Genomic DNA, 56567 nt, shown 5'->3' on the forward strand with positions numbered 1-56567 from the left:
TTGGTGACTAAAAGTGCATTACCACAGACAGGTTTATTACCACAGGTGGACAATGGTGCCGCTCTGCCAGTGCACAACGTCGTTGCCGCCGTGAGCTGGCGGTACAAACCCTTGTTGGCAAGGGAGGGAAGCGCGCGAGGGCGCGGCGTCCGGGATGGATACGGCATGGAAGAACGGAGCCTCGGGCTCCGTTTTTATTGGTGACTAAAAGTGCATTACCACAGACAGGTTTATTACCACAGGTGGACAATGGTGCCGCTCTGCCAGTGCACAACGTCGTTGCCGCCGTGAGCTGGCGGTACAAACCCTTGTTGGCAAGGGAGGAGCGCGAGGGCGCTGCGTCCGGAATGGATACGACATGGAAGAACGGAGCCTCGGGCTGCGTTTTTCATTCATCAAAGACCGTCATGCGAGAACGGGGGCCATCAGGCCCCCGTTTTGCTTTTGCAGAGGTTGGCTGCCTGCGACTCAGCGTTGCAGGGCGGCCAGGGCCAGCTCGACCCGTTTGGCGTACTCGGGGTCGGCCTGCTCGAAGTGCCTGAGCTGGGCCGCGACGATGGCGTCATCCTCCACATTGATGAGGGAGCGGGCCAGGTTGGCGGCGAGGCGGGCGCGCTGTCCCTCGTCCATCAGGCGGAAGAGATCCCCCGGCTGGCTGTAGTAGTCGCTGTCATGGTCACGAAAATCGTAGTGCAGGGCAGCCCCTTCCAGACTCAGGGCCGGTTCGTGCTGCTCGCTCGGCTGCTGGGTGCCGAAGCGGTTTGGCTGGTAGTTGGGGCTGGCGCCACCGTTGCTGTCCGCCCGCATGGCGCCGTCGCGGTGGGCACCGTGGTGGAACGGGCAGCGCGGGGCGTTGACCGGCAGCAGGCCGTGGTTGACGCCGAGGCGATAGCGCTGGGTGTCACCGTAGGAGAACAGGCGACCCTGCAACATGCGATCCGGTGAGAAGCCGATGCCGGGCACCACGTTGGCCGGGGTGAAGGCGGCCTGCTCCACGTGGGCGAAGTAGTTGTCCGGGTTCTGGTTGAGCTCCAGCACGCCCACCGGGATGAGCGGGTAGTCCTTGTGGGGCCACACCTTGGTGAGGTCGAACGGGTGGATCGAGTAGGTCTGGGCTTCGGCCTCTGGCATCACCTGCACATAGACCTTCCAGCGCGGGAAGTCCCCCCGCTCGATGGCGTTGAACAGATCTGCCTGGCTGGTCTCTCTGTCCTGACCGACGGCGGTGGCCGCCTCTTCATCGGTGTAGAAGCGGTGGCCCTGCTCGGTCTTGAAGTGGAACTTGACCCAGAAGCGCTCGTTGGCCGAGTTGATGAAGCTGAAGGTGTGGCTGCCGTAGCCGTTCATCTCCCGCAGGCTCCTGGGAATGCCGCGATCACTGAACAGTATGGTGACCTGGTGCAGGGATTCCGGGTGGCGTGACCAGAAGTCCCAGGCGGCGGTGGCGCTGCGCAGGTTGGTGCGGGGATCCCGCTTCTGGGTGTGGATGAAGTCGGGGAATTTCAGGGGATCGCGAATGAAGAACACCGGGGTGTTGTTGCCCACCAGATCCCAGTTGCCCTGCTCGGTGTAGAACTTGAGGGCGAAGCCGCGCACGTCCCGCTCGGCGTCGGCGGCCCCCTTCTCGCCGGCCACGGTGGAGAAGCGCAGGAACACCGGGGTCTGCTTGCCGACGGCGTTGAACAGGTCGGCCTTGCTGAAGGCGCTGATGTCGTGGGTCACGGTGAAGGTGCCGTAGGCGCCCGAGCCCTTGGCGTGCACCACCCGCTCGGGAATGCGCTCGCGGTCGAAGTGGGCGAGTTTCTCCATCAACCAGATGTCCTGCATCAGGACGGGGCCGCGGGGGCCGGCGGTGAGGCTGTTGTTGTTGTCGACGACGGGGGCGCCGTTGGCGCTGCGCAGGGTCTTGTCGGTCATGGCGGGTCTCCTTGTGATGAGTCGCCAGACTAGGGGAAGTAGGGGAGCGGCTCCAATGGAGTGTGCCTAACCCTTTGATTGGTTTCGCTGATGGGGGTGGAAACAGACGCCAGCCTTGCGGCAAGATGGGATTCAGCCAATCAGGAGGTCTCATGTCCATCACCATTCGCCGCGCCGGGCCGGAAGATGCCGCCGCCCTGCGGGATCTTCACGCCATGCCCCATGCCCAGGCGGGCACCCTGCAACTTCCCTTCCCCTCCTTGCAGCAGTGGGAGCAGAAGCTGACTCCGCGGGATGGCATCTACAGCCTGCTGGCGGAGTGGGAGGGGGAGGTGGCGGGCGCGCTGGTCCTGATGGTGGAGCCTGCCCCCCGCCGCCGCCACGTGGCGAGCATCGGCATGGCGGTGCACGATGACTGGGCCGGGCGCGGGGTGGGCACCGCCCTGATGCAGGCTGCGCTGGATCTGGCGGACAACTGGCTCGGCTTGACGCGGGTGGAGCTGACGGTCTGGGCCGACAATCAGGCGGCCTTGGCCCTCTATCGCAAGGCGGGCTTTGTGGAGGAGGGCGTAGCCCGGGATTACGGCCTGCGTCATGGGGTGCTGGTGGATGCCCTCTACATGGCCAGGGTGCGCCGATGATCGACTATCGCGAGCGCCTGACGCCGGTGCTGCGGGCACTGGAGCAGGATCCGGATCTCTCCATCGAGGCGCTGGCGAGTCGCGCCTGCCTCTCCCTCTACCACTTCCACCGAGTGTTCACCGCCGTGGTGGGGGAGGCCCCCGGCGAGATGTGCCGCCGCCTGCGGATGCAGCGGGCGGCCTGGCAGCTCTGCTACACCGATGCCAGCGTCACCGCCATCGCCCTGGGGGCGGGGCTTGGCAGCTCCCAGGCCTTCGCCAAGGCGTTTCGTCGCCACTATGGTTGCACCCCGGGGGCGTTTCGCCGCGACAAGGGCAAGAACGGACACCTGGATCGCAAGGAAGGACACGCATGGCAAGGGGCACTCCCTTATGCTGAAGGCCACTCATCAGCAAGGAGCAACACCATGAACACCGTCGAGATGGACGCCCGCACCCTGGCCTATATCCGCGTGACCGGCCCCTATGGCGAAGGGTATGACGCCGTCTGCCATCGCCTTCACCAGTGGGCCGCGCCCCGTGGCCTGGAAGGGGGAGAGTGGATCTTCATCTACCACGACAACCCCGAGGTGACGCCGCCGGCCCAGTGCCGCACCGACATCGGCATCAGCGTACCGGTGGGGACCCAGGGCTCGGGAGAGGTGGAGATCCAGCACATCCCCGCCGGACGCTACGCCCAGTCCCGCTACCTCATCACGGATCGCAGCCAGTACGGGGAGCGCTGGCAGGAGCACATCGGCGATATCGTCGCGGCCGGGCTCGCCTTTGGGGACGGCCCCTGCTTCGAGCTCTATCACAGCGTGAGCAATGACCCCCTGCGGGATGACGTGAGCTTCTGCTCCAGCGTGCGCTAGGCAGGCGGCAATAAAACGAGGCACCCAAGGGCGCCTCGTTTTATTTGGGGTCCATGACCACCGCAGATATCAGGACTGGCTGGGCACCTTGTTGCGGCGGGACTTCCACCACCAGCGCAGGCGGATCTGGGAGATGAGCATCCCCGCCAGCATCAGGGCGCAGCCGACCACGGCCCGTTCGTCCAGATGTTCCCCCAGCAGCAGGACACCGCCGATGGCGGCGAACACCGTCTCCAGGCTGAGGATGATGGCGGCGTGGGCCGGATGGGCACCGCGCTGCCCCACCACCTGCAGGGTATAGCCGATGCCGACCGAGACCAGACCGGCGTAGAGCAGCGCCTGCCAGCCCGCCACGGCACCACTCGCCGTCGGGGTCTCGATGACGAAGGCCGTGGCCAGGCTGAGCAGGCCGCACACCACGAACTGCACCCCGGCAAGGCGAATGGGGGCGACCCGGTTCGAGTAGTGATCCAGCACCAGCAGATGCACGGCCCAGAACAGGGCCCCGATCACTTGCAGCAGATCGCCGTAGCCGATGGTGAACTCCTCGGTGACGCTGAGGTAGTAGAGCCCGGCCATGGCGATGAGGGCGCCTACCCAGGTGTTGGCCCCGGTCTTGTGGCGCAGGGCCAGGCCGATGACGGGGACCAGAATGATGTAGAGGCCGGTGATGAAGCCCGCCTTGGCGGCCGTGGTGTAGAGCAGCCCCACCTGTTGCAGGGAGGCGGCGGAGAAGAGCACGGTGCCGGCGATGAGGCCCCCGGTCAGCAGCAGGCGGTGATCACCGGCAGGCTGTGGCGGCTGGCGTGACTTGAGCCACCACAAGAGCGGCAGCAGGGAGAGGGCGCCCAGCAGGAAGCGCAGGCCGTTGAAGGTGAAGGGCCCCATGTGATCCATCCCCAGGCGCTGGGCGACGAAGCCCAGCCCCCAGATGGCGGCGGCCATCAATAACATCATGTTTGAACGCATACGGAATCATCCCTGAGAAAGAGTCTCGGCGGCACTCGGGCCCCGCCATTACGATACCTGCGAGAAGGGGCGTTTGTCGTCAGCCATTTGTTGCCGGGCGAGGGCAGGATCAGCGGCTGGCCAGCTTGGCGAGCAGGGGCAGCAGGGCGAGCAGCAGCAGGTTGCCCCGCAGGATCCAGATCACCCAGAACTGCTGCTGGGTGGAGACAAGGGGAGCCCGTCCCTGGCGCAAGGATCGGCGCCAGTGGTGGAACAGCCGGCTGGGGTAGCCAAAGCTGATGGCCATGGCGAAGAACATCAGCAGCTTGGTGCGGTAACCCGGATTGGCAAGCAGGATGGCCGGTGGCTGGGGATGGGCGACCACCAGCAGCACGCCCGTGATGAAGATGAGCAGCAGGGCCAGGGCGGCCAGGCTGTCAGCCAGCAGCAGCTTGCGCACCTGCTCGATGGACATGCCGCGTCGGAACAGGAAATACTCCGAGGTGATGGCACCGGTCAGGGTGATCACGGCGCAGTAATGGAGGGCAGTCAGCAGTTCCGGTTTCAACATCCAGGCCAGTTCCTTCTCGTTGGCCACCTGATGCGCTTCCCTTTGGACGCCATCAGGTGGGGCTGATATTCTGACACTACACGATGTCAGGGGATAGCATGGAGTCAGGGTTGGATAAGCGAGCAGTCTCCAAAAAGACCTGGTCCCTGGTGGCACGGATGCGCCTGGGCCTGCTTCTGCTCTTCATTCCCGTCCTGATGCTGGGCGCCATCTACTACCTGCACATGGAGCGCAGCCTGCAGCGAGAGCTGCAACAGCGCCTGCTCGCCACCAATCACCAGTTGCGCCACGTCTTCATCGAGCCCTACCTGAACGAGATGGAGCGTCAGTTCTCCCTCATCTACGACCAGGTCAAGGTGGAGGACATCAGCGGCCCCCGTCTGCGCAACACCGACTCCTATCTCAGGGAGTGGCGTCTCTACAAGGGGGTGATGGCGGATCTCATCTACATCTATGTGGGCACCGCCGAGCGCCAGATGCTGATCTACCCCGAATGGCAGGCGGATGCGGACTTCGATCCCAGGGTGCGCCCCTGGTATCAGCTGGCCAGCCAGCATGTGGGCAAGATGGTCTGGACCGAACCCTACTACGACTACACCAACGGCACGCTGGTGATCGCCCTGGCGCGGGCCATCACCGACAAGGAGGGCAAGGTGCGGGGGGTCTTCGCGGTGGATGCCATCCTGGCCCCCTTCTCCGCCCAGCTGAACCGGCAGTGGAACAGCGGCTACCAGATGATCGTCAACCAGTCGGGCAAGGTGCTGGCCCACCCCGATCCCTCACAACTGCTCAAGCCCATGACGCACCCGACCTGGCTCTCCCGCTTCAGCGGGGAGGACGGCATCTTCCTGGATCAGGAGTCTCGCCAGTTCGTGGCCTACAGCCGCCTGCCTGACCACAACTGGGTGCTGATCAGCGTGTTGCCGGCCTCCAGCATCCAGGCTGTGGTGGCGAGCGCCTCCCTCAACGTGCTCGGGACCATCGTGCTGGCCAGCGTGCTCTACATGGTGTTGGCACTGATCTGGTCCCGTTATTTCAGGCGGATGCTGGACGAGATCTCCACCGTGATCCGGGCCAGCCGGACCCAGCCTGACGAGGTGCACCAGGGGGGGATGCGCGAGCTCAGGCACGTCTATGCCGAGCTGGCGGAGGTGAGCAAGGATTATCACGAGGTGCGCCAGCAGGCGAACCTCGACAAGCTGACCGGCCTTTACAACCGGCGCTTCTTCGACGAGCGGTTGAATCGGCTGCTGCTCGATCAGGACAGCTTCTGCCTGGCCATGATCGATCTGGACGGTTTCAAGCGGATCAATGACACCTATGGTCACCAGACCGGGGACGTGGTGCTCAAGCGGGTGGCCAGCTTTGGCGCCAAGCTGCTGGGGGATCATGGCTGGGTATGCCGCTATGGCGGGGAAGAGCTGGTGGTGCTGTTCGCCAATCCGGATATCCACTTCTGCCAGATGCTGCTGGAGCAGTACAGGATTGGGGTGGCCTCCCTGCACTGGCGTGAACCCGGTCTTGGGATCACCTTCAGCGGCGGCCTGGTGGCGAGTGCCCCCGGGCTTGGGGCCAGGAGCCTGCTGACCATGGTCGATGCCGAGGTCTATCGCGCCAAGGGTGACGGCAAGAATCGCATCTACATGGTGGATCCCCTGGCTCCCCGGGACGACTCGCCCTCAGGGGATGGCATGTTGAGCAAAGAAGAGGCCTGAGGGCCTCTTCTTCATTGCGCGGATCAAGGGTGCAACTGCCAGGTCCAGAGGGGCCAGCCCAGCTCCTCGGCGCACTGGCGCAGGGCGGGGGCCGGATTGACCGCATGGGGATGGCTCACCGCCCGCAGCATGGGCAGATCGTTGTGGGAATCGCTGTAGCCAAAGCTCCCCTGCCAGAGGTGTTCCTTTCCGGCAAAGAGCTGGTTGATGCGGGCCACCTTGCCTTCGCGAAAACTCAGGGTGCCGCGGGTCTGGCCGGTCAGCATGCCTGCTTCCTCGTCGAGCAGGATGGCCACGCAGTGATCCATCCCCAGCATCTGCGCCATGGGGGCCACCAGATGCTCGCCGGAGGCGGAGATGAGCACCAACTCGTCGCCACGCTGGCGATGCCACTCGATGCGGGCCAGCCCCTCGGGGTAGAGGCGCTCTCGCAGCACCTGTTCGGCAAAGCGGGTGCAGAGGGAGTCGAGCCACTGGCGCGTCCTGCCTGCCAGCGGTTGCAGGGTGAAGGCCATGTACTGGTGCATGTCCATCTTGCCCTGATGGTAGAGGGACATCATGGCCTGCTCCTCGGCCACCATGCCCGCCGGGGCCAGCTCCTGGGCCACCATGTACTCCAGCCAGAGGCTGGCGGAATCCCCCGCTATCAGGGTCTCGTCCAGATCAAACAGTGCCAGGGCCATGGCTGCTCCTCGCGTTGGCTGCCAGCATCGGGGTACTGGCTGAAAAATGAATGGGATTCATGGCGTTATGCTACCTCACAGAGTTGATCTCGGGCCACCACCAGGGTCACGGCGCTGCCCACCGGCAGCAGATCGCCGGCACGGCGGTTGAGGCAATCCACCGTCAACAGCCCTGCCTCGCACTCCACCTGATAGCGGATGACGTTGCCGAGCAGCTGCTGCTGGCGAACGATGCCGGGCAGGCTGGGCTCGTGGCTGGTCGCCCCTGCAGGCAGCAGGGTGATGGACTCCGGCCGCAGCGCCAGCTTGCCGCGAAAGCGCGGGCCGAACAGGGATTTGGCCTGCTCGCCACCCAGCAGGTTGTAGTTGCCGATAAAGCCCGCCACGAACTCGCTGGCGGGGCGGGTGTAGATCTGCTCCGGCGTGCCGCTCTGGACGATGGAGCCCTTGTTCATCAGGAAGATCCGATCCGACAGGGTCAACGCCTCCTCCTGATCGTGGGTCACGAAGATGGTGGTGAGCTCGAGGCGCTGCTGGATCGCACGGATCTGCTGGCGCAGGCTGCGGCGGATGCGGGCATCCAGCGCCGAGAGCGGCTCATCCAGCAAGAGGATCCGTGGCTGCACCACCAGCGCCCGGGCCAGCGCCACTCGCTGGCGCTGGCCGCCGGAGAGTTCGCTCGGATAACGTCGCTCGAAGCCGGTCAGCTCCACCAGCTCAAGCGCCTCTTGCACGCTGGCGGCGAGATCCCGCCCCGGCTGGGGCTTCATCTTGAGGCCGAAGGCGACGTTGTCCCACACCGTCATGTTGGGGAAGAGCGCATAGCTCTGGAACACCATGCCGATGCCCCGCTTCTGGGGTTCCTGCCAGGTGATGTCCTCACCGGCCACCCGCACCTGACCGCCATCCACCGGGGTGAGCCCGGCCAGGGCCCGCAGCAGGGTGGATTTGCCGCAGCCGGAGGGGCCGAGCAGGGTCACCAGCTCCCCCTTGCGGATGCCGAATTCAATCCCCTCGAACACCTTGGTGTCGCCGTAGGATTTGTGCAGTTGATTCACTTCTAGATGGAACATGTTGATTCACCGATGAAATCTGTTAGCTGCCCAGGTGAGCAGCAGGGTCAGCAGGAAGTAGCTCATCACCAGTGCGCTGGTGAAGTGGCCCGAAGTCGCACGCATGTTGTAGAGGTAGACCTGCAGGGTTTCGTAACGGGTGCCCACCAGCATGTTGGCAAACACGAACTCCCCGAGCAGGAAGGAGAGGGAGAGAAACAGTGCCGCCAGCAGCCCCTTGCGCAGGCAGGGGATCACCACCAGCAGGAAGGCGCGGGCACTGCTGGCCCCCAGCAAATGGGCGGCATCCATCAGATCTTTCAGCGGCACCCCCTGCAGGCTGTTGGCCAGCGCCCGGTACATGAAGGGGAGCACCACGGTGAACCAGGTGCCGATCAGGATCCAGGGGGTGCCGATGATGGGCAGGACGCCGTCGGCGTAAATCTGCAGCAAGCCCACCGAGGAGACCACGGGCGGCACCGCGAAGGGGAGCAGGATCAAGAGGTTCATCCAGGGATCCAGCCTGGGGAAGTAGTAGGCCACCACCAGCACGGTGGGCACCAGCACCAGGGTCCCCAGCAGCAGGGTGGCGAAGCAGACCAGGAGGCTTCGGCCAAAGGCCGCCAGAAAGCGCGGGTCGCCCCACAGCTTGAGATACCAGTCGAGGGTGAAGCCATCCGGCAGCAGGGTCGCCCCCCAGCGAGTAGATATGGAGTAGAGAAAGGTGGCCAGCAGGGGCAGCAGCAGGGTGGCGACCAGCGCCCCCAGCACCCATCTGGGCCAGCGCGGCGTCAAATCATGCATGGGATTGCCCCTTGTTCACATAGCTCTTTTTCAGCAGCCACTGGTTGGCGGCTGTCACCACCCCCAGCAATACCATCAGGATCACCGCCAGCGCCGCCGCCAGGTTGGGTTCGAGGAAAATGTCGCCGGAAACCAGACTGGCCACCCGGATGGTCACCAGATTGAAGTTGCCGGTGGTGAGGGCGTAGGCGGAGGCATAGGCCCCCACCGCGTTGGCAAACAGGATGATCAGGGTGCCGAGCAGGGCGGGGGTGAGCACCGGCAGCGCCACGTGCCACACATACTGGCGCTTGCTGGCGCCGAGCAGCGCCGCGGCCTGGGGCCACTCATCCTGCAGGGCGTCGAATGCCGGGTAGAGCAGCAGCAGGGCGAGGGGGATCTGGAAGTAGGTGTAAATCAGGATAAGGCCGCTGCCCGAGTAGAGGTTGAAGCCATCGATGAGGCCCCAGGATTTGAGCAGCAGGGTCACTGCACCATTGATGCCGAGCACGATGATGAAGGCGAACGCCAGCGGCACGCCGCTGAAGTTGCCGGTCATGGTGACGAAGGCCAGCAGCACCCGCTTGACCCGCTCGCCGCTGTGGCGCAGCGCCGCCGCCCCCAGGGTGCCGATGGCGAGCCCCGCCAGGCTGGCGATGCCGGCGATGCGCAAGGAGTTGCCGAAGGATTGCAGATAGAAGGGGGAGCTCAAAATCTCCCGGTAATGGTCGAGACCCCAGCCATCGGTTGTCTGGACGCTGCCCACCAGTACCCACACCATGGGGGCGAGCTGAAACAGGATCATCAAGAGGACAAAGGGCAGCAGCACCAGGGCCGGCAGCCAGTGGCGGCGCACCCGGCGTGGCTTCACCTGTTGATCCGCGAGGATCTCGGTGGTGGCAGGCATCATCAGTGCACCTCGCGCATAAAGGCCGCCTTGAGCAGCGGGGGGGCTGCCGGCTTGTCGTGGGGAACTCCCAGCAGATCCGCCATCAGGGCGCAGAGCTGGGTCTGGGCGATCGCCACCCCATCCGGCCAGCGCTCGACGAAGGCATCGCCAAAGAGCCAGAGCGGCACGGTGCGCTCCTCGGCCAGGGTGCCGCCATGGCTGAGATCGTTGTTCATGCCGTGATCCGAGGTGATCACCACCTGATACCCCTCTGCCAGCCACTGGGGCAGCAGGTCGGCCAGCAGGCTGTCCATGCGGCGCGCCTGATTGCGGTACTGGCGGGAATCGAGGCCAAACTGGTGGCCAGCGTCATCCACCCCCATGGGGTGGATCAGCAGAAAATCGGGGTCGTACTGGCTGCGCAGCCACTCGCCGTCCATCAGCAGATGGCTGTCGGGGTAGCCGTCATCCCAGTAGAAGCAGCCGTGCTGGATGGGCAGTTGCTCATCGTGAGTGAAGCGATCGCGGGCCACCAGCCAGGGGCTCTGGTTGTAGAGCTCGCTCACCCAGTGGTAGGCCGCCGCTGCGGTGCGTTTGCCCGCGGCCCGGGCCAGATGGAAGATGGAGTCGTGTTGGCTCAGGCGCGTCACCCCGTTGTGGGTGATGCCGCTCACCACCGGCGGCACGCCGGTCAGGATGCACTCGTAGAGAGGCCGGGAGAGAGACGGCAGGGCAGCATTCAGGGTCGTATACAGGCCCCGCCCCGCCTCCACCATGCCACCGAGGTAGCCCATGGTGTGGGCTACCTCGGCTGCCAGACCATCCACAAGTACCACTATCACCTTGTGTTGCACTGGATTCCCTTACTGCATGTTGATCATGACGGTTTCTTGCCACTGACGCGGCAGGGCCTTGGAGCTCTGCTCCCAGGCGGCGTGATCCTGAACCGGCTTGGCATTGGCATACTGCTCGGCTGGCAACAGCTTGGCCTTGACGTCATCCGGCAGGGTCACGTTGCTGCGGATCGGGCGAGCGTAGCCACGGGCGAGGTTGATTTGACCAGCATCGGAGAGGATGTATTCACGGGCCAGTTTGGCAGCGTTGGGGTTCTTGGCCCACTTGTTGATGATGGTGGTGTAACCGGCGATGACGGAGCCGTCGCTCGGGATCACCACATCAAACTTCTTGGGGTCGATCTGGTCGCGGTAGTTGAGGGCGTTGAAGTCCCACAGCACCCCCACTTCCACTTCGCCCTTCTCGATGTTGGCGATGGTCGGGTCATTCAGCGACAGACGGCCCTGCTTGGCCAGCTTGCCGAACAGATCCAGCGCGGGCTTGAGGTTCTTCTCGCTGCCGCCGGTGGCATAGGCCGCCGCCAGCACGCCGTTGTTGGCCTGGGAGGCGACGCCCACGTCACCCAGGGTCACCTTGTAGTCACCACCGAGCAGGGATTGCCAGCTGGTGGGGGCGGCCTTGACCAGATCCTTGTTGATCAGGAAGGCGATGGTGCCGGTATAGGCCAGCATCCAGTGGCCGTCCGCATCCTTGGCCCAGTTGGGAATGTCGGCCCAGGTGGAGGGTTTGTAGGGCTGGGTGACCCCCTGCTTGACCGCCACCGGGCCGAAGGCGCCGCCCACGTCACCGATGTCGGCGGTGGCATTGGCCTTCTCGGCGGCGAACTTGGCGATCTCCTGGGCGGAGCTCATGTCGGTATCCTGATGCTTGATGCCGTAGATGCTGCCGAGCTGCTGCCAGGTATCCTTCCAGTTGGCCCAGCTGTCCGGCATGCCGACGCTCTGGAGCTGGCCTTCACCGCGGGCGGCTTTTTCGAGATCCGCGATGTTCTCGGCGGCAAACAGCGGTTGACTGATGGCCACCAGGGCCAGTGCACTTGCGATCACGCTTTTCATCATCCCATCCCTCTGGACTAGGTCAGTTAAGGTTCGAGAGGGATGCTAGAGGGGAAATATGACGGTGGCGGGGCGCTTTGATGGCAGTTTCGTGACAATCGCCCTGTCATGGCGCTGTCATCAGGGGCGGTTACAACTCGGGGTCGACAACCTCTGGTCTACTCCAGTGGTGTGCAAACCCGAATGACCGACAGGGATGTGACAGTGACAGAGCGATTGAGTGAACAGGGGATGGCCGATGGCCGCACACCCTCCAAGTGCGAACAGATTTGCCGGACCCTGCGCCGCTATATCGGCAGCGGACACCTGGCGGCGGGGCAGCAGCTGCCCGCCGAACGGGCGCTGAGCGAGCGCTTCGCCACCACCCGCATCACCATCAAGGAGGCACTCTCCAGCCTCGAGGCGGACGGCCTCATCTACCGGGCCGAGCGGCGTGGCTGGTTCGTGGCGCCGCCTCGCCTCACCTACGATCCCGCCATCCACACCCACTTTCACCAGTGGATTGGCGAGCAGCAGCGCACCGCCGAGACCCGGGTGCTGGCCCATGGCAACCAGCTTGCCAGCAGCGAGTTGTGCCGCTGGATGGGTCTGGAACCCTTTACGCCGCTCTACGAGATCCACCGCCAGCGGCTGATCGACGGTCGCCCTGTGCTCCACGTCAGCCATCACCTGCTGGCGAGCCGCTTCCCCGGTATCGCCAGCGCTCCCCTGGCCAGCTCCCTCACCGAGCTTTACCGACAGCGCTATGGCATAGGCCAGGGCTGGGCGAGCCTTGAGATCACCCCGTCGGCGGCACGGGGAGAGATAGCCCGCGCCCTCAACCTGGCCCAGGGGAGCGCCGTGCTGCGGTTGGTGCGGGTCAATCATGACGAGGAGGGGAAGCTGGTGGATTGCGACATCGAGCACTGGCGACCGGACGCCATCCGCATCTGCCTGGATACCCGGGCACTGCAACCGCTCGCCACCGGCGCGCGGCAGGTGCAACTGGCAGAGTAGCGGCGTTCTGGCGCCCTGACGGGGCGGATCCCGCAGGATCCACCGGGATCAGTTGTCGATGTTGGGGATCAGATCGTCGAAGCTCTGGTAGCCGCAGTCCGCCAGTTGCAGCGACATGGTGTAGGTCTTGCTACCCTCCCGCTGGCCGATGGCGGGGCGGTTGAGCTTGAGCTCCTGATGCCAGTACTCCTTCATGCGATCGATCAGCGCCATGGCCTCGCTCTCCCCCAGATGGAGCTGGCACAGCGCCATGTAGTTGTTGGGCCTGTGCATGTTCTCCACCAGATAGTCTCCCAGCACCGACATGGCCTGGCGCGCCTGCTGGCGGGCGAAACGGCTGTGCTGCTCGAAGCTGATGCGCTCGCTGATGAGGAAGTGGTAGCTGTTGTCGATGCCAAGCTGCAGGATGCCGAGTTTCTCCAGCTTGCGCAGATAGAGGTAGCAGGAGGCATCGGTCAGGCCGTACTCCCGCTTGAGATCGATAAGGGTCTTGTCGCGCCAGAAGATGTTGGCGAGGAAGGCATAGAGCCCCGGCTCCTTGTGAAACGCCTCGTCCTGCTCCTGGGTAAAGACGGCCCGGCGGCTCTGGGCATCCTGGGTCCGGTCTAGCAACTCTTCGAAGGAGAGTCCCACCAGATGGCAGATCTCCAGCAGGGTGTCGAACGGCAGGGAGGGCTTGTTCATCATGCGCTTCACGGTGGCGATGGAAACCCCCATGGCTTCTGCCAGGGTCTGATAGCGGATCCCCTTGTCAGTCAGGGTTTTCTTCAGGGTGTCGAGGATGTGATTGGCCAGTGTCTGGCTGTAGGTCATGCAACTATTCCTTTATCTGCATTTTTAGTCGTGTCAGAAATTGAGTGGTTTGTCTGTATCGGGCTCAAATTTTGACACCTAGAAAAACCAGAGGAGGGTAACCCGGTGATAATGGCGGAAATGGCCTGACCAGTTGTGGTGCAAGGTGGCAGAAAATGACACTCGGTGGTGCATATCCTTCAACCTTTCAACATTTTGCTGGTGATGCATATTACATCGCACATAATTCAACACGAATCGGATTCAATACCTTCCTGGTTGAGAAAACGATTGTTTGCTTCCAATTTAAGGGTTTTTTTAACCGCAAGGTTTTATTCTTTCCTGGCATTGAGCGGAACTCGCAAGAGGTCCGCTTTTTTTCTTTTCTCCGAATCTGAGCCCGTCGTCAAGAATGGGGCGCAGTTTTGGTACTTCCTGCGCCACCGACCCCCGAAGGCAGTCCTTTATTCCCCCTGACCGGCAAACAGCTTGGGGATCTCCCGCACCAGCCAGCTCTTGGCCTTGCCCATGGTGTCTCGCCGCCAAGCCAGCACGACCTGGATCTGGTGGCGATATTCGGGACTGATCACCTTGAGTCTGCCCGCCTTGATGTCCTCTTCAATCCAGCGTTGCGGCATGGTGCCGATGCCGAGCCCCGCCAGCAGGGCGTCCCGTTTCTCCCCCATGGTGCTGACGGTCAGGCGCGGCTGCTTGTCGAGCAGGCGGTAGGTGAGCACCGGCTTGCGCAGCGCCGTGTCGGCCACCGCGATGGCGCGATAGCGGCGCAGGGTCTCGTCCGCCAGGGGCTCGGGTTCCTGATGCAGGGGGTGATCGGGGTGGGCGACGTAGAGCATCACCTCCTCCCTGAGCACCTGGTGCTTGATGCCGGTCATGGCGATATCGGCATTGAGGGAGGAGATGAGCAGGTCGGCGCGACCATCCTCCAGGCACTCCCAACTGCCCGCCAGCACCTCGGCGCGAAACCTCAGCCGGGTATCGGTCTGTTCTGCCAGCCGATCCACCAGGGGGTAGAGAGCCTGTACCGGCATCAAGGCATCGACGGCGATGGTGATGTCGGTCTCCCAGCCACGGGAGAGGGCCCGGGTCTCCCCCACCAGGTGTTCGGCCGCCTCCAGCAGCACCCGGCCCCGCTCCAGCAGCATGCGGCCCGCCGGGGTGAACTTGGTCCTGTGGCCGCTGCGGTCGAACAGCATGGCGTCCAGCTCGTCTTCCAGCTTTTGTACCGTGTAGCTCAGCGCCGAAGGCACCTTGCCCAGCTCGTCGGCCGCCGCCGCGAAGCTGCCACGACGGTCGATGGCGTCCAGCACCCGGATCGCCTCCAGGGTCAGCGCCCGCTCCTTGTTCGATTCCTTGGCCATATCCAACCTTCAATTTTTTTGAATGTGTTTACCAGATTATCTCGCTAACAACTTAGGGGAAGTCACTTTAATATTCAATCAACGCTTAGGCAGGAACGCCTGGCAGCCAAATAAAAGGTAGTTCCGGGCTGAGACATTCCCAAACACGATGTCTGATGTCAGCAAAAGAACAACATAGTATTTGAATGATCTCTTGCATGGATGCATTGATTCGGGCCCAAGGGGCCTTGGCAATGACATAAAACCCAAGAGAGTGAATGAACATGAAAAACGCAATCAAGATGCTGGCCGTTGCAGGCCTGATGACCGCAGGTGCCGCCCAGGCTTCCGTTCCCGCTGACTTCAATGCCGCCCCGGGCGTGCTGTTCGTCAACTGGAGCGCCACCGCCGCGATGGACGGCAAGGCCAACCCCATGCTGGAGGTGCGCGACGAGTCCGGTGATCTGCTGGCTTCTGTCCACGCCAACCTGATCGGCACCCAGCAGGTCGCCATCCCGAGCCGCACCCAGGGCAACCTGACGGTGAGCCTGGGCAACGAAAGCAGCAGCTACCGCATCCCCTTCGGTCTGGGTGACGGTCGCCAGCGTTAATGAACCAACTTGGTCAGTGAGGAGCACACCATGATGAAATTGAGAGCCGCAGAAGCACGGGGCAAGGCCAACTTTGGCTGGCTGGATGCCCGTCACAGCTTCTCCTTCGGTCACTACTATGACCCGGAATGGATGGGACACTCTGCCCTGCGGGTCATCAATCAGGATCGGGTGGCGCCGGGTGGCGGTTTCGCGACCCACCCTCACGCCAACATGGAGATCCTCACCTGCGTGCTGCAAGGCACCATAGAGCACAAGGACAGCCTCGGCCACGCCGAGCAGATCCCGGCGGGGGATTTCCAGCTGATGAGCGCAGGGTCCGGCATCCGGCACAGCGAGTACAACCCCTCGCAGACCGAGCCGCTCTCCCTGCTGCAAATCTGGATCGAGCCGAATGAACACGGCACGACCCCGGGTTATCAGCAGAAGAAGATTGAAAACAAGCCCGGGATGACGCTGGTGGCGTCACCGGACGGCGAGGCGGGATCCTTCAGGATCCGCCAGCAGGCCCGCGTATGGCGGCTGCAGCTTGCCGAAGGGGAGACCCTCGAGTGGGCATTGCAAGGGCGTCATGGTTACCTGCACATGATTTCAGGGGAGCTGACCGGCAACGGTCTGGCTGCCCGACCCGGCGACGGGCTGCTCAGCCGCGACGAGTCGAGCTGGGTGCTCACCGCCTCCAGGGGGAGTGAAGCCCTGCTGTTTGACCTGCCTTGATAGAAAAATCTTGGCGAAATGAATGAGTTAACAATTAGCTTTTACACTGTAAATACCATGATGGTAAGCAAAGGAATATGACGATGGACAAGATGAAAGATGTGGCACTGCTGGTGGGTCGTGTACTGCTGGCGCTGATGTTCGTGATGGCTGGCTGGGGCAAGATCGGCGGTTACGCCGGTACCCAGGGTTACATGGAAGCCATGGGCGTGCCCGGGTTCATGCTGCCCCTGGTGATCCTGCTGGAGCTGGGTGGCGGTCTCGCCATCGTGCTGGGCCTGTTTACCCGCAGCCTCTCCGTGCTGCTGGCCGGTTTCACCCTGATGGCCGCCTTCATCTTCCACTATCAGCCTGCCGAGCAGATGCAGATGCTGATGTTCATGAAGAACGTCTCCGTGGCCGGTGGTTTCCTGGCCCTGGCGGCGGCCGGTGCAGGGGCTTTCAGCCTGGATGCCCGCCTCGGCAAGCACTGGTAATACCCTGACGTTTCAAGTTTTCCAACGCCTTTTGGCCGGTGCCCCGCACCGGCTTTTTTATGTCCGCTTCCCGGGGATGCCATCTGTGTGACGGCGCGCAGTCCGGACGCCACAAGTGCCTTTTGCATCTTATCCCCCGATCCCCGACAATCCCGATTCGCGTGCCGTGACGGGAATGCCAGAGAGTGCCCCCCCGCGCACCCCCTCTTCATGAAATTGGCGGGAGTCGTCCATGTTTACCCTCTACCACTCCAATCAGCTGGATCTGCTCAAGGAGCTGCTGGTGAGCCGCATCCGGCAGGCTCCGCTCTCCCACCCCTTCGATCGGGAGCAGATCCTGGTGCAGAGTCCCGGCATGGCCCAGTGGCTCAAGCTGGAGCTGGCCAAGGCGTTCGGCATCGCCGCCAACATCGACTTTCCCCTGCCCGCGAGTTTCATCTGGGAGATGTTCACCCGGGTGCTGGCGGACGTGCCGCGCCAGAGCCCCTACAACAAGGGGGCCATGAGCTGGCACCTGATGACCATTCTGCCCACCCTGCTCGGCAGACCCGCCTTTGCGCCCCTCGCGGCCTATCTGGGGGGCAGTGACGGGGCGGCGCCGGAGCAGGTGCGGCTCTGGCAGCTCTGCCAGAAGGTGGCGGATCTGTTCGACCAGTATCTGGTCTACCGGCCGGACTGGATCGCCCGCTGGGAAGAGGGGGAAGGATTGAGCCAGGAGCTGGCCGGGGTGAGCGGTCAGGATTGGCAGCCCGAGCTCTGGCGCGAGCTGGTGGCCCGCACCCTGGCCCTCAGCCCCAGCGGCTACCACCGCGCCAACCTCTACGAGGCCTTCATCCACGAGCTGGAGCGCACCCGGGATCTGCCGGGCAGGCTGCCGCAACGGGTCTTCGTGTTCGGCATCTCGGCCCTGCCGCCCCGCTACGTGGAGGCCCTGCTGGCCCTCGGCAGCCGCCCCGAGGTGGAGGTGCACCTGTTTGTGACCAACCCCTGCCGCTACTACTGGGGGGATTTGCTCGATCGCAAGACCCTGGCGCGCCTCGAAAACAAGCTCAAGCCCGGCACGGATCTCGAGACCCTGCAGGGCCCTGCCAATCCGCTGCTCGCCTCCATGGGCAAGCTGGGGCGTGACTACCTGCACCAGCTGATGGAGCTGGAGGTGCCGCAGATCGAGGCCTTCGTCGACATCGAGGATCGCGACGATGAGGGCAAGGTCACCTTGCTGCGGGCCATCCAGAAAGACGTGCTGGAGCTGGCGGAACGGGGGGCAGGCGAGTTCAGTCTCGATGCCAGCCACCACAAGAGCCCTGTCAGCCTGGATGACGGCACTTTGCAGATCCACGCCTGCCACGGCCCCATGCGGGAGCTCGAGGTGCTGCACGACCGGCTGCTGGCCCTGTTCGAGCAGGATCCCACCCTCACCCCCAAAGACGTGGTGGTGATGATGCCGGACGTCAACAGCTACGGCCCCTACATCCAGGCCGTCTTTGGCAAGGAGGGCGGCAAGGGGCGGGGCGGGGCCCGCGGCCAGATCCCCTTTGCGATCTCCGATCGGGCGGCGAGCCAGGAGAGCCCGCTGCTGCAAAGTTTCCTCGCCCTGCTCAGGCTGCCGAACGCCCGCTTCGGGGCGGGGGAGCTGCTCGCCATCCTGGAGGTGCCCGCCGTGCTGCGCCGCTTCGAGCTGGACGACGACGAGTTCAACGTGCTGCGGCGCTGGGTGCAGGAGACCGGCATCCGCTGGGGGCTGGATGACGACTATCCCGAGCGCTTCGCGCTGCCGCGTCTGTCCGGCAACAGTTGGCTGTTCGGCCTGCGGCGCATGCTGCTGGGCTTTGCCATGGGGGACGGGGAGCCGGTGGCGGGGATCCTGCCCTATGCGGACATCGAGGGGCAGCAGGGGCTGATCCTCGGCAAGCTCGCCTGGTTCGTCGACTCCCTGGCGGAGTTTCTGCCCCGGCTGCAACAGGCACAGCCGCTGGCCGAATGGCACGCCTGCCTGCTGGCGCTGCTGGAGCGCTTCTATCTCGCCGACGAGGATGAAGAGCGCCAGCTCCAGCTCATCCGCAGCCAGCTCACCGACTGGCAGGCCCAGCTCGGCGAGGCCCGCTTCGAGCAGGCCATCAGTGCCGACCTGTTGCAGGACTACCTCGGCAGCGTGCTGGGGGAGTCCCGCTCCAGCCAGCGCTTCCTTGCCGGTCAGGTCAACTTCTGCACCCTGATGCCGATGCGCTCCATTCCCTTCCGCCAGGTCTGCCTGCTCGGCATGAACGACGGCGTCTACCCGCGCACCCTGCCCCCCATGGGCTTCGATCTGATGGCGGTGGCCTCGCGGCGCGGGGACCGATCCCGCCGGGATGACGACCGCTACCTCTTCCTCGAGGCGCTCCTCAGTGCCCAGCAGGGGCTCTACATCAGCTATCAGGGGTTCAGCCCCCAGGACAACAGCGAGAAGGTGCCCTCCGTGTTGCTGGCGGAGCTCATCGACTACGTGCGCCAGGGCTTCGTGCTGGCGGGGGATGAAGATCTCGACGATGACACCTCGGGCCAGCGGCTGCTCGAACACCTGATCGTGGCGCACCCCCTCACCCCCTACAGCCCGGCCTACTTTTACCCCGAACCCGGCTCCGGTCTCTTCACCTATGCCGCCGACTGGCTGCCGGCCCTGAGCCCCGAGCGGGGTGCCGCCAACTTCCAGAGCGGCGATCTGCCCCTGCCCGCGGAGTGGGGCAGGGAGCAGGGGCTGGAGCTGGCGGAGCTGCTGCGCTTCTATCGCCAGCCCGCCAGGTACTTCCTCAACCGCCGCCTCAAGGTGTGGTTCGAGCTGGAGGAGGCAACCATCGAAGACAGCGAGCCCTTCGAGCTGGACGGCCTGCAGCACTATCAGCTCAAGGCGCTGCTGCTGGATGCCCATCTGACCGAAGGGGAGAGCGAGGCCCGTCGCCACCGGCTGCAACTCTCCGGCCTGCTGCCGCAAGGGTGGTTCGGCAGCCTGCTGCTGGAGGAGATCGACGGCGAGATGGGCAAGCTGGCGGCGCGGCTGCGCCCCTGGACGGGGGACAAACAGGCGGTGGAGATCGACATCGCCCTGGCCCAGGGGCAGCTTCAGGGCTGGATAGACACCCAGAAGGGACGAGCGCTGGTGGTCAAACCCGGCAGCTTCAACGGCAAGGATCTGCTGCTGGCCTGGATCCAGCACCTTTGCCTCTCATTGAGCAGCGCCCCCGGCGACACCCTGTTGTTCGATGCCAAACAGAGTCTGCGGCTGCCAAGGCTTGCGGCGGACGAGGCGCGGCCCAGGTTGGCGGCCCTGGTGGCCCTCTGGACCCAGGGGATGAAGCGGCCGCTGCCCTTCTTCCCGAGCACCGCCTGGGAGTGGCTCAAGGGGATCGAGAAGGATCCGGCAAAGCCGGAGGAGGCCGACAAGGCGGCACTTGCCCGCTTCAACGGCGGCTACATGGTGACGGGAGAGGGGCAGGACGTCTATGTCGCCCGCTGCTTCCCGGAACTCGATGACGAGGTGCTGGCCCAGTTGCAGGGGCTGGCCCGTGAACACCTGACCCCGCTCCATCAGGCGCTGGAGGAGTTGCAATAATGGCTAACCCGCTCAATCCCCTGCGTTTTCCCCTCTATGGCGAGCGGCTGATCGAGGCCTCCGCCGGGACCGGCAAGACCTATACCATCGCGGGCCTCTATCTGCGCCTCTTGCTGGGCCACGGCCCGGTTATCGAACAAGCAGGCAAGGAGGGGGGAGACGCCGGTCTGCCCTGTGCCCACGAGCGGCCCCTGTCGGTGACCGAGATCCTGGTGGTGACCTTTACCGAGGCGGCCACCGCCGAACTGAGGGGGCGGATCCGCGCCCGCATCCACGAGGCGCGCCTCGCCTTTATGCGCGGTCACAGCACGGATACCCTGCTGGCCCAACTGCTGGCGGAGGTGGAGGATCACGACCTGGCGGCCCGTCGCCTGCTGGCCGCCGAGCGGCAGATGGACGAGGCGGCGGTCTTCACCATCCACGGCTTCTGCCAGCGGATGCTCAGGCAGAACGCCTTCGAGTCGGGCGCCCTCTTTGAAACCGAATTTTTGACCGACGACAGCCGGCTCCGGCTGCAGGCGGTGAGTGACTACTGGCGCGCCGAGTTCTATCCGGTGGATCAGCCCCTGGCCCGGGCGGTGCGAAGGCTCTGGCCGAGCCCCGCCGCCCTGCTGCGGGAGATGGGGAGCTGGCTCGACAACGACGAGCTGGAGATCCGCCCGGTGGCGGGGGACGAGACCCTGGCGGCGCGGCACAGCGTCGCCATGGCCCGCATCGGGGCGGTGAAAGCCGGGTGGCTGGCGCAGACGGACGAGATCCGCCGCCAGACCGAGGGGCAGATCAGCCGCTACACCGGCAAGAACTACGAGGGGTGGCTTGCCAAGATTGGCGACTGGGCGCAGGACGAGACCAGCGGCTACGTCCTGCCCAAGGAACTGGAGCGCTTCGGCCAGCAGGCGCTGGAGGAGAACCTCAAGAAGGGGGGAACGGTGCCCACCCTGCCGCTCTTTGGCGAGATAGACGCCCTGCTGGCGAGCCGACCCGGCATCCGGGATCTCGTCTTGCAGCGGGCGGCCAGGGTGGTGCGCAGCCGAATGCAGGAGAGCAAGCGCCAGGCCCATCAGCTCTCCTTCGACGATCTGCTGCGGGATCTCGACGGGGCGCTCGGCTCGGGCCTGGGGGAGCGGCTGTGCGAGCGCATCCGCGCCACCTACCGGGTCGCCATGATCGATGAATTCCAGGATACCGACCCCCAGCAGTACCGCATCTTCCATCGCCTTTACGGCGGTCACCAGGACACGGCGCTCCTGATGATCGGCGACCCCAAGCAGGCCATCTACGGCTTTCGTGGCGCGGACATCTTCACCTACATCCAGGCGCGGCGAAATGTGAGCGCCCACTACACCCTGGGGCGCAACTGGCGCTCAAGCCGCGCCCTGGTGGCGGCGGTCAACGGCCTGTTCGAGCGGGCGAAGGATCCCTTCATCTACGAGGCGGACATCCCCTTCCTGCCGGTGGAGGCGCAGGGCAAGAGCCGGGCACTGCTGATCGAGGGGCAGACCGCCCCCGTGCTGCACTGCTGGCAGCTCACCGGTCAGCCCACCTTCAACAAGGGGGAGTACCAGAGCAGGATGGCCCGCGCCACGGCGGCGGAGATCCATCGCCTGCTCACGCTGGCCCGGGAGGGCAAGGCGATGCTCGGCAGCGAGCCGGTCAGGGCCGGGGATATCGCCGTGCTGGTGCGCACCGGCGCCGAGGGCAAGCTGGTGCAGCAGGAGCTGGCGCGCCTTGCCATCGCTTCCGTCTATCTGTCGAACCGCGAGAGCGTGCTGGCCCAGGTGGAGGCGCGGGAGATCCTGCTGATCCTGCACGCCTGCCAGAACCCGAGCGATGAGCGAAGCCTTAGGGCAGCGCTCGCCACCGGCCTGTTCGATCTCGATGCCAGGGCCCTGGACGCGCTGGCCTCGGACGAGCGGGCCTGGGAGAGCGCGGTGCAGGAGTTCATGGGATACCGCGCGGTCTGGCATCGCCACGGGGTGCTGGCCATGCTGCGGGCCCTGATGCACGGGCGCAACCTCGCCGCCTCCTTGCTGGCGAGCCCCTACGGGGAGCGGCGGCTGACCAACTTCCTCCATCTCGGCGAGCTGCTGCAACAGGCGAGCGGCGAGCTGGACGGGGAGTACGCCCTGCTGCGCTGGCTCGGGGAGGCGGTGAGCCAGCCCAACGGCCAGGACGGGGAGCAGATACTTCGCCTGGAGTCCGAGCGCAAGCTGGTGCAGATCGTCACCATCCACAAATCCAAGGGGCTGGAGTACCCGCTGGTCTTCCTGCCGTTCATTTGCAGCCACCGCGCCGCCGACACCCCCCTGTTCCACGAAACGGGGGAGGCGGGCAATCGCACCGTGCTCGATCTCACCGGTGCCGAGGCGTCCCTGGCCGAGGCCGACAAGGAGCGCCTCGCCGAAGACTTGCGCCTGCTCTACGTGGCCCTGACCCGGGGGGTCTATGCCACCTGGCTCGGGCTGGCGCCGGTGCGTTCCGGGGCGGGCAAGTCGGAGAAGACCGACCTGCACCGCACCGCCATCGGCTACCTGCTGCAAAAGGGGGAGGAGGGGGACGCCGGGACACTGGCGACCGCCCTCACCGACCTGGCCCAGGCGCTGCCGGGGGTGGCCGTCGGTGAGCCCTCGCTCACCCGCCCGGCCCCGCTGCCCGCCGAAGCGGAGACGCCGGGGGAGCCCAGCGTGCGCGCGTTCCAGGGGCAGCTTGAGCGGGACTGGTGGATCAGCTCCTACTCCGGGCTCGCGGCCCAGGGCAACGGCCACGGCAAGGGGGTGCTGGCCAACCCCGGCTTCGACGACGAGGTGGCCACCGAGGCTGCCGTCACCGTGCAGGAAGAGGAGGCGCCCGCCCCTTCCATCTTCACCTTCCCCAAGGGGGCGCGTCCCGGCACCCTGCTCCACAGCCTGTTCGAGACCATCGACTTCGAGCACGCGAAGGGCGAGTCGCTGGCACAGCACATCGCCGCCCTGCTGACCCAGGAGGGGTTCGACGAAGGCTGGGCCCCCGTGCTGCAACAGCAGGTGGAGGCGGTGCTGGATACCCCCCTTGAGACCGGCCTTGGGGATCCGGTGCGGCTGCGGGATCTGGCCCCCGAGCGCAAACAGGTGGAGCTGGAGTTCTTCCTGCCCATGGGGCGGGTGACGGCACCGGCGCTGACTGCACTCTGCCAGCAGCACGACCCCCTGTCGCGGGACGGCAAGCCGCTCGGTTTTGCCACCGTGCAGGGGATGCTCAAGGGTTTCATCGACCTGGTGTTCGAGTGGCAGGGGCGCTGGTATCTGCTCGACTACAAATCGAACCACCTTGGCATGAGCCCCGCCGATTACGGCCGCCCGGCCCTGGAGCGGGCCATGCGCGAGCATCGCTACGATCTGCAATACCAGCTCTATTCGCTGGCGCTGCACCGGCTGCTCGCCTTGCGGCTGCCGGGCTACGATTTCGACCGGCATTTTGGCGGGGTCTTCTATCTCTTCCTGCGCGGCATGCCCCAGGGGGGCATTTTCCATGCCAGGCCCAGCCGGGAACTGGTGCTGGGGCTGGACGAGTTGTTTAGTAAAGGTGTGACGTCTGACGATCATCGTTTAGAAAAATCGAACAAGGCAGAGGCATGAGGGGCGAGATGAAGGGCGAAACCATGATAGAGCGGCTGAAAGCCTTGGCGCTGGCGGGGCGCATCCGCCAGCTTGACCTGCAATTTGCCAGGCTGGTGGCCGACCTTGGCGGCAGCCCCGAGCTGGTGCTGGGGGCCGCGCTCGCCTGCCATGAGCTGGGGCGCGGCCATGTCTGCCTGCCGCTGGCGATGCTCGCTCAGGGCGGTGACGGGCAGGGATCCTCGCGTCCCTTCGGGCTGGATCCGGATCAGAGCCGGGATCTGCTGGCGGATCTCGCGGATCCTGCGAGCTGGCCCGCCCTCTTTGCGGCCAGCCCCCTGGTGGGGAGCGAACAGGAGGAGGGGGAGAGCCCCCGCTGGCCCCTGCGACTCTGGGGGGATCGCCTCTACCTCACCCGCTACCACGACTTTGAGCTGGGGGTGGCCCGCCACCTTAGCGCCTTGAGTGAAAGAGCCGAATGGCCGGAGATTGCCCCGGCCCTGTCACGCCTCTTTGCCCGCGACTACGGCCTGGTGTTCGGGGCCCTGCTCAAGGCCCGCCTCGCGCCGGATTTCTCCGTCCGCCACTTTGTGGAGAAGTACCTGGATCTGGTCTTCCCCCATGAGGTGGAGTGGCCCGCCGTGGAGACCCTGCTAAAAAGCGCCCAGGCGGCCAGCGAGCTGGAGCAGCTGGATACCCTGGTACCCGAGGCGCTCTGCTGCAACGGTCAGAAGCTGGCGGCGGCCACGGCGGCGGCGCGCCCCTTCGCGGTCATCTCCGGCGGCCCCGGCACCGGCAAGACCACCACGGTGGCCAAGCTCCTCGCCATCCTGGTGGAGACCGGCCTGCAAGGGGGCAAGGCCCCGGCGATCCGGCTGGTGGCCCCCACCGGCAAGGCGGCGGCGCGTCTGACCGAGAGTATCGGCGCTGCCCTGCAGGCCCTGGATCTGCCCCCCGAGTGGGTGGAGGCCATCCCCACCGAGGCGGGTACCCTGCATCGGCTGCTCGGGGTGATCCCCGGGCGCAGCCAGTTCCGCCATCACAGAGGCAACCCGCTGCACCTGGACTTGCTGGTGGTGGACGAGGCCTCCATGGTGGACCTGCCCATGATGGCGCGCCTGCTGGATGCGCTGCCGAGCCACGCCCGCCTCATCCTGCTCGGCGACAAGGATCAGCTCGCCTCGGTGGAGGCGGGGGCCGTGCTCGGGGATATCTGCAGCTTTATCGAACAGGGCATCAGCCCCGCGCAGGCACACTGGCTCTCCCGCCAGACCGGCTATCGCCTGCAAGGCACGCCGGCGGGGGCCAGCGTGCGCGACAGCCTCTGTTTGCTCTCCAAGAGCTGGCGCTTTGACCAGCATTCGGGCATCGGCCAGTTGGCGCGGGCCTGCAACAGCGGCGACGGGGCGGCAGTGGAGGCGGTCTGGGGCGCAGGATTTGGCGACATCCGCCTGCACCCCTGGGCGGGGGAGGCCTACAACGCCTTGATCGCAGAGGGGGTGGCCGGTTATGGCAGCTACCTCAAGGCGGCCCGGGCCGGCGAGGATCCGGCGGCGGTGTTCAAGGCGTTCAACGGCTTCCAGATCCTCTGCGCCCTGCGGGACGGCCCCTTCGGGGTGATGGGGCTCAACGAGCGGCTCGAACTGGCCCTCGCCAAGGCAGGGCTGATCCAGCGTGACGGCGACTGGTATGCGGGCCGCCCGGTGATGGTGGTGCGCAACGACCATGGGGTCGGCCTCTACAACGGCGACATGGGGCTCTGCCTGCCCGATGACACCGGCCGCCTCAAGGTGTGGTTCGAGCAGCCGGACGGCACCCTGCGGGCCCTGCTGCCCAGCCGGTTGCCCCCCCATGAGACGGTCTACGCCATGACCATCCACAAATCCCAGGGGTCGGAGTTTGCCCACACCGTACTGGTGCTGCCCGACAGCCCCAGCCCGCTGCTGACCCGCGAGCTGGTCTATACCGGCATCACCCGCGCCAAGGCCCGCCTCGATCTCTACGGCGATCGCGCCCTGCTGGCACAGGCGGTACGGAAAAAGACCGAGCGGTATTCAGGGTTGGCACAGAGGTTGGGAGGAAGTTAGTTAGCTGCAGTAAATAATCAACTAATTTACATACTGTACTGTTGAGGGGGAAGAAGTATGGAATTTTTTAAACTGATAGTTCCCAGCGATAAATTGCATGCTAATTTTAAGTCTATTTCACATGACAATTTAGAATTAGAGCGAAATATTTTCTCTCAATGGGCAGAAGGCTTCGTTGATAGAGATGGAAAAGTCATTAAAGAATTTCAGACGACCTTCAACTCAACATTTTGGGAAGTTTATTTACATGCAGCTTTCAAGGAGTTAGGGGCAAGTATAAACTGGCAGCACCCATCACCAGACTTTAATGTATTGAAGAATGATAGTGATATTATAGTGGAAGCTGTCGTTTCTAACTCAGCTGATGGTAAGGAAAATGAGTGGGAAAGAACATTCTCTGCAGAATCTATGGAGTCAATTAAACGGTTTGGTAAAATAAATCATGAAGCAATGATCAGACTGTCAAATTCTATACTTTCCAAATACAGACTGTATAATACAAAATATAAAAACCTTAACCATGTAAAGAATAAACCATTTGTGATAGCAGTTGCACCCTTTGAGCAGCCTTGGTTCAATCTACAATATACAAGACCAATTTGTGCTGTTTTATATGATCATTATGTTGATGAGGATGAATACTTAGATAATCCCGGGAAATACCCTGCAGGGCCCCCTGTAAGAAATCTAGGATTTATAGAGAAAGATAATGGTGCCTCAATTCAGTTAGGTTTATTCACGAATGAACTGATGAGGGAGGTTAGTGCTGTTATTTTCTCGTGTACTGCTACATGGGGTAAGTTAAGTGCGATGAAGCATAACTTCTTTAGTGGCTGTACAGTTGACTCCGTCTGGTCTGTGGATAAATCTGGTACGCCAGAAAGAAGGTCTGAAGATCACCGGTTGTATCATGAGAAAATTGTTGATGGACTGTGTATTCTGCATAACCCATACGCAATAAATCCTTTGCCAACGGATATCTTTTTCTGTCAAGGTGTTGCGCAGTATAAATATTTTATTCATGATAAAACGCTACATGCAATTGGGCTTGAAAATAGTCTTTTACACAGAAATGTAATCGATATACGACCTACAAACAAAGGCTTCATGCGTTTTATGCGACCTTTTTAGATCTCGAATGTTGGGCTTCGCAGGCTCAGCACCAACCTACCAATTGCTATGTTATAGCTGAGCGTAGCGAAGCCCAACGTTTACCGCGAGCTCTCTTTTTTCCTTCCCCTCATCCCCGGCCCTTCTCCCGCAAGGGGAGAAGGGAGATTTGACTCCCATTGAGTTGGTTTGCACCACAGGTTTATCGGATATTTGTAGGTTCGATTAGCGAAGCGTAATCGGACGATCGCGTAATCAAGCATCATGCAATCGAATATTGCATCATCGAAAATTCGTGCAATCCGCCACTCCCGAACTTTTCCCGATTGCCAACGCTATATCCTCGATGTCGGATGATCCCCTCTCCCTTTGGGAGGGGGCAGGGTGAGGGACGGTTAGGGTGCAATGAACGAAGTGAATTGCACCGCTCCTATTTATCTGTCAAAAGGTGTAATGCGCTTCGCTTTTTACACCCTACCTACACACGACAGGATCTTATTGATTGCGACTCGAATTTAACACCATCGATCTGAATCGGGATTACGAACGCTGTGTGCAGGCGCGCAGGGATGCTTATTTCTGTAGCTTTCATACCAATGAGGGCTTTGCCGACTTTATCGACGGCTATCGGGAGCGGATCTCTGAAAGGCTGGGGCAAGCGCAATGGTATTACCTGCATGTCTGGGTGGGTGAACAACTGGTGGGTCAGTTGGAATTTCGCAGCTTTTCCGATGAACCCGAGACGGGCTATGTTCAGCTGATCTATCTGTTTCCCGAGTATCGAGGCACCGGCCTGGCCGCAGAATTGCAGGCATATATCCGCCAGCAGTTGCTGGGGGCGGGCTGTAAATGGGCGTTGCTATCCGTTAGTCGTACCAATTTGCGGGCGCTGAACCATTATCGGCGTTCGGGCTGGACATTTTTGCGTTCCAATCCAAAACACGAAGAGACGGATTTTTATCGACTTGAACTGGCAAAATAATCTCGTATGTTGGGCTTCGCAGGCTCAGCACCAATCTACCCGTTACATAAGTTGTGGCTGAACGAAGCGAAGCCCAACGTTTACTGCATCATCTCTTTTTTCCTTCCCCTCATTCCCCACCCTTCTCCCGCAAGGGGAGAAGGGAGCGAATACGCCGTCCGATTACGCTTCGCTAATCGAACCTACGTGGCTGACTACTTTTACGTCAATTGAATCGCCATGGCTGGCGATTATATCCCCGGTGCCGCTTTATCCCCTCTTCCGTTGGGAGAGGGCAGGGTGAGGGGATCATTCAGGTAATTAGATAGTCAGCTCCAGCCGATTGCCTTCGGGATCCAGAAAGGTGCTCTCGTAATAGCCGTCGCCGGTCCAGCGGGGGCCGTCCAGGTGTTTCACCTCGGCGCCCTTGAGCAGCTTGAGGCGGGCTGTCATCTGGTCCACCGCATCCACGCTGCCGAGGGAGAAGGCGAGATGGGCCAGCCCCTGCAACGGGTGCGGCAGATGGAGATCTGCCGGGAACAGGATGGGGGTGTGCATCAGCTCCAGGCTGGCGCCTCCCTCGAAGCGCACGAAGTAAGAGCTGAACTGTTTGCTCGGATTGTGGTAGCGCTCATTGGCCTGCCCGCCAAACAGGGAGCAGTAGAATGCCTTGAGTGCCTCCAGATCCTGCGCCCAGATGGCGACGTGATGGATATGCATGGCTGGTCTCCTGTGACTCGATGCCCTTGATGCTATGCTGTGGCCTGTCCCTTCGACATGGCTGAGTCCGTCCTGATGATGTCTGAAACTGCCAATCTTGAAGTCATTGACGTCTCCCTCGACTGCCGCGAGCAGATCTGCTGCGACAGCCTGCTGCCGGCCCTCGCACAGGAGCAGGTATGGCTGGCGGGCTATTCCCGTCTCAAGACCCGTTATCGCATTTCCCGCCGCTTTGCCGATGTGCACTGTTTTCTGCTGACTCTGGGGGGCGAGGGAGAGGTGCTGATCGGCGATCGCTTCGAGCGGTTGCAGGTCGGGGAGTGGGCCCTGATCCCGGCCGGGGAGCCGCTCTGCTACCAGCTTAGTGAGCAGTTGAGTGAGCAGCTTAATGAGACGTTGAACCAGCAGGTGAATAAGGGTGGTGAGTGGGAGCTGGTGTGGCTGCTGTTGCACAAGGATTCCCCCTGGGATGCCTTCGCCAGCCACCCCCGGCTCGGCTGCACCTCCCAGCAGGCCACCGTGCTGCGCACGATCGAGAACCTCTATGCGGAGCAGGAGCGCCATCAGGACCCGCTGCTCAGCGCGCTGCTGGTGGAGCAGCTCGGTTTCTACCTGCGCCGCCTGCTGCAAAAGGGAGAGGGACAGAGCCGCGGCGAGCGGCTGGCGCTGCGCCTCGAATTACTGCTCAAAGAGGCGCTGACCGAGCCTTGGGACATAGCCCGCATGGCCGGCGCCCTGCATTTCTCCGAGCGTCAGCTCCATCGACTCTGTCAGCAGCATTTCGCGCTGGCGCCCATGGCGCTGCTGCAACGGTTGCGGTTGCAGCGGGCGGCGCTCTTGCTGGCGAGCCGGGCCGACCCGGTGAAGCAGTTGGCCGAGCAGTGCGGCTTCAAGAACGAATACCACTTCTCCACCGCCTTCAAGCGCCAGCATGGGCTGGCGCCCAGTCACTATCGCCGGTTGCATCACCCCGCCTTCAAGGGGCGCTGAGGGCGCCCAAAAAAACGGGGCCCGAGGTGTCCCCCGGGCCCCGCAAGCAGATGGCGTGCTTAGATGCTGGATTTGACGCTGACGAACTCGGGGTAGGCATCGATGCCGCACTCGTGGACATCCACACCCATCATCTCTTCCTCTTCGCTGACCCGCAGGCCCATGGTGGCCTTGAGCAGGCTCCAGACCACGAGGGAGACGACAAAGACCCAGCCGAAGATGGTGGCAGCACCCAGCAACTGGGCACCGAAGGTGGCGCTCGTGTTGGAGAAGGGCACCACCATCAGGCCGAACAGGCCGCAGACGCCGTGTACCGAGATGGCACCGACCGGATCATCGATCTTCAGGCGATCGAAGGCGACGATGGCGTAGACCACCAGGGCACCGGCCAGGGCGCCGATCAGGCTGGCGAACAGCGGGCTTGGGGAGGCCGGGTCGGCGGTGATGGCGACCAGACCGCCGAGGGCGCCGTTGAGGATCATGGTGAGATCCGCCTTGCCCCAGGTGAGCTTGCTGACCAGCAGGGCGCCGACCACACCGGCGGCCGCGGCGGCGTTGGTGTTGACGAACACGGTGCCGATGGCGGTGGCGTCAGCGGCGCTGGAGAGCGCCAGTTGGGAGCCACCGTTGAAGCCGAACCAGCCCATCCAGAGGATCAGGGTGCCCAGGGTCGCGAGCGGCAGGTTGGAGCCGGGGATAGGGTAGATCTCCCCTTGCTTGCCATATTTGCCGCGACGGGGGCCGAGCAGCAGCACGGCGGCCAGGGCAGCGGCAGCGCCCGCCATGTGGACGATGCCGGAGCCTGCGAAGTCGGAGAAGCCCGCCTCTTTCAGGAAGCCGCCGCCCCAGCTCCAGTAGCCTTCCACGGGGTAGATGAAGCCGGTCATCACCACGCAGAACAGCAGGAAGGACCAGAGCTTCATCCGCTCTGCCACCGCACCTGAGATGATGGAGGTGGCGGTGGCGACGAACACCACCTGGAAGAAGAAGTCGGAGTGCAGGGAGTGGCCCGCGTCGTCCGCCTGGCTGCCCATCAGGCTGCCAAAGCTCGGCAGCCAGCCGCCGGCGCTGTTGTCCACGTACATGATGTTGTAGCCGACCAGCAGGAACATGATGCAGGCGATGGCATAGAGCAGGATGTTCTTGGTCAGGATCTCGGTGGTGTTCTTGGCGCGGACCAGGCCGGCTTCGAGCATGGCGAACCCGGCGGCCATCCACATGACCAGCACGCCGGAGATCAGCAGGTAGAAGGTGTCGAGTGCATAGCGCAGCTCGCTGACGGATGTGATCAACTCTTCCATGTCGTATTCCTCAGTTCCAGTCGTATCAAAGGGCGTCTGCGTCGGTCTCGCCGGTGCGGATGCGCACGGCGGCCTGCAGGTCATAAACGAAGATCTTGCCGTCACCTATCTTGCCGGTGTGGGCGGCCTTGCTGATGGCTTCGATGATCTGCTCGACGTTGTCGGCCAGGGTGGCGATCTCCAGCTTTACCTTGGGCAGGAAATCCACCTGGTATTCGGCACCTCGGTACAGCTCGGTGTGCCCCTTCTGGCGGCCAAACCCCTTGACCTCGGAAACCGTCAGCCCCTCGACGCCGAGGTTGGCGATGGCTTCGCGCACGTCGTCGAGTTTGAACGGCTTGATGATGGCGGTGATTAATTTCATGCAATATCCCCAATCCTTGTGGTTCACCCAGATAAAGGCAAATATTGCGCCAGAAAAGTATTTTTCTTTTTATTCATGCACTTACTTATTAATCGCAACCCTGGTCAGCGAGGCTTGCCCAATATGGGCAGGGCTGCGCCAAAGGTGTGCACCGCCGTGGTGCAATCTGGCCGGCAGAAGAACGGAAGGGAGCGTGACGGCGCGCAAGACTCGAAAGTGTGCGGGCTGCTACTGTTGTTCAACAAGAGGGCAACCTGGCCGATAACCAGTCATGACGGGGTGTCGAGGCCAGTCGCCCCCTTGAAGGCTCGACCGGCAGGCCCGGTTTTCCCGCCAGGTCAACAAGCGGATCCGTGGCGCCGAGTAGCAGAACAAGGAAGGTTTTCATGCTGCATGACAATGAGATGACAAGGCTACCGGCCCTCGACGAGGCCGTGATGAGCGGCATGCTGGAGGTCGTGAGCGACGGTCTCTGGGACTGGAATGCCAACACCGGTTATGTCCATCGCTATCCCGGCTGGTATCAGATGCTGGGGTATGAGCCCCACTCCCTCGACAACACCGTCTTCACCTGGGAGAACCTGATCCACCCGGACGATCTGGCGCAGGTCATGGAGAGCTTCGATGCCTGCCTGAGCGGGCGGGCGGCAGACTACCGGGCCGAATACCGCTGCCGTTGCCGTAACGGTGACTACCTCTGGGTGGCGGATTGCGGCCGCATCGTCGCACGCAACCCGGACGGCAGTGTCGCCAGGATGGTGGGGGCACACCGCAACATCCACGCCCAGCGGGAACTCTACGCCCGGCTGGAGCTGCAAAACCGCACCCTGGAGCAGCAGGTGGCGCAGCGTACCGCCGAACTGGAGCGGCTCAACCAGGCATTGCAGTTCCAGGTGGAGGAGAACCGCCGCCTGGCGGAGACGGACTCCCTGACCGGCGCGGCCAGCCGCTATCGGCTGGAGCAGGCGGTGCGGCTGGAGCATGAGCGCGCCAAGCGCTTCAAGGAGCCCTTTGCCGTGATCGCCATGGACGTGGACGACTTCAAGCAGATCAACGATCGCCATGGCCACGGGGTGGGGGACCAGACCCTGATCGATATCGTGCAGCTGACCCGGGGCTGCATCCGCGAGATCGATCTGCTGGCCCGCTGGGGGGGGGACGAGTTCATGCTGGTGCTTCCCAATACCCGGTTGCCCGACGCCCGGGTGGTGGCCGAGAAGCTGAGGCAGCGCCTGAGCCATGCCAGGGTCAAGGGGATCGAGCCCGTGACCTTGAGTTTCGGGTTGGTGGAGTCCGACCCCGACGAGCAGGTGTCCCACCTGATGGCACGGGTCGACAGGGCGCTCTACCGGGCCAAGCTGGCGGGCAAGGACCAGCTCAGCGGCTGACAAGGGCACTGGTCGGAGCCGCTACGGGGCTTTTCCCCCCCGAATACGGCTTGACCAAGGGATTTTCTTGACTCCAATTCATCCCGCTGGTTTCATGCGCGCTCTTTTCATTCTTGCGAGATGTATCTTCATGAAAAAGTCCTTGCTGATTGCCCTGACCGCCCTGCCTCTGGTTGCCCACGCCGGCCTGATGGATTCCCTGACCGACACAGTGACCAGCAGCGTCACCAGCACCGCCAAAGAGATGGCTGGCAACGCCATGGACACCGCTTCCAACGAAGCGATCAAGAAGGCCCTGGACATCAAGGAAGGCGGCTCCAACAAGCAGGCCATCAAGGACAAGCTGGGCGCCCCGGCCAGCACCAAGACCGACGCCGGTCTGGAAGTGTGGACCTATGACCTGGACGCTCTGAACAAGGCCTCCCCGCTGCTGGCCGAGACCACCAAGTCCCTGCTGAAAGACTCCGAAGTGGCCCAGAAGAACGTGGTCATCAAGTTCGAAGGCGAGACCGTGAAGACCCTGAACCTGGCCAACAAGGCCTGAGTTCTGGCAAAGTGAATGAAAAAGGGGCCCGCGGGCCCCTTTTTGCTGCCTGGTATTCAGGCTCACACCTTGAAGCGGTGCACCAGGGCCAGCAACTGGCGGTTGGACCCCAGCAGGGTGGCGGCGCTCTGCTCCGTGTTGCCGCCGTTCTCCACCAGGAGGTTCAGCATGTCGCGAATGCTCACCATGTTGCGGTTGATCTCCTCGGTCACCCGGCTCTGCTCCTCGGCAGCGGTGGCGATCTGGCTGCTGAGATCGTGGATCTGCACCACGGCGTCGGCCATGGTGTCGAGGCCGCCGGTGACCTGCCCCGTGGTGTCGGCCGCCGCCTGGCAACTGCGCTTGGTCTGCTCCATGGCGACCACGGCCTCGGCGACCCCCTGGGTGAGCCGTGACAACATGCTGCCCACTTCGGCGGTGCTGTTCTGGGTGCGTGCCGCGAGGGCACGCACCTCGTCGGCCACCACCGCGAAGCCCCGGCCCTGTTCACCGGCCCGGGCCGCCTCGATGGCGGCGTTGAGCGCCAGCAGGTTGGTCTGGGCGGCGATGCCGCCGATCACCCCGAGCACGCTGCCGATCTGTTGGGCATCTTCCTGCATCTCCAGCACCTTGGCGGCGGCAAGATCCACCTCGTCGATGAGGGCCACCACGCTGGCGGAGGCTGATCCCACCACCTTGCGGGAGCTGGCCGCCTGACCGTTGGCGGCCTCGGTGAAGCTGGCGGAGTCGTTGGCGTGGCGGGCAACGCTGTCGGCGGTGGAGCTGAGTTCGTTGAGGGCGGTGACGACCTGATCGGTTTCGCTGGCGTGTTCCCCCAGGATCCGCCTGGCCTGCCCGGTCTGTTGATCGAGCTGTGCCAGCTCGCGGGTGATGAGGTCGGTGGCGGCGGTCACCTGCACCATCATCTGTTGCAGGAAGGCGATGAAGCGGTTGACCGACAGGGCGATGTTGTCCAGCTCGTCATGCCCTTTGACCTGGATGCGGGCGGTCAGATCGGCGTCGCCGGCGCTGAGGGCGTCGATGTTGAGTTTGAGAGTCTGCAGGCGGCTGCCAAGCTGGCTGATGGCCAGCACCATGAGCACGAAAAGCAGCCCCGCCAGGGGGAGCTGGATGCTCGCCAGGGTGGCGAGCACATCCCGGCTGTCCTGGGTCAGGGTGCGGGTCGGCAGGGCGGTGGCCAGCAGCCAGGGGGTCCCTTCGATGGCCTCCATCAGCAGGGTCTGTTCCTCACCCTGATCCTGGAAGGTGGTGCGCAGCTGCCCCTTGCTCGCATCCTGGCCCAGCAGGCCGCTGATGGCGAGGGCGAAGGGATAGTCGGCGTGGGCGGAGAGGTTGCCGAGCACCACATCCCCGGTCAGACGGGCGTTGCGACTCAGGATCTTGCCGTCAGCCTCGATGATCATCACCTGACCGCCGATCTCCTGCTCTTTCTTGGCCACCAGGTCGTTGAAGAAGCCCAGGGTGACGTCTATGGTCGACACCCCGTAGAGGGCGCTATCCTGGTAGATCCCCATGGCACAGTTGGTTCTCGGCTGCTGGCTAGCGCCATCCTTGTAGGCGGCGGCCCAGGCACAGACGCCACGGGGCGCCTGCTGACCGGCCTTGTGCCAGGGCTGATCGAAATAGTTGGGCGCCTCTGCCGAGTTCCAGTAGGTATTGGGAATGAGGGCGTTGGACGCATCCCTGTGGAAGAAGGTGCTGAACTTGGCGCGTCCCGCCTCCCGCTTGTCCGGCAGGGGCCAGATGCCGCCACCGAAGACCATGCCGTTGCCGTACTGGTCGATGAGGGCCGGGAGCTGGGCATCTATCTGCTCGCTCGGCAGTTGTGCCACCAGCTGGGTGATGCTGCGTGACTGGGTCTGCACCCCGTTGAGCTGGTCACGGATGTCGGTCGCTATCTCGCCGACTCGCAGCGCCACGTTCTCCTCCCCCGCTTTTTGCAGGGCGGGGGTGATCCAGATCTGGATGCCGATCACCGTCAGGGCGCACACCAGCGCCATGAAGCCCAGAAAAACGGCGGTATAGCGCCCCTTGATTGTGCCCAGATTCCATCCCATAACGACTCCTGTCCACTGTGTCCGGGATCGTGCCCGCGTCTGTTGTGTGAGGGACCATTATGATTTATTTCGAAAGTGAAACGTTTGTTATCGCTCACATAACATGATGCGGCCAGGCAGGAAAAGGTGAAAAAACTGGGGGGTGGAGACAAAAAAAGGGTGGCTTGCGCCACCCTGTCGTTTTCGCCGGTGTCGGAGCAGGGCCCCGCCGGATCACGGGTCTGCTTCGGCAAACGGCTTCATTACTTCGCTTTACTGGTTTGCTTCTGCGAACTGCTTCATCACCTCGGCGTGCTTGATCATGCCGTCGGCACGCAGACCAAGGTTCTTCACGAACTCCGCCTTCTTGGCCGGATCTTCAATCTTGTCGTAGCGCTGTTGCAGATGGGCCTGGATCTGTTCCGGGGTCATGTTCTTCATGCGGGCCATCTTGTCGTGGCGGCCGCCATGATGCTTGCCGCCCATCATGCCGGTACCGTCCATGGGGCAACCGGTCGCCGTGGCCTGGGTCGGTTGCGCGGTGGAGACCGCCTCGCTGGCGGCATAGGCGCCCAGCGGCAGGCCGAGGATCAGGGTGGCGGTCAGCAGGGTCTTGGTCAGCTTTTTCATGGGTAACTCCTGTCGGATGTGTACGGGTAGAGGCTCTTTCGCCTTGGTATCCAGTAAACACAGTGGAAGTGTCTGAAATTTGCCAGTAGAGGCCTATTTTGTAGCAGAGTGTGGCACAGGGGCGTGCTGGCACACTTTGACACAACCCACCCGGTTGATTTTCGTATAATCGCCCCAGCCCGATAACGGAGAGATGATGATGAACCAAGGCAGCCCTCATATTCTGGTGGTCGATGACCACAGCGAGATCCGCGATCTGCTCAAGCGCTTTCTGGAGCAGCACGGCATGCGCGTCAGTTGTGCCCGGGATGGCAAGGAGATGAAGCGGCTGCTGGATGAGCGGGAGTTCGACCTGCTGGTGCTGGATCTGATGATGCCGGGGGAGGATGGCCTCACCCTGTGCCGCGAGCTCAGGGTCAAATCCCGCCTGCCGATCATCATGCTTACCGCCATGGGGGAGGAGACGGACCGCATCATCGGCCTGGAGATGGGGGCGGACGACTACCTCTCCAAGCCGTTCAACCCGCGGGAGCTGCTGGCCCGCATCAAGGCGGTGATGCGCCGTACCCAGGCGGAGAGCCTGCCCGTGCCGGAGACCTTGACCCGGGATCTGCGCTTCGATCGCTGGCTGCTCGACGTCAATCGCCGCGAGCTGGTGGACGAGGAGGGGGTGGGGATGAGCCTCTCCACCGCCGAGTTCGATCTGCTCAAGGTGTTTCTGGAGCGGCCCCAGCGGGTGCTGAGCCGGGATCAGTTGCTGGATCTGGCCCGTGGCCGGGAGGCGGTGGCCTTCGATCGCGCCATCGATACCCTGGTGAGCCGACTGCGGCGCAAGCTGGAGCGGGATCCCAAGAATCCCGAGCTCATCAAGACCATCTGGGGTGGCGGTTACCTGTTCGCCGCCGACGTGACCCAGGAGTGAGGCCGACATGATCAAGCGCGTCTTCGCCAGGCTGCTGCCCAAAGGGTTGACCGGCCAGATAGTGCTGGTGGCCCTGGCGGGGCTGGTACTGATCCAGTTGCTCAGTATCCAGATCTACCGCTCGGACAGGGAGGAGGCCCTCGGTTACGTCAACAGCCGCAACGCCATGCAGCGGATCATCTCCGTGGTGCGCCTGCTCTCCCTCTCTCCTCCTTCCCTCTATCACGAGATCCTCAAGGCGAGCCGCAGCGAGACCCTGCTGCTGCGTCTGGCCGACGAGCCGTTGCAGCCGGACAACCGCAGCCCCCGCTTCGAGAAGCTGGTGCGGGCCAAGCTCGGCTATCCATCCTCCCTGGCGGTGGAGATCAGCGCCGAGCTGAAGCAGGACATCCAGCGCAGCCGGGCCTGGCAGCACCACAACCGCATGATGAAGGATCGCAACGGCATGCCGCCGCCCCAGGACATGCGGCTCTACGGCTCCATCGAACTGCCCAACGGCGGCTGGCTCCAGTTCAGCTCCCTGGTGGACAAGGAGACGGCGAGCTGGTCCTGGCAGACTACCCTCAACCTGCTGCTGGTGGCGAGCCTGGTGATCGGCCTGATGATCTGGCTGTTCCGCCGGGCGACCCGTCCCCTCAAGCAACTGGCGGCCAACGCCGACAGGCTGGGGCGTGGTGAGGACATCGAGCCCCTGCGCGAGGAGGGGCCCACCGAGATCCGCGAGTCCATCCAGGCCTTCAACCGGATGCACACCCGGCTCGATCGCTTCGTGCAGGACAGAACCCGGATGCTGGCCGCCATCTCCCACGACCTGCGCACCCCCATCACCAGCCTGCGGCTGCGCAGCGAGTTTCTGGCGGACGGGGAAGACAAGGATCGCTTCCAGCAGACCCTGCAGCAGATGGAGCAGATGCTGGCGGCGACCCTGAGCTTTGCCCGGGAGGAGGGGCAGCAGGAGGCGACCCGGGAGCTGGATCTGGTCAGCCTGCTGGAGAGCCTGTGTGACGACTATGCCGACATGGGCCAGCCCGTCACCTGCCTGGCCGAGGGCAAGCAGGTTTACGCCTGCCGGGCCAACACCCTGCGCCGGGTACTGCAAAACCTCATCGGCAACGCCATCAAGTACGCAGGGGGTGCCGAGGTTTCGCTGGTGCGCGGTGACGGCGAGTTGCTGATCCTGGTTCGCGATCAGGGGCCGGGGATTGCGGAGAGCCAGCTGGAGGAGGTGTTCAAGCCCTTCGTGCGCCTGGATGAAGCCCGCAATACCGAGTCGGGCAGCGTGGGGTTGGGGCTCGCCATCGCCCGTACCCTGGTGCACCAGCACGGCGGTGAGCTCAGCCTTCACAATCGCGAGGAGGGGGGGCTGGAAGCGCGGATCAGCCTGCCCCTGTAAGGAACTTGACCAGAAAATGGGGCACCACCAGGGTGCCCTTTTTGCTGCCCGTGGCGCTAGGGAAGCAGAGCAACAGGTCGGCCACCCGGAAACGGGCAACAAAAAACCCGCCGAAGCGGGTTTTTTCAATTCTTGCTGAGGCCCTTGCCCAAAGAGGGGAAGGTGCTCCGGCTTGAATTACTGCGGAACGACGTTCGCAGCAGCCGGGCCTTTCTGGCCTTGCTCGATGGTGAACTCAACGCGCTGACCTTCTTCCAGGGTTTTGAAACCGTTGGACTGGATGGCGGAGAAGTGAACGAACACGTCTTTGCTGCCGTCAGCCGGGGAGATGAAACCGAAGCCTTTCTCGGCGTTGAAGAATTTTACGGTACCAGTCATTTTGGACATGATAATTTCCTTGAGTAGTGATTAGTGAAACGCCACCGGAGCGGCAATCCATGATTTTTCGTCAGAAATACGTATGGGGAGCACTAAAGAAGGAGAATTATCTGGCAAGAATTATCGGGGATAACTGCCTGCACAAATCACTGCTTTAAGATGACTGCCTAACATAATCAGGTCTGAACTACCGAACCATCGAAAACGATTAGAACACGCACACCCTGTCATGGCAATCTTTATCTTGGTATTCGTTTCAGTCAGTGATGGCTGGATCGGCGTTTTATCCGGGTGTGCATCAGCTGCCAGGCGCCTCCTGCTGCCCTTTTCAGGGGGATGACAGGACGCTCTGCCAGCCCCCTTTTATGCAGCAGAGTCTTCTGCGTGCATTCATGCTGCCGTTACCGTCTGCCACGGTATTTGTTGCTGACGGAATCGGACCAGTTGAAGGTGTCGGGCAGTACTTGGGCACTGGCTCGCTCCTTGGCTTTCTCCCGCGCCAGTGCGGAAGCCGCCTTGGCGGCCTGGGCGCGATCGGCAGCGATCTTCTGGCGTCCTGTTTCGCGGATCTTGTTGCGCTCCCCGTTGGTCAGGGTGTGATCGGCATTGGCCTGGGCCTTTTGCACCAGCAGGGCAATCTCGGCTTTCTCGGCCTCGGTCAGATCCTTCATTTCCAGCTTCTTCATGACGCGCTCCTGCGATCGTTGAATGCCCACCCTAACACACATCCATCGGAGACAGGCTGACCATCCGTCCCCGGATGCCAAAAGTGTCGCCCGGTCGTCATTTCCGGGGGAGCACGCTACGGGAACGCCTGGCTGGCAGGCGCTGCCGGGAGGCTGGATCCCGGCGGAAGATTGGGAGTATGCTGAGGCCAGTGCGATCCCCGATCGTCACTGTTGGCGTACTGAAATCCACGATTCGGCTGACATGCTGGAACACCCGTTCCAACTGTCCAGGTAACCTTTTTGGAGTCTGATGATGAGCAACAAAGAACAGCATCACGGCAAAGATGCCAAGAAAAAACCGCAGATGTCACTGAAAGAGAAACGCGAAGCCAAACGGCAGAAAGCAGAGCTGAAAAACGGCAGCGCGATGAAGTAACGTTCCATCCACTGCGGCTCCCTGGAGCCGGTATCAAGCCAGTCCATCATGGGCTGGCTTTTTTGTCTCCGGCAGTAGAGGTGGTGCCATAGGCGGCAAAGATCCGCTCATAGCGCCCGTCCGCCTTCATCTTGGCAAGCTGTCTGTCGAACCATTGCCGGTGGCCCGCCTCGCGAAAGGCGAAGTGGTAGTGAGTCGGGGGGAAGAGGTCGTGCTGTCTGACCTTGTCCTTGGGATAGCGGTCGCCCTCCTGGTCATCCCCGAGCAACTGCGCCAGATAGTAGTAGAACACCCGTTGTTCCAGGATCACGGCATCGGTGCGCCCGAGCAGGAGCCGCTGTACCTGTCCCTCCTGCCTCGCCACCTCTTCATAACGGGCATTCTGGTCGACGATGTCGGAGAAGGTCGTTCCCAGGATCTGCCGTGCACGCTGGAAGGCACTGACTCGCAGGGTCTGCAAATCCTTCATGGTGTGGACTGCCGTCGGCGCCAGGGTGAAGACCCGGTTGTGGAAGGTGATCACCGGCTGTGAGAGGTAGGCGCTTTCCAGCATGCCGGGTTTGACGTTGATGATGGCGTCCAGCTTGCCTTCCTCCAGCATCCTGAAGGTGCGCTCCAGGGGAAGATAGACGACCTGCAGCTCATGGGGGCTGCCTGCAAAGGCCTCTCGCATGAGATCGAGTTCGATGCCCCTGTCTTCGTGGCTGATGACATAGGGAGGAATGGCAAAGCTGACGCCGACCCGCAGCGGCTCCGCGGCAAGGTGGCCGCCGAACATCAGCAGGGCGAGGCACAGCAGATGACTCAAGTAGTTCATGCAGGTTCCCGAAGGGAGAAATCGTCTCGATGATAGCCACAAGCCTGGACGAAGGGGACGTAAAGCGCGGGAGAGTGGCAGCAACATGGTCGTCGGGGGAGGTGAATGCGTCAGAAACAGGTAAAAAAAGGCCCTGATAAATCAGGGCCTGCCGCAGGGGATCAGAACGGAATATCGTCGTCGAAATCCATCGGCGGTTCGTTGTAGACCGGCGGGGCGGATTGCGGCTGCTGGGCCGGACGGCCGTAACCGCCTTGCGGTTGCATGTTTTGCTGCGGGGCAGCAGGACGTTGCATGTTCTGTTGCGGTGCAGCCTGTTGCGGCTGTCCCCAGTTGCCCTGGGGTGACTGGCCGCCCATGCCCTGGCCACCGCCCTGCGGACGGCCACCCAGCATCTGCATCACACCGGTGAAGCTGTCGACCAGCACCTCGGTGGTGTAGCGCTCTTGGCCGCTCTGATCCTGCCATTTGCGGGTCTGGAGCTTGCCTTCCACATAGACCTGGGAGCCCTTCTTCAGGTACTCGCCGGCCACTTCGGCCAGCTTGCCCATGAAGACGACACGGTGCCATTCGGTGCGCTCTTTCTGCTCACCGGTCTGCTTGTCGCGCCAGGTATCGGAGGTGGCCAGGGTGATGTTAGTCACGGCACCGCCGCTCGGCATGTAGCGCACTTCCGGGTCTTGCCCCAGGTTACCGATCAGAATGACTTTGTTGATGCCTCGACTGGCCATAATCTCTCTTCCACCCTTATGTATACCGGCCAGGCCAGATGCCTGGGCCCATTCAATAATGCGTTTGTTTGCAACGAGATGCGCGCCCTGGCTGGGTGTCATCTCTCTTCAGTGTCCTGGCTGCGCCGGAGCTTGCCGGCAGAGGCGTCATGGATCGGCCGCAGCGTTTGGCCGCCATAGTACCAGTTGGCGGGCATGAGCGCACATCTTCCCTGCCACTGTGGCGTCAATGGATCGCCACAGCCTGAGTAACTTACCCGAGGTAAGGTGTCACCAGCAAGGGGAGGCGGCTGGGGCAGGCTGCGTGAAGAGGGCGGAGCTGTTATGGTGCGCACCGGCACTACCTGACCCCCCAAATGGGGGGGGCGTGCTAGCCAATTGTATTGGCTGGAAAATTGCTGGGCTTCAAAGGAGCCACCGATGCGTCTAATACTTTTTTAATGCTGCAGCCGGGAGGGGGATTGGTACTCTTCCTTGCCAAAAAGCCCCGACTCGAATGTGCAAGGAAGTTCTCTTGATGACGCCCGACTCCCTCCTGGTGCTGATCACCGAAAATAACGCACAAGCCTCCCGTTTCCAGCGTCACCTCAGTGAAGAGCTTGGTCTGCCCATCTTGCTGGTGGGGGAGCTGAATGACCTGCCAGACGTTGCAGAGGGCGCCCCCAAAACCTTGCTGCTGATCGATCTGGACTACCTCAAGTCGACCCAGCAGGAGCTGTGGAGCAATGCCATCTGCCAGCGCTTTGGCGAGGCCAGTGCCGTGTTGCTCAATGCCCCGACCAGCACCAACAAAGAGCTGCTGCTGATGTGGCCCCATACCAGCGGGCTCTTCTTTCGTCAGGACACGCTGGACAGGCTGGTCTTCGGCATCCGCAAGGTGTTGCAGGGGGAGTACTGGATCCCGCGCCACCTGCTGTGCGACCTGGTGGACTACTACCGCAAGGGGAGCGGGCAACCTCAGCGTCAGCAGACGCTGCTGACCGCCCGCGAGCAGGAGATCGTGCGTCACCTGATGACGGGGGCCTCCAACACCGAGATCGCCGACAGCCTGTTCGTGAGTGAACACACCGTCAAATCCCATCTCTACAACGTCTTCAAGAAGCTGAACGTCAAGAACCGGCTTCAGGCGGTGAGCTGGGCCAAGGAGTATCTCTGAGGAAGGGGCACGGAAGGAAAGACTGTCTATTCATCCAGTAGTCTCTATGCCATACTGGCCCGCTCTGGTTCCCGTATCGAGCGCGCAACAAGATGGAAAAAATCGTGATCCGGGGTGCCCGCACCCACAACCTCAAGAACATCAACCTGATCCTGCCACGTGACAAGCTGATCGTGGTCACCGGCCTGTCCGGTTCGGGCAAATCCTCCCTGGCGTTCGATACCCTCTATGCCGAGGGGCAGCGCCGCTATGTGGAATCGCTCTCCGCCTATGCCCGCCAGTTCCTCTCCCTGATGGAGAAGCCGGACGTGGACCACATCGAGGGGCTGTCGCCTGCCATCTCCATCGAGCAGAAGTCCACCTCCCACAATCCGCGCTCGACCGTCGGCACCATCACCGAAATTTACGACTACCTGCGGCTGCTGTTCGCCCGGGTCGGCGAGCCACGCTGCCCGACCCACGCCATTCCGCTCGCGGCCCAGACCATCAGCCAGATGGTGGATCAGGTGCTGGCCCAGCCCGAAGGCGCCAAGCTGATGCTGCTGGCCCCCGTGGTGCGCAACCGCAAGGGGGAGCACACCAAGCTGCTGGAGAACCTGGCGGCCCAGGGTTACATCCGCGCCCGCATCGACGGCGAAGTGTGCGATCTGTCGGATCCTCCCGCCCTGGAGCTGCACAAGAAGCACACCATCGAGGTGGTGGTGGATCGCTTCAAGGTGCGCGATGACCTGGCCCTGCGCCTGGCCGAATCGTTCGAAACGGCGCTGACTCTCTCCGGCGGCATCGTGCTGGTGGTGCCGATGGACGGGGAGGATGGGGTTGCCCCCATGACCTTCTCCGCCAACTTCGCCTGCCCCGAGTGCGGTTACTCCATGTCGGAGCTGGAGCCCCGGATCTTCTCCTTCAACAACCCGGCGGGGGCCTGCCCCACCTGTGACGGTCTCGGGGTGCAGCAGTATTTCGATCCCGCCAAGCTCATCCATGATCCGGGCCAGAGCCTGGCCGGCGGCGCCATCCGTGGTTGGGACAAGCGCAGCTTCTACTACTTCCAGATGCTCAAATCCCTGGCCGATCACTACAAGTTCGACCTGGAGACCCTCTGGGAGGATCTGCCGCTCAAGACCCAGGAGGTGATCCTGCGTGGTTCCGGGCGCACCGAGATCGAGTTCCGCTACATGAATGACCGCGGCGACGTGGTGGTGCGCAAGCACCCGTTCGAGGGGATCCTGCACAACATGGAGCGCCGCTACCGGGAGACCGAATCCAACGCGGTGCGGGAAGAGCTGGCCAAATACATCGCCAACAAGTCCTGTACCAGTTGCGGTGGCAGCCGACTGCGGGAAGAAGCCCGCCACGTCTTCGTGGACAATCGCAACCTGCCCGCCATCGCCGAGCAGTCCATCGGCGATGCCCTGGCCTTCTTCGAAGGGTTGAACCTGTCCGGTCAGCGTGCCCAGATAGCGGACAAGATCCTCAAGGAGATCGTCGAGCGGCTCGGCTTCCTGGTGAACGTCGGCCTCAACTATCTGAGCCTGTCGCGCAGCGCCGAGACCCTCTCCGGTGGCGAGGCGCAGCGGATCCGGCTGGCCAGCCAGATCGGGGCTGGCCTGGTGGGGGTCATGTACGTGCTGGACGAGCCCTCCATCGGTCTGCATCAGCGTGACAACGAGCGGCTGCTCAAGACCCTGACTCACCTACGTGATCTCGGCAACACCGTGATCGTGGTGGAGCACGATGAGGATGCCATTCGCCTCGCCGACCATGTGCTCGACATCGGCCCGGGGGCTGGCGTGCACGGCGGTGCCATCGTCGCCCAGGGGACGCCGGAGGAGATCATCGCGAACCCCGAGTCCCTGACCGGTGACTACCTCTCCGGGCGCAAGCAGATCGCCATCCCGGCCGAGCGCACCCCGCTCACTGGCAAGTGGCTGAAATTGAAAGGGGCGAGCGGCAACAACCTGCGCAACGTCAACCTGGATCTGCCCATCGGCGTGATGACCTGCGTCACCGGCGTCTCCGGTTCCGGCAAGTCGACCCTGATCAATGACACCCTGTTCCGCATCGCCCACCGTGAGCTGAACAAGGCCACCGAGTCCACGCCTGCGCCCTATCGCAGCGTCGAGGGGCTGGAGCATCTGGACAAGGTGGTGGATATCGACCAGAGCCCCATCGGCCGCACCCCGCGCTCCAACCCGGCCACCTACACCGGCCTGTTCACCCCGATCCGCGAGCTGCTCTCCGGCACCCAGGAGGCGCGTTCCCGTGGCTACCAGCCGGGCCGCTTCTCCTTCAACGTGAAGGGGGGACGCTGCGAGGCGTGCCAGGGGGACGGGGTCATCAAGGTGGAGATGCACTTCCTGCCGGATGTTTACGTGCCGTGCGACGTCTGCAAGGGCAAGCGCTACAACCGCGAGACCCTGGAGGTGAAGTACAAGGGCAAGAACATCCACGAAATCCTCGAGATGACGGTGGAAGATGCCCGTGCCTTCTTCGATCCGGTGCCGGCGGTGGCGCGCAAGCTGCAGACCCTGATGGACGTGGGCCTCTCCTACATCCGCCTCGGTCAGTCCGCTACCACGCTCTCTGGCGGCGAGGCGCAGCGGGTCAAGCTGGCGCGGGAGCTCTCCAAGCGGGACACCGGCCAGACCCTCTACATCCTGGACGAACCGACCACGGGGCTGCACTTCCACGATATCCAGCAGTTGCTCAAGGTACTGCACCAACTGCGGGATCGGGGCAACACCATCGTCATCATCGAGCACAACCTAGACGTCATCAAAACCGCGGACTGGATCGTTGATCTGGGCCCGGAAGGGGGCGCTGGTGGTGGCCGTATTCTGGTGACGGGTACGCCTGAGGAGATGAGCCGTTGCAAGGAGTCCCACACGGCGCGCTTCCTCGCTCCTCTACTGGAGAAATAAGCGTCACTCGAGAAAAAGGGGCCAAGGCCCCTTTTTTGTTGGCCGGTGGGCGAGGTGCGCCGGTCTGGCGCCCGGCCAGGGATGAGAGGGAGAAAAGAGGGACTCGTCCGGCAGACTCAGTGTGTCAGCATCAGGAAGGCGAGGGCGAACAGGAAACCCAGCAGAATGAAGAGGAAGGAACCTATCCCCCAGATGGCGGCAAGAATGCCGAGAATTTTGTCTTTGCGTGTCTGTGGTTTCATAAAATTCAAATTACAGCGTGGTTACATCGCATTAATAAAATACGCCCCGGGGCATAATTAAACAACAATTGAAAGGTGATATGAAGGTGTTTAAGGTGTATTTAATTGGTATTTTACATTTCATGATGATGCGGTAATTTAAGGCATCATCATGTATTTGAATGACTTTTTATTTTCATCTGCGGTTTGACTGCCCAATCAAAGCTGCCGTGTACATCTATCTATTTCTTGATAACTATTGAGCTAAATCAATAACCGGCCATTCACATCCTTTTATAGTTTTCGGGCTTGCAACATAGAAAGAAAACAAAAAAGGAATAATGTGATGAAAAAGATCCTTCCTCTGTTAATCGCAGCCGCTTTTGCTTCCCCCGTCGCCATGGCACATCAGGCCGGTGACATCCTGGTCCGTGGTGGCCTGGCGTTCGTCTCTCCCCAGACCAGCAGTGACAACGTGCTGGGGACGGGCGAGCTGGAGATCGACAGCAACATGCAGCTTGGCCTGACCCTCTCCTACATGTTGACGGACAACTGGGGTGTCGAGCTGCTGGCCGCGACCCCCTTCTCCCACTCGGTGTCGACTGCCGGCCTGGGTGAGGTCGCCAAGGTCAAACACCTGCCGCCGACTCTGATGGCGCAGTACTACTTCGGTGATGCCAACAGCAAGGTGCGCCCCTATGTGGGTGCCGGTATCAACTACACCACCTTCTTCGACGAGGAAGGGCGCGGTGCCCTGGCCGGGACGGATGTGAGCGTGGACTCCTCCTGGGGGATGGCGGGTCAGGTGGGCCTGGACATGGCGATCAATGACCGCTGGTTCGTCAACGCCTCCGCCTGGCTCATCGACATCGATACCGATGTGCATACCGCCGTGGGCACCATCAACACCTCCATCGATCCGGTGGCCTTCATGTTCGGCGTCGGCTACCGCTTCTGATGACAAACGTGGCCGGTGCTCGGCCATGACAACCAAGCATGTCTCTTTGGCCCGGCTCTGTTCGGGCCCTTTTCTGCCTGCCATGTCACGCCAACTGTGATCTGGCCCGCCATCGTGTCACGAACCGCTATTCCATTGCACCCCGCTGCCGATAACCTCGGCATTCACCCCTTTCCCCAACGAGTGAGGATGCCTCCATGGGTTTATCTATTGTGCAGCGGATCATCGCCGGCTTCGTGCTGATGCTGTTGTTGCTGGTTCTGCTCGGCTTCATCAGTATTTTGAAGATCCGGGGGATCAACGAGGGGCTCTCCCAGGTTTCTGATCGTGCCACCCCCCTGGTGATCGCAGTCGCCGGGCTCAAGGGTGCACTGCAGGACAGCAACCGCTGGGTGCTCACCTACAGAACCAGCGAGGAGGCGGCCCAGTTGCCGCAACTGGCCAGCCAGTTCAAGGCGCAGCAGGAGCGTTTCCTGGCCCAGAGCAAGGAGATGGCCCGGTTTGACGGGGTGGCCGAGGCGAGCGAGCGGTTCCGCCAGGTCGACGGGGCGACCCGCGAGTTCTACGGGTTGGCGGATCAGGTGCTGACCCAGCACGGCCAGTGGGTGGCCGCACTCGATCGGCGCCATGAACTGGAGCTGGCGTTCATCCGGCTGGAAGATACCTACCAGTGGGCCGCCGACCTGTTGTTGCAGCAGACCGCGAGCAAACGCTCCATGCGCAACAAGGCCGAACTCATCACCTCCGGCATTGCCCGGGATCTGAAAAACATCCGCCGGGCTGATGCCAAGACCGATCTCAATGAATTGGAGAAGGTGCTCGGCAAGGATATCGAGATGGCACGCAAACGGCTCGAACGGGTGCAGGTGCCCGATGACGTGAGGCAGCGTTTCATCGTCAACCTCGATCGGATGCAGGAGTTGGCCCTCGGCCCGAAAGGGTTGTTGGCGACCATGCGCAATGGCCAGCAACTGGCGGCCTCGCTGCAGTCCCTGAACCAGCAGCTCGACACCAGTCTGGTCAACAGCCTGGCGCTGCTGGACGAGATGGCCAAATCGGCGGGCGGCATTGCCAGCGCGAGCCGGGTCGGGGCGGATGACGCCGTCAGCAGCGCCAGCGCCTGGATCCTGATCGTGTCTGCCATCTCCGCGGCCGCCGCGCTCCTCATCGGTTACACCACGGCCCGCAGCATCCAGCGTCCGCTGCAACTCATCGATCGGGAGCTGGATCGCATGGCCACGGGTGACATGACCCGGCGCATCGACTACCAGAGCCGCTGCGAGTTCGGCAGCCTGACCCGCTCCATCAATACCCTGGCAGACAAGACCGGCGAGCTGCTCGCCCAGATCAATGCCGGCTCGCGCCATCTGGTGGACGAGGCGAGCCGCGCCGCCGAGATAAGCGAGCGGGCCATGTCACGGGTGCAGGATCAGAAGAGCCAGACCGATCAGGTGGCTGCCGCCATCACCGAGCTGGAGGTGAGTGCGACCGAGGTGGCGCGCTCCACCGACGGCACCAAGCGCGAGGTGGACCTGGCGGACGAAGAGGCCCGCGCCGGACGCAAACAGGTGGCGACTACGCGCCAGATCACCGAACAACTGGCGGGAGCCATGGAAGAGGCGGTCGGTATCACCCACAAGCTGGGGGAATTCAGCGACAACATCGGCAGCATCCTCGATGTGATCCGCAGCATCGCCGAGCAGACCAACCTGCTGGCGCTGAACGCGGCCATCGAGGCGGCCCGGGCGGGGGACGCAGGTCGTGGCTTCGCGGTGGTGGCGGACGAGGTGCGGGCACTGGCGAACCGGACCCAGACCTCGACCGAGGAGATCCAGGCCATGATCGAGAACCTGCAAAGTTCCAGCAAGCACGTGGTGGCCGTGATGGCACGCAGCCAGGAGCAGACCCAGGATTGCGTGGCACAGACCCGGGTGATGGACGAGGCGCTGCAATCCATTGCCGAGCGAATGAGCGCCATCAAGGCGATGGCGGATCAGGTGGCTCATGCCGCCCAGGAACAGATCTCCGTGAGTCAGGGAGTTGCCCGTCATGTCGCCGGCATTGCGGATGTGGCTTACGAGACCGAGCGGGAGGCGCGGGAATCGGCCAGCAGCAGTGAGGTGCTGGCGGATCTGGTCGCCAAGCAGCAGCAATTGATCGCCCATTTCAAGGTGTAGGAGGACTTATGGCTAACAAGTGGATCGGGGCCCTGAGTCTCCTGTTGTGTGGCCAGCTGATGGCCAGCGAGCTGGTGATAGAGAGCTGGCGCATAGATGACAAGGCCTTGTGGGAACAGAAGATCATTCCTGCATTCGAGGCCGCCCACCCGGGTATTCAGGTGAAATTCAACGGGGTGCAGAACGTCGAGTACATGCCGACCCTCTGGGCCAGCCTCAAGGCGGGCAAGACAGGGGATCTCATCACCTGTCGCCCGTTTGACGACTCCCTGGCCCTGTTCAAGGCGGGCCATCTGGTGGAGCTGAGCGAGATGGCGGGGATGGAGAACTTCCCGAGCTTTGCCCAATCCCCCTGGCAGACCGACAGTGGCGCCCAGACTTTCTGCGTGCCCATGGCATCGGTGATTCACGGCTTCTTCTACAACAAGAAGATTTTCAGTGAGCTGGGGCTGACGGTTCCCCAGACCCGCGAGGCATTCTTCGCGGCCCTGGACAAGGTGAAGGCGGATGGTCGCTATGTTCCCCTCGCCGTGAGCGGCTCGGAGAGCTGGGTTGCCTCCGAGCTCGGTTTCCAGAACATAGGCCCCAACTACTGGAAGGGGGAGGATGGGCGATTGGCGCTGATCGGGGGCCAGGAGCGCTTCAACAACCCGCAATACGTCAAGGTGTTCGAGGAGCTGGCCCGCTGGCGTGACTACCTGGGGGAGGGGGGCGAGAGCCGCGACTACGCCACCACCAACGAGCTGTTCACCTCGGGTAAGGCTGCCTTCTATGCAGCGGGATCCTGGGAGATCGCCCCCTTCACCGGCAAGGTGGACTTCGGTGTCATGCGCCCGCCCGTGGCAAAGCAGGGGGATGGCTGTTTCTTCACCGATCACACCGACATCGGTATGGGGATGAATCCTGCCAGCAAGAACAAGGAGGCCGCCATGACCTTCCTGCAATGGCTGACCACACCCCAGTTTGCCGAGCTCTATACCAACTCGCTGCCCGGCTTCTTCTCGCTCTCCAACCACTTCTTTGAAGCCACCAATCCGGCGGCCAGAGAGATGATGGAGTGGCGGGATCAGTGCGATTCCACCATCCGGGTTGCCACCCAGATCCTCTCCCGCGGCACTCCCAAGCTCGGGGATGAACTGGCCGAGGTGAGCCAGCAGGTATTGCTGGGAACCGTGGCACCCAAGGCGGCGGCCGATCGCCTGGAACAGGGGTTGAAAGGGTGGTATGCCCCCCATCAGGGCAACCAGGGCAAGGGACAGGAGTGTCAGTGTGAGGTGAGCGTGCCTGCCGTCCCTGTGTCGGGTGCCATCGGGACCGAGCCTGCTGCACCTGTGGTGCCGGATGGACAAGCGCCTTCCGGAGCAAGCGCGACCCAGCCTCCGTCAGTACCGGTGTCCGGAGCCGTCGCTCCAGCGTCTCCTGCCGAAGTGGAGGAGGCGCTCGCCAGCGAACTGGAGGGGGCACAGCCCTGATGGTTCACCATGAAGAACGGGAGGCCTTGGCCTCCCGTTTTGCATCTGCGTGATGACCTGTCATTCCCGTGGCAAGCGGCACAGGCTGCCAATACGGGCCACCGGCACGAAACCCAGAGCGCGATAGACCCGCTGGGCGTGATAGTGCTCGTCTGCCACTATGATGAGCGAACTGGCCCGTGCCAGTCCTTGGCGTGCGACCTGGCTCAGCAACAGACGACAGAGCCCCCGGTTTCGCCACTCTGCGTGCGTGCGCACCAGTTGAAAGCGTCCCAGGGTGCCGGTGAAGAAGAGTCCGCAGCTGGCAACCAGTTGATCCTGGTGCCATAACCCCCACCACTGTCCGAGCCCGTCATCGATCATGGCCTGATAGAGCTGGCGGCGTGACAAGAGATAGGGAAGATAGCGCTCCTCCGAATGGGCGGGATCCCGCTCTGCCAGCTCGAAGGCGAGCCACTGATCCCAGTCCGCCGCGGTGAACGGGCGAGCCGGAGCCAGGTCGCTGCCGGTGGGGGCTTGCCACTCCATTGCACCCAGCGCCAGTACCACGCACTCCATGTATTGGTACCCCGCCGCCACGAACCCGGCGACCCGGCTGTTCTGGCCTGCGGCGAGGGGCCACTGGAAGGTGCGGTGGCGGATACGGGGATCCCAGCCAATCAGCCTGTCGAAACTGGCCTCGAGCCAGCCCTTGTCACGATCGCTTGGGGGGGTGGGCAGCAACAGGTAGTTGCCGAAGTAGTAGTCTGGAGAGCCCGGGGTGCGCACGGTCCAGAACGCATCATGATCCGTCACCTCGCCCTGATAGCGATCGAACAGCAGATCGGTGGCAAAACCGGGGTGATCTTCCATGATGGGGCTCCTGCAAACGCTTGAATTGCTTATCGGCAGGCGGGGAAAGAAGTTAAAAAAAGGCCGGGAAACCCGGCCAAACAATCACACGCAGATTCAGAACGTCCAGGACGATCCGCCCGCATCATAGCGTGCCTGACAGCATTTTGGGATGGGGTCGCTCATTACTTAGGTTGAATTGCAAAATAAAAAAATCGGCAATCCCCCTTGTCGCTGACAAATCGGTATTGACTTTGATCCGTTTTCTCATAAAGATAGAAAGACGTTTAGACGTCCAAACATCCGTTTTGGCGTGAAGGAATGGGTTGCAGGACAGGGAGAGAGCAGATGGGATTTCACAGCGCGCGTCAGGTTGAGGCACTCAACCAGAGTTTGGCGGATCTGGGTGGCGACATATCGGTCAGTTTCGAGTTTTTCCCGCCCAACAGCGAAGGGATGGAGAACACCCTCTGGCAGTCCATCGAGCGCCTGCAGGTGCTGGAGCCCAAATTCGTCTCTGTGACCTATGGCGCCAATTCGGGCACCCGGGACCGCACTCACAAGGTGATCAAGGACATCAAGGAGCGTACCGGCCTCATCGCCGCCCCGCACCTGACCTGTATCGATGCCAGCCGTGACGAGTTGCGCACCATTGCCCGTGACTACTGGAACAGCGGTATTCGCCATATCGTGGCCCTGCGCGGAGACTTGCCTCCCGGTCTCGACAAGCCTGACATGTATGCCACCGACCTGGTCGCCCTGCTCAAATCCGAAGCCGATTTCGATATCTCGGTCGCCGCCTATCCGGAAGGCCACCCCGAGGCTCGCAGTGCGCAATCCGACCTGCTCAACCTCAAGCGCAAGATAGATGCCGGTGCCAACCGGGCCATTACCCAGTTCTTCTTCGATGTGGAGACCTATCTGCGTTTTCGGGATCGCTGCGCCGCCATCGGTATCGATGCGGAGATCGTGCCGGGGATACTGCCGGTCTCCAACTACCAGACCCTGGCCAAGTTTGCCGGTTTCACCAATGTGAAAATCCCGCGCTGGATGCACCAGCGTTTCGAAGGGCTGGAGAACGATCAGATGACGCGCAACATGGTGGGAGCCAGCATTGCCATCGACCAGGTGCGTGTGCTGAGTCAGGAAGGGGTGAAGGATTTCCACTTCTATACCCTGAACCGCTCAGAGCTGACCTACGCCATCTGTCACACACTGGGTGTGAGGCCGAAAGGTCAGGCCTGATCCGCGGCTCTGATACAGAAAAGCCAATGAGTCTTCTCATTGGCTTTTTGTTTTGGGCGACAGTCAGGGCCGGGTTGGCTGGATCTCCCTGGGCTCGAGATCGATGACTGCATTGCCGGCAGCACCGGGATACTGGTGATAGCTCTGGTCCTGCTCCAGGGTATAGAAGGTGTCGAGGTAGTCGTCGTTGTTGGTCATCCAGGAGTCCGGAAGTGCCTTGACGATACGGCCGCCGAGGTCGAGGAAGGGCAGGGCCTCGGGTACGCCGCCCGCAGTGAAGCCGAGTTTGAGTGCGTCAATCAGGAGGGCACTCAGCTCCTTGTAATTGACGTTGTCATCCTGCTCCATCATGACCACGTCGACGGCTCCCCAGCGGTAGCGATCCCAATAGACCAGGATCTGGTTGGGGGTGTAGTCGGTGTTGTCGTAGTCGAGATAGGGCATGTCGACGATATCTACCACGGGCTCGTCCCTGACAGGATTGACCCCGGCCACGACGGCATAGACCTCGGCGGCGCCCAGCAGCCAGGGCTCCTGATCATCGTTGAGCCTGATCTTCTTGAGAATGCTGGTCTTGAGGGGGGTGGTGTTGCTGGTGGCACGGGGCGTCACCTGCATGTTGGCGGCAGCCAGCGCCTTTCGCATCACCTTCAGGCCGGCATTCTTGGCTTTGACCGGATCGGCCTCCACCACCAGTACCGGCCGCGCCGGCGGCTGGTTCACATCGAGATAGATCGGGCTGCCGGCGCTGTCGAACGCCTCGATGGCGCTCCAGCTCTTTTCGTCACCACTTGGTATGTAGGCAACCAGTGGCTCCACCCCTTGTTGCAGTGCATCCGCCTGATCCGGATTGGCCAGCCGCAGTTGCATCAGCTCCCTGGCCTCGCCATCCAGCCCTTGCCGACTGATGGCCGCCTGGTTGGCATCCCGAGCCTGGCGCTTCAGGCGCAGGCTGGCCTTTGGCAGCAGGTTGGGTAGCGGGCTCTGGTATTCCTGATTGTTCAGGAGTGGCAGCAGGTTCTTCTGCTGCAGCGCGATCTGGCGTGCCAGCTCCCGATCGGTGTCGGCAGCCTGGGCCGTGGTGGCACCCAGCAGTGCCAGTAACAAAATGACAGCCTGATTCCTCATCTTCGTTCTCCAGTATTGAGTCTGACAACGGCGCTTGTCGGGAAGGATCTGCGCCGTTTTCTCACTAGAAAGGAATAAGGTTCATATGTGAACGCTCTTCTCAGGATTATGTGCTGCGTCTCACCGGAGTCTCCCCAGATGGTCAGGTCAGGCGCGGAGCCGGTTGACTTGATGCAATGTCACTCCGATCAGCAATCCCCAGCAGGCAGACCCGACCCCGAGCAGGGTGATCCCCGAGGCAGTCACGAGGAAAGTCAGTAGCGCGGCTTCCCGCTCCTCGTCCTGCTGCAAGGCGCTGTGCAAGCTGCTGCCTATGGTGCCGAGCAGCGCCAGCCCGGCCATGCAGGTGACCAGCACCGCAGGGAATGCGCTGAACAGGGCAACCACGGTGGCACCGAAACAGCCTGTGAGCAGGTAGAAACATCCAGCCCACACGGCAGCAGGCCAGCGTCGAGTGACATCGTGATCCACTTCCTTGCCCATGCAGATGGCGGCTGTGATGGCGGCCAGGTTGAAGGTATAGCCGCCAAACGGTGCCAGCAGCACGCCGATGAATCCGGTCCAGCCAATCAAGGAAGAAGTGGCCGGTTGATAGCCGTGGGCGCGCAGGATGGCAATGCCCGGCATGTTTTGCGAGGTCATGGTAACGAGAAAGAGCGGGAGTGCGATGGCGAGCAGGGCGTCGATGGAAAAGGTTGGCGAGATCCAGACCGGGGTGGAAAGTTGCCAGTGAACCTCGTTGAGTTGCAGCTCGCCCCTCAGGGTGCAGAGCAGCATGCCGGCAGCCAGGACCAGCACCATGGTGTAGCGGGGCCAGAGGTGGCGACCCAGCAAGAAAGCCAGTAGCAAGGTGCCAAGCAGCAGAGGATCTTGCGGTGCCACCTTGAAGAGATCCAGCCCGAACCTGAGCAAGACTCCGGCCAGCATGGCGGCCGCCAGTGGGGCGGGAATGTGACGCATCAGCCTGTCGAACCAGCCGCTGATACCGCAGAGGGTGATCAGCAGTGAAGAGATGATGAAGGCGCCGATGGCTTCAGCCAGACTGAAGTTCCCCAGGCTGGTGATGAGCAGGGCGGCACCCGGGGTAGACCAGGCCGTCAAGACAGGCACCCGGTAATAGAGGGAGAGGCCGATGCAGCTGACCCCCATGCCGATACCCAGTGTCCATAGCCAGGAAGAGACCTGGGCTGTCTCGGCACCGGCGGCCGTGGCGGCCTGGATGATCAAGACGACAGAACTCGTGTAACCCACCAATACGGCGATGAGTCCCGCGACCATGTGGGGGAGGGCTAGGGGCATGGGAAACTTCCTTGTGGATGCTGGTAGCTTGTGCGCTATTGCGTACAATGTGGTTTCGACTATAACGCTGTGCGTTATGGCGCACAATATGGCTCGAAGAAATCGGAGAACAGATGCAGGAGATGAGTCGCTATCTGGCCCAGCGATTGAAAGGGCTGCGCACTGAAAGAGGATGGAGCCTGGATATGGCCGCCCGTGAAACGGGGGTGAGCAAGGCCATGCTGGGACAGATCGAGCGAGGTGAATCCAGTCCGACGGTGGCAACATTGTGGAAGATTGCCACCGGTTTTCGGGTCTCTTTCTCCAGTTTCATTGAGCCGACACCAGCGGCACAGGGAGAGACGGTATACCGTATTGCCGATGATATTCGCCAGCAGCCGGCGGGAGAGGGGATGCAGGTTGCCCCGCTTTTCCCCTATGAGGCCCGCTTTGGTTTCGAGTTGTTCGAACTGACCCTGCTACCTGGCTACCAGCGGGAATCAGAACCCCATGAACCCGGAGTGACCGAACATGTCATCGTCATCAGCGGTGTGATGGAGGTACTGGTTGACGGAGCGTGGCGTTCCCTCGATCAGGGGGAGGCCGTCCGGTTTGCAGCGGACCGTACCCATGGCTATCGCAATCTTGGGGTCGCTCCCGCCATCTTCCACAATCTGATCCACTATCCGGCCATGGCCACGCGATGATTAGCCGGGGCGGCCATCCGCCCTGGGACTGGTCAGTATGGGGGTATAAACCCAGATGAACAGACCGTAGGCGGCAACCCAGCTCCATCCGCTGAGGTTCCATCCAGTGAGGGTGAGGTCTGGCCAAAAGAGGGGGAGCAAGACCCGCAACAGCGCGGACAGGATCACCAGTGCAAATGCTGCCGTGATCCTGCGTCCTATCTGCAGGGCTCTGCCACTGTGTCCGAGGGATACACGGGCTATCATCGCGAGGATCATGGCCCCCATGCTGCCCGCGCTGAACAGATGGCTGGCCAGTGACAAGGCAATCGGCCAGCCAGCCGTGCGTGTCGCCAGGGCGGTCAGCCCCAGTGGGATAAAGAGGTAGGCCAGGTGAAGCGACCACAGCAGAGGGTGGGCCACCGTGGTTCCGGGTCGCCAGCGCAGCTGCCTGTAGAGGTGAGCCCCTGCCGCCACTATATATAGAGGGAACATCTGGATGCCGGTGACCCACTGTGTCGGGAGCACCAACCAGAGCAGCAGGATGAGCCACAGAGACGCGAGGGCAATGCGCTCCAGCCACGGCAGTGGGGGTGCTTTTTCCGCCCCAGTGCCTCTGGCGATAAAGAAGGGAATGACACGTCCTCCCATGACGGCAATCAGGGTCGTGAAGAGGAGCACGGTTGCAAGCAGTATATGTTCCACCAATGGCCATTCGGCATGCCACCGCCAGCAAGCGGCATTGAGCAGGGTCAACACGAGAAGCAGGGGAACAAAAAAGAGATTGCGCCACTGGCGCGTTACTATGATGGGTCTGGCGAGGAACCACGTACAGAGGGGCAACCAGGCCAGGTCCATGACCATCAGAGTGACATTGCTTTCTCCAAACCAGGGGAGCAGGCCTCTCGGGATGGCCCACAATC

General features: G+C 62.5%; 50 protein-coding genes (1 of these 50 only partly in view). 25 read left to right on the forward strand and 25 right to left on the reverse strand.

Annotated elements, in window-relative coordinates; translation table 11 throughout:
- Positions 1–468: 468 nt before the first annotated feature.
- Complete coding sequence (locus AB7E19_RS20095; protein WP_319869974.1) at positions 469–1917, reverse strand: catalase; 1449 nt, start codon at positions 1915–1917, stop codon at positions 469–471.
- Between the two features lie 152 nt (positions 1918–2069).
- Between AB7E19_RS20095 and AB7E19_RS20100 the strand changes: the two genes are divergently transcribed.
- Together AB7E19_RS20100 and AB7E19_RS20105 are read left to right on the forward strand one after the other, a co-directional pair.
- Entirely contained in the window at positions 2070–2558 is a 489-nt protein-coding gene (locus AB7E19_RS20100) for a GNAT family N-acetyltransferase (RefSeq protein WP_010675925.1), read from the forward strand.
- Positions 2555–3412, forward strand: coding sequence for an AraC family transcriptional regulator (locus AB7E19_RS20105; protein WP_049636434.1), 858 nt, complete (start codon positions 2555–2557; stop codon positions 3410–3412). The genes AB7E19_RS20100 and AB7E19_RS20105 overlap by 4 nt, the downstream gene beginning before the upstream one ends.
- A 69-nt stretch (positions 3413–3481) precedes the next feature.
- Here AB7E19_RS20105 and AB7E19_RS20110 read toward each other — a convergent pair whose 3' ends face one another.
- Positions 3482–4381, reverse strand: coding sequence for a DMT family transporter (locus tag AB7E19_RS20110; protein ID WP_041214059.1), 900 nt, complete (start codon positions 4379–4381; stop codon positions 3482–3484).
- Positions 4382–4490: 109 nt separating this feature from the next.
- Entirely contained in the window at positions 4491–4931 is a 441-nt protein-coding gene (locus AB7E19_RS20115) for a DUF2214 family protein (protein WP_039040139.1), read from the reverse strand.
- A gap of 110 nt (positions 4932–5041) precedes the next feature.
- Between AB7E19_RS20115 and AB7E19_RS20120 the strand changes: the two genes are divergently transcribed.
- Entirely contained in the window at positions 5042–6646 is a 1605-nt protein-coding gene (locus AB7E19_RS20120) for a sensor domain-containing diguanylate cyclase (protein WP_124244309.1), read from the forward strand.
- Between the two features lie 23 nt (positions 6647–6669).
- On the opposite strand, the gene AB7E19_RS20125 is transcribed toward AB7E19_RS20120, so the two are convergent.
- From AB7E19_RS20125 to AB7E19_RS20150, 6 genes are all read right to left on the reverse strand, one after another.
- Positions 6670–7329 carry an HAD family hydrolase gene (locus tag AB7E19_RS20125; protein ID WP_041214057.1) on the reverse strand — a complete coding sequence of 220 codons (660 nt, stop codon included), beginning with the start codon at positions 7327–7329 and terminating at the stop codon, positions 6670–6672.
- 65 nt (positions 7330–7394) lie between these two features.
- The gene (locus tag AB7E19_RS20130; RefSeq protein WP_427936366.1) at positions 7395–8402 is read right to left on the reverse strand and encodes an ABC transporter ATP-binding protein; all 1008 of its coding nucleotides are present in this window, start codon (positions 8400–8402) and stop codon (positions 7395–7397) included.
- A 6-nt stretch (positions 8403–8408) separates the two neighbouring features.
- Positions 8409–9185, reverse strand: coding sequence for an ABC transporter permease (locus tag AB7E19_RS20135; protein WP_039040132.1), 777 nt, complete (start codon positions 9183–9185; stop codon positions 8409–8411).
- Complete coding sequence (locus tag AB7E19_RS20140; RefSeq protein WP_427936369.1) at positions 9178–10074, reverse strand: ABC transporter permease; 897 nt, start codon at positions 10072–10074, stop codon at positions 9178–9180. The genes AB7E19_RS20135 and AB7E19_RS20140 overlap by 8 nt, the downstream gene beginning before the upstream one ends.
- Entirely contained in the window at positions 10074–10907 is an 834-nt protein-coding gene (locus tag AB7E19_RS20145) for an alkaline phosphatase family protein (protein ID WP_427936371.1), read from the reverse strand. The genes AB7E19_RS20140 and AB7E19_RS20145 overlap by 1 nt, the downstream gene beginning before the upstream one ends.
- A 9-nt stretch (positions 10908–10916) precedes the next feature.
- Positions 10917–11963 carry an ABC transporter substrate-binding protein gene (locus tag AB7E19_RS20150; protein ID WP_010675915.1) on the reverse strand — a complete coding sequence of 349 codons (1047 nt, stop codon included), beginning with the start codon at positions 11961–11963 and terminating at the stop codon, positions 10917–10919.
- 183 nt (positions 11964–12146) lie between these two features.
- Here AB7E19_RS20150 and AB7E19_RS20155 point away from each other — a divergent pair, with 183 nt between their 5' ends.
- Positions 12147–12959, forward strand: coding sequence for a UTRA domain-containing protein (locus AB7E19_RS20155; RefSeq protein ID WP_191967311.1), 813 nt, complete (start codon positions 12147–12149; stop codon positions 12957–12959).
- A 48-nt stretch (positions 12960–13007) separates the two neighbouring features.
- Here AB7E19_RS20155 and AB7E19_RS20160 read toward each other — a convergent pair whose 3' ends face one another.
- On the reverse strand, positions 13008–13772 hold the full coding sequence (locus AB7E19_RS20160; RefSeq protein ID WP_010675913.1) for a helix-turn-helix domain-containing protein: 765 nt from the start codon (positions 13770–13772) through the stop codon (positions 13008–13010).
- 443 nt (positions 13773–14215) lie between these two features.
- Positions 14216–15130 carry a LysR family transcriptional regulator gene (locus AB7E19_RS20165; protein WP_010675912.1) on the reverse strand — a complete coding sequence of 305 codons (915 nt, stop codon included), beginning with the start codon at positions 15128–15130 and terminating at the stop codon, positions 14216–14218.
- A 257-nt stretch (positions 15131–15387) separates the two neighbouring features.
- On the opposite strand from AB7E19_RS20165, the gene AB7E19_RS20170 reads away from it, so the two are divergent.
- From AB7E19_RS20170 to AB7E19_RS20205, 8 genes are all read left to right on the forward strand, one after another.
- Positions 15388–15720 carry a hypothetical protein gene (locus tag AB7E19_RS20170; RefSeq protein WP_336583042.1) on the forward strand — a complete coding sequence of 111 codons (333 nt, stop codon included), beginning with the start codon at positions 15388–15390 and terminating at the stop codon, positions 15718–15720.
- A 30-nt stretch (positions 15721–15750) separates the two neighbouring features.
- Positions 15751–16437 (forward strand): pirin family protein, encoded by a 687-nt coding sequence (locus tag AB7E19_RS20175; protein WP_010675910.1) that lies wholly within the window; start codon positions 15751–15753, stop codon positions 16435–16437.
- 83 nt (positions 16438–16520) lie between these two features.
- Positions 16521–16913, forward strand: coding sequence for a DoxX family protein (locus AB7E19_RS20180; RefSeq protein WP_043154976.1), 393 nt, complete (start codon positions 16521–16523; stop codon positions 16911–16913).
- Positions 16914–17145: 232 nt separating this feature from the next.
- Positions 17146–20502 carry an exodeoxyribonuclease V subunit gamma gene (gene recC, locus AB7E19_RS20185; protein WP_427936376.1) on the forward strand — a complete coding sequence of 1119 codons (3357 nt, stop codon included), beginning with the start codon at positions 17146–17148 and terminating at the stop codon, positions 20500–20502.
- Positions 20502–24116 (forward strand): exodeoxyribonuclease V subunit beta, encoded by a 3615-nt coding sequence (gene recB / locus AB7E19_RS20190; RefSeq protein WP_427936378.1) that lies wholly within the window; start codon positions 20502–20504, stop codon positions 24114–24116. The genes recC and recB overlap by 1 nt, the downstream gene beginning before the upstream one ends.
- A gap of 8 nt (positions 24117–24124) precedes the next feature.
- On the forward strand, positions 24125–26182 hold the full coding sequence (gene recD, locus AB7E19_RS20195; RefSeq protein WP_427936380.1) for an exodeoxyribonuclease V subunit alpha: 2058 nt from the start codon (positions 24125–24127) through the stop codon (positions 26180–26182).
- A 57-nt stretch (positions 26183–26239) separates the two neighbouring features.
- Positions 26240–27313: a hypothetical protein gene (locus tag AB7E19_RS20200; protein ID WP_408810875.1), complete on the forward strand. Its 1074-nt coding sequence runs from the start codon at positions 26240–26242 to the stop codon at positions 27311–27313.
- 481 nt (positions 27314–27794) lie between these two features.
- On the forward strand, positions 27795–28274 hold the full coding sequence (locus AB7E19_RS20205) for a GNAT family N-acetyltransferase (protein ID WP_279474056.1): 480 nt from the start codon (positions 27795–27797) through the stop codon (positions 28272–28274).
- 300 nt (positions 28275–28574) lie between these two features.
- On the opposite strand, the gene AB7E19_RS20210 is transcribed toward AB7E19_RS20205, so the two are convergent.
- Positions 28575–28973, reverse strand: a complete 399-nt coding sequence (locus AB7E19_RS20210) for a VOC family protein (protein ID WP_139736799.1) — start codon at positions 28971–28973, stop codon at positions 28575–28577.
- 75 nt (positions 28974–29048) lie between these two features.
- Between AB7E19_RS20210 and AB7E19_RS20215 the strand changes: the two genes are divergently transcribed.
- Positions 29049–29963 carry a helix-turn-helix transcriptional regulator gene (locus AB7E19_RS20215; RefSeq protein WP_214005964.1) on the forward strand — a complete coding sequence of 305 codons (915 nt, stop codon included), beginning with the start codon at positions 29049–29051 and terminating at the stop codon, positions 29961–29963.
- 59 nt (positions 29964–30022) lie between these two features.
- On the opposite strand, the gene AB7E19_RS20220 is transcribed toward AB7E19_RS20215, so the two are convergent.
- Together AB7E19_RS20220 and glnK are read right to left on the reverse strand one after the other, a co-directional pair.
- Positions 30023–31264, reverse strand: a complete 1242-nt coding sequence (locus AB7E19_RS20220) for an ammonium transporter (RefSeq protein ID WP_042864817.1) — start codon at positions 31262–31264, stop codon at positions 30023–30025.
- Positions 31265–31289: 25 nt separating this feature from the next.
- Entirely contained in the window at positions 31290–31628 is a 339-nt protein-coding gene (gene glnK / locus AB7E19_RS20225) for a P-II family nitrogen regulator (protein ID WP_010675904.1), read from the reverse strand.
- Positions 31629–32014: 386 nt separating this feature from the next.
- On the opposite strand from glnK, the gene AB7E19_RS20230 reads away from it, so the two are divergent.
- Together AB7E19_RS20230 and AB7E19_RS20235 are read left to right on the forward strand one after the other, a co-directional pair.
- Entirely contained in the window at positions 32015–33016 is a 1002-nt protein-coding gene (locus AB7E19_RS20230; protein WP_039040121.1) for a sensor domain-containing diguanylate cyclase, read from the forward strand.
- 130 nt (positions 33017–33146) lie between these two features.
- Positions 33147–33560, forward strand: coding sequence for a hypothetical protein (locus AB7E19_RS20235; RefSeq protein ID WP_010675902.1), 414 nt, complete (start codon positions 33147–33149; stop codon positions 33558–33560).
- A gap of 62 nt (positions 33561–33622) precedes the next feature.
- Here the strand turns inward: AB7E19_RS20235 and AB7E19_RS20240 are convergent, their stop codons facing one another.
- A complete protein-coding gene (locus AB7E19_RS20240; protein ID WP_427936382.1) occupies positions 33623–35617 on the reverse strand; it encodes a methyl-accepting chemotaxis protein in 1995 nt (664 codons plus the stop codon).
- Positions 35618–35869: 252 nt separating this feature from the next.
- Positions 35870–36226 (reverse strand): hypothetical protein, encoded by a 357-nt coding sequence (locus AB7E19_RS20245; RefSeq protein WP_010675900.1) that lies wholly within the window; start codon positions 36224–36226, stop codon positions 35870–35872.
- A gap of 199 nt (positions 36227–36425) precedes the next feature.
- Between AB7E19_RS20245 and AB7E19_RS20250 the strand changes: the two genes are divergently transcribed.
- Both AB7E19_RS20250 and AB7E19_RS20255 read left to right on the forward strand, forming a co-directional pair.
- Positions 36426–37148, forward strand: coding sequence for a response regulator (locus AB7E19_RS20250; RefSeq protein WP_010675899.1), 723 nt, complete (start codon positions 36426–36428; stop codon positions 37146–37148).
- A gap of 7 nt (positions 37149–37155) precedes the next feature.
- Positions 37156–38541, forward strand: coding sequence for an ATP-binding protein (locus AB7E19_RS20255; RefSeq protein WP_052816044.1), 1386 nt, complete (start codon positions 37156–37158; stop codon positions 38539–38541).
- 177 nt (positions 38542–38718) lie between these two features.
- On the opposite strand, the gene cspE is transcribed toward AB7E19_RS20255, so the two are convergent.
- Complete coding sequence (cspE, locus tag AB7E19_RS20260) at positions 38719–38928, reverse strand: transcription antiterminator/RNA stability regulator CspE (RefSeq protein ID WP_010675897.1); 210 nt, start codon at positions 38926–38928, stop codon at positions 38719–38721.
- Positions 38929–39320: 392 nt separating this feature from the next.
- Complete coding sequence (yjbD, locus tag AB7E19_RS20265) at positions 39321–39605, reverse strand: DUF3811 domain-containing protein (protein WP_202044910.1); 285 nt, start codon at positions 39603–39605, stop codon at positions 39321–39323.
- A 295-nt stretch (positions 39606–39900) separates the two neighbouring features.
- Here yjbD and AB7E19_RS20270 point away from each other — a divergent pair, with 295 nt between their 5' ends.
- Positions 39901–40023 carry a hypothetical protein gene (locus tag AB7E19_RS20270; RefSeq protein ID WP_010675895.1) on the forward strand — a complete coding sequence of 41 codons (123 nt, stop codon included), beginning with the start codon at positions 39901–39903 and terminating at the stop codon, positions 40021–40023.
- 46 nt (positions 40024–40069) lie between these two features.
- Here AB7E19_RS20270 and AB7E19_RS20275 read toward each other — a convergent pair whose 3' ends face one another.
- Together AB7E19_RS20275 and AB7E19_RS20280 are read right to left on the reverse strand one after the other, a co-directional pair.
- Positions 40070–40840, reverse strand: coding sequence for a substrate-binding periplasmic protein (locus AB7E19_RS20275; RefSeq protein WP_427936388.1), 771 nt, complete (start codon positions 40838–40840; stop codon positions 40070–40072).
- A gap of 161 nt (positions 40841–41001) precedes the next feature.
- Positions 41002–41571, reverse strand: a complete 570-nt coding sequence (locus tag AB7E19_RS20280; RefSeq protein ID WP_319919047.1) for a single-stranded DNA-binding protein — start codon at positions 41569–41571, stop codon at positions 41002–41004.
- Positions 41572–42088: 517 nt separating this feature from the next.
- On the opposite strand from AB7E19_RS20280, the gene AB7E19_RS20285 reads away from it, so the two are divergent.
- Both AB7E19_RS20285 and uvrA read left to right on the forward strand, forming a co-directional pair.
- Positions 42089–42727, forward strand: coding sequence for a LuxR C-terminal-related transcriptional regulator (locus AB7E19_RS20285; RefSeq protein WP_010674213.1), 639 nt, complete (start codon positions 42089–42091; stop codon positions 42725–42727).
- Positions 42728–42819: 92 nt separating this feature from the next.
- Entirely contained in the window at positions 42820–45648 is a 2829-nt protein-coding gene (uvrA, locus tag AB7E19_RS20290) for an excinuclease ABC subunit UvrA (protein ID WP_322131411.1), read from the forward strand.
- 116 nt (positions 45649–45764) lie between these two features.
- Here uvrA and AB7E19_RS20295 read toward each other — a convergent pair whose 3' ends face one another.
- Entirely contained in the window at positions 45765–45890 is a 126-nt protein-coding gene (locus tag AB7E19_RS20295) for a hypothetical protein (RefSeq protein WP_010674215.1), read from the reverse strand.
- Positions 45891–46215: 325 nt separating this feature from the next.
- On the opposite strand from AB7E19_RS20295, the gene AB7E19_RS20300 reads away from it, so the two are divergent.
- The 3 genes from AB7E19_RS20300 to AB7E19_RS20310 all read left to right on the forward strand — a co-directional run bounded on the left by AB7E19_RS20300 (position 46216) and on the right by AB7E19_RS20310 (position 50476).
- The gene (locus AB7E19_RS20300; protein ID WP_010674216.1) at positions 46216–46827 is read left to right on the forward strand and encodes an OmpW family outer membrane protein; all 612 of its coding nucleotides are present in this window, start codon (positions 46216–46218) and stop codon (positions 46825–46827) included.
- A 197-nt stretch (positions 46828–47024) separates the two neighbouring features.
- Positions 47025–49004 (forward strand): methyl-accepting chemotaxis protein, encoded by a 1980-nt coding sequence (locus AB7E19_RS20305; RefSeq protein WP_069785091.1) that lies wholly within the window; start codon positions 47025–47027, stop codon positions 49002–49004.
- Between the two features lie 8 nt (positions 49005–49012).
- Complete coding sequence (locus AB7E19_RS20310; protein WP_322131412.1) at positions 49013–50476, forward strand: ABC transporter substrate-binding protein; 1464 nt, start codon at positions 49013–49015, stop codon at positions 50474–50476.
- A gap of 60 nt (positions 50477–50536) precedes the next feature.
- On the opposite strand, the gene AB7E19_RS20315 is transcribed toward AB7E19_RS20310, so the two are convergent.
- A complete protein-coding gene (locus AB7E19_RS20315) occupies positions 50537–51328 on the reverse strand; it encodes a GNAT family N-acetyltransferase (RefSeq protein ID WP_322131413.1) in 792 nt (263 codons plus the stop codon).
- A gap of 327 nt (positions 51329–51655) precedes the next feature.
- On the opposite strand from AB7E19_RS20315, the gene metF reads away from it, so the two are divergent.
- Positions 51656–52552 (forward strand): methylenetetrahydrofolate reductase, encoded by an 897-nt coding sequence (metF, locus tag AB7E19_RS20320; protein WP_010674220.1) that lies wholly within the window; start codon positions 51656–51658, stop codon positions 52550–52552.
- A 63-nt stretch (positions 52553–52615) separates the two neighbouring features.
- Here metF and AB7E19_RS20325 read toward each other — a convergent pair whose 3' ends face one another.
- A complete protein-coding gene (locus tag AB7E19_RS20325) occupies positions 52616–53680 on the reverse strand; it encodes a DUF3103 family protein (RefSeq protein WP_427936394.1) in 1065 nt (354 codons plus the stop codon).
- A 147-nt stretch (positions 53681–53827) separates the two neighbouring features.
- The gene (locus tag AB7E19_RS20330) at positions 53828–54979 is read right to left on the reverse strand and encodes a benzoate/H(+) symporter BenE family transporter (protein ID WP_427936396.1); all 1152 of its coding nucleotides are present in this window, start codon (positions 54977–54979) and stop codon (positions 53828–53830) included.
- 113 nt (positions 54980–55092) lie between these two features.
- Here AB7E19_RS20330 and AB7E19_RS20335 point away from each other — a divergent pair, with 113 nt between their 5' ends.
- Positions 55093–55665, forward strand: a complete 573-nt coding sequence (locus AB7E19_RS20335; RefSeq protein WP_010674223.1) for a helix-turn-helix domain-containing protein — start codon at positions 55093–55095, stop codon at positions 55663–55665.
- On the opposite strand, the gene AB7E19_RS20340 is transcribed toward AB7E19_RS20335, so the two are convergent.
- On the reverse strand, positions 55666–56567 hold the 3' portion of the coding sequence (locus AB7E19_RS20340) for an NnrS family protein (RefSeq protein ID WP_427936398.1). 295 nt of this gene lie beyond the right edge of the window; 902 of the gene's 1197 nt are visible here — the last part of the coding sequence; its start codon lies beyond the right edge, outside the window; its stop codon occupies positions 55666–55668. It lies immediately after the preceding gene.

Origin of the sequence: Aeromonas sp. (assembly GCF_050252055.1) — a bacterium.
GTDB lineage: Bacteria > Pseudomonadota > Gammaproteobacteria > Enterobacterales > Aeromonadaceae > Aeromonas > Aeromonas caviae.

Bases quoted from the DNA above. Each gene is read 5' to 3' on its own strand.
- AB7E19_RS20325 (WP_427936394.1), bottom strand. From the start codon at position 53,680: ATGAGGAATCAGGCTGTCATTTTGTTACTGGCACTGCTGGGTGCCACC.
- AB7E19_RS20305 (WP_069785091.1), top strand. From the start codon at position 47,025: ATGGGTTTATCTATTGTGCAGCGGATCATCGCCGGCTTCGTGCTGATG.
- AB7E19_RS20230 (WP_039040121.1), top strand. From the start codon at position 32,015: ATGCTGCATGACAATGAGATGACAAGGCTACCGGCCCTCGACGAGGCC.
- AB7E19_RS20270 (WP_010675895.1), top strand. From the start codon at position 39,901: ATGAGCAACAAAGAACAGCATCACGGCAAAGATGCCAAGAAAAAACCG.
- AB7E19_RS20140 (WP_427936369.1), bottom strand. From the start codon at position 10,074: ATGATGCCTGCCACCACCGAGATCCTCGCGGATCAACAGGTGAAGCCA.
- AB7E19_RS20255 (WP_052816044.1), top strand. From the start codon at position 37,156: ATGATCAAGCGCGTCTTCGCCAGGCTGCTGCCCAAAGGGTTGACCGGC.
- AB7E19_RS20150 (WP_010675915.1), bottom strand. From the start codon at position 11,963: ATGAAAAGCGTGATCGCAAGTGCACTGGCCCTGGTGGCCATCAGTCAA.
- recD (WP_427936380.1), top strand. From the start codon at position 24,125: ATGAAGGGCGAAACCATGATAGAGCGGCTGAAAGCCTTGGCGCTGGCG.
- AB7E19_RS20175 (WP_010675910.1), top strand. From the start codon at position 15,751: ATGATGAAATTGAGAGCCGCAGAAGCACGGGGCAAGGCCAACTTTGGC.
- AB7E19_RS20125 (WP_041214057.1), bottom strand. From the start codon at position 7,329: ATGGCCCTGGCACTGTTTGATCTGGACGAGACCCTGATAGCGGGGGAT.
- AB7E19_RS20115 (WP_039040139.1), bottom strand. From the start codon at position 4,931: ATGTTGAAACCGGAACTGCTGACTGCCCTCCATTACTGCGCCGTGATC.
- AB7E19_RS20155 (WP_191967311.1), top strand. From the start codon at position 12,147: ATGACCGACAGGGATGTGACAGTGACAGAGCGATTGAGTGAACAGGGG.
- AB7E19_RS20330 (WP_427936396.1), bottom strand. From the start codon at position 54,979: ATGCCCCTAGCCCTCCCCCACATGGTCGCGGGACTCATCGCCGTATTG.
- AB7E19_RS20220 (WP_042864817.1), bottom strand. From the start codon at position 31,264: ATGGAAGAGTTGATCACATCCGTCAGCGAGCTGCGCTATGCACTCGAC.
- AB7E19_RS20315 (WP_322131413.1), bottom strand. From the start codon at position 51,328: ATGGAAGATCACCCCGGTTTTGCCACCGATCTGCTGTTCGATCGCTAT.
- AB7E19_RS20200 (WP_408810875.1), top strand. From the start codon at position 26,240: ATGGAATTTTTTAAACTGATAGTTCCCAGCGATAAATTGCATGCTAAT.
- AB7E19_RS20245 (WP_010675900.1), bottom strand. From the start codon at position 36,226: ATGAAAAAGCTGACCAAGACCCTGCTGACCGCCACCCTGATCCTCGGC.
- AB7E19_RS20310 (WP_322131412.1), top strand. From the start codon at position 49,013: ATGGCTAACAAGTGGATCGGGGCCCTGAGTCTCCTGTTGTGTGGCCAG.
- AB7E19_RS20130 (WP_427936366.1), bottom strand. From the start codon at position 8,402: ATGTTCCATCTAGAAGTGAATCAACTGCACAAATCCTACGGCGACACC.
- AB7E19_RS20135 (WP_039040132.1), bottom strand. From the start codon at position 9,185: ATGCATGATTTGACGCCGCGCTGGCCCAGATGGGTGCTGGGGGCGCTG.
- AB7E19_RS20215 (WP_214005964.1), top strand. From the start codon at position 29,049: ATGATGTCTGAAACTGCCAATCTTGAAGTCATTGACGTCTCCCTCGAC.
- yjbD (WP_202044910.1), bottom strand. From the start codon at position 39,605: ATGAAGAAGCTGGAAATGAAGGATCTGACCGAGGCCGAGAAAGCCGAG.
- metF (WP_010674220.1), top strand. From the start codon at position 51,656: ATGGGATTTCACAGCGCGCGTCAGGTTGAGGCACTCAACCAGAGTTTG.
- uvrA (WP_322131411.1), top strand. From the start codon at position 42,820: ATGGAAAAAATCGTGATCCGGGGTGCCCGCACCCACAACCTCAAGAAC.
- AB7E19_RS20240 (WP_427936382.1), bottom strand. From the start codon at position 35,617: ATGGGATGGAATCTGGGCACAATCAAGGGGCGCTATACCGCCGTTTTT.
- recB (WP_427936378.1), top strand. From the start codon at position 20,502: ATGGCTAACCCGCTCAATCCCCTGCGTTTTCCCCTCTATGGCGAGCGG.
- glnK (WP_010675904.1), bottom strand. From the start codon at position 31,628: ATGAAATTAATCACCGCCATCATCAAGCCGTTCAAACTCGACGACGTG.
- AB7E19_RS20095 (WP_319869974.1), bottom strand. From the start codon at position 1,917: ATGACCGACAAGACCCTGCGCAGCGCCAACGGCGCCCCCGTCGTCGAC.
- AB7E19_RS20110 (WP_041214059.1), bottom strand. From the start codon at position 4,381: ATGCGTTCAAACATGATGTTATTGATGGCCGCCGCCATCTGGGGGCTG.
- AB7E19_RS20275 (WP_427936388.1), bottom strand. From the start codon at position 40,840: ATGAACTACTTGAGTCATCTGCTGTGCCTCGCCCTGCTGATGTTCGGC.
- AB7E19_RS20165 (WP_010675912.1), bottom strand. From the start codon at position 15,130: ATGGCCAAGGAATCGAACAAGGAGCGGGCGCTGACCCTGGAGGCGATC.
- AB7E19_RS20300 (WP_010674216.1), top strand. From the start codon at position 46,216: ATGAAAAAGATCCTTCCTCTGTTAATCGCAGCCGCTTTTGCTTCCCCC.
- AB7E19_RS20280 (WP_319919047.1), bottom strand. From the start codon at position 41,571: ATGGCCAGTCGAGGCATCAACAAAGTCATTCTGATCGGTAACCTGGGG.
- AB7E19_RS20100 (WP_010675925.1), top strand. From the start codon at position 2,070: ATGTCCATCACCATTCGCCGCGCCGGGCCGGAAGATGCCGCCGCCCTG.
- recC (WP_427936376.1), top strand. From the start codon at position 17,146: ATGTTTACCCTCTACCACTCCAATCAGCTGGATCTGCTCAAGGAGCTG.
- AB7E19_RS20335 (WP_010674223.1), top strand. From the start codon at position 55,093: ATGCAGGAGATGAGTCGCTATCTGGCCCAGCGATTGAAAGGGCTGCGC.
- AB7E19_RS20160 (WP_010675913.1), bottom strand. From the start codon at position 13,772: ATGACCTACAGCCAGACACTGGCCAATCACATCCTCGACACCCTGAAG.
- AB7E19_RS20295 (WP_010674215.1), bottom strand. From the start codon at position 45,890: ATGAAACCACAGACACGCAAAGACAAAATTCTCGGCATTCTTGCCGCC.
- AB7E19_RS20235 (WP_010675902.1), top strand. From the start codon at position 33,147: ATGAAAAAGTCCTTGCTGATTGCCCTGACCGCCCTGCCTCTGGTTGCC.
- AB7E19_RS20285 (WP_010674213.1), top strand. From the start codon at position 42,089: ATGACGCCCGACTCCCTCCTGGTGCTGATCACCGAAAATAACGCACAA.
- cspE (WP_010675897.1), bottom strand. From the start codon at position 38,928: ATGTCCAAAATGACTGGTACCGTAAAATTCTTCAACGCCGAGAAAGGC.
- AB7E19_RS20170 (WP_336583042.1), top strand. From the start codon at position 15,388: ATGAACATGAAAAACGCAATCAAGATGCTGGCCGTTGCAGGCCTGATG.
- AB7E19_RS20180 (WP_043154976.1), top strand. From the start codon at position 16,521: ATGGACAAGATGAAAGATGTGGCACTGCTGGTGGGTCGTGTACTGCTG.
- AB7E19_RS20210 (WP_139736799.1), bottom strand. From the start codon at position 28,973: ATGCATATCCATCACGTCGCCATCTGGGCGCAGGATCTGGAGGCACTC.
- AB7E19_RS20250 (WP_010675899.1), top strand. From the start codon at position 36,426: ATGAACCAAGGCAGCCCTCATATTCTGGTGGTCGATGACCACAGCGAG.
- AB7E19_RS20105 (WP_049636434.1), top strand. From the start codon at position 2,555: ATGATCGACTATCGCGAGCGCCTGACGCCGGTGCTGCGGGCACTGGAG.